A 57,671-nucleotide genomic window follows, 5' to 3' on the forward strand; every position below is an offset into this window, starting at 1 on the left:
GTTGCTCGACACTTCCATTTTACCAAAGGGCGATTTCTTTTTGTGATTTTTGAAAGAATTGTAGGAACGTTCCCCCGCTTAAACAGCGGAGAGGACGGACTGATTGCGGAAAAGCGGTAGCGGTCGCCTTGCTCTCCGGATTTTTACCGCTACGGGAAATAAATAAAATCTGGAGAGCACAGCGATTGTAGCAACGGTCCGTTCGCGGAGCGTCCGCACCAAGTGCGCAAGTCCATCCAACTCAAAAACAGCGGGGCTGTCTCAAGTAGCCATTTCATGGCTTTTGAGACAGCCCCTTCTGTTCGTAATTATGAGTACAAGTTCTTGCAAGTAAGCAGCTTATGCCTGCTGTGACTTCACTTTCTGTAGCTGCACAGGCTCCTCCTCTTCCGTTTTGAGGAAGTCAGGCTGCGGAGAGGTTTTCTTGATGAACAAGGCCAGCACCAGGGCCACAACGGTCACCCAGGTAGCTACGGTAAACGCATGGGTAATCCCGTTGATCGTGGCATCTTGTGTAAGTTTGAGCATTGCCGCCTTGTCGGTCTGGGATACAGCTCCGCTCATTACGGCATCCGTAATGTTGCTCTTCGTACGGTTGGTCATCAGGCTGACGAACAGCGCCATACCCAGTGCTCCCCCTACCGTCCGCAGCGTATTGGACATTGCGGTACCGTGTGAAGCCAAGCGCTGCGGCAGCTGGTTCAGACCGGCGGTTACAATTGGCATCATCAGCATGGACATCCCGAACATCCGGGCTGTGTACGTCAGAATCAGGTGGGTGTACGTAGTTGTATGGGTAATCTGGCTGAATTCCCAAGTGGTAACGGTAGTAATAACCAGACCGATAACGGACAGCCATCTGGCACCGATTTTATCAAAAATAATCCCTGTGATCGGAGACATTACGCCCATAAGAATTGCACCCGGCAGCAGCATCAGCCCCGACTCCATGGGTGTAAAGCCACGGATCGTCTGCAGATAGATCGGCAGCAGGATCATACCGGAATACAGTGCCATCGTAACAATAATGTTAATGACTGTAGTCAATGAGTACATATTGTACCGGAATATACGGAACTCGAGCAGCGGCTTGTCGGTGGTAAGCTCACGCCATACAAACAATGCCAAAGATACAACGCCAAGAATCAGGCAGGCATATACTGTCGGGCTGTTCCAGCCGTCTGTACCGGCATCACTGAAGCCATACAGCAATCCGCCGAAACCAAGCGTGGACAGGACCACACCCAATTTATCCAATCTGGGTGAAGTCAGCTTTCCGACATTCTGCATCGTCTTCATCCCCAGCAGCGTGGAGAAAATAGCCAGCGGAAGCACAATGTAGAACAGCACCCGCCAGGAATAGTTCTGAACCACCCAGCCGGACAGCGTAGGTCCTACAGCCGGGGCAAAAATCATGGCGACTGCCATCAGACCCATCGCTTTACCGCGCTCTTCAATCGGGAAGATCCGCAGGAAGACGATGTTCATCAACGGCATTAGAATACCTGCGCCGACAGCCTGGATCACTCTGCCGACCATAATCATCTCAAATCCGGTCCCTATGGCACAGACCAGCGTTCCTATAGAAAAAAGGATCATTGCCGTAGTAAATAATTGACGGGTGGTAAACTTCTCCACCAGAAAGGCACTGATTGGAATAAGCACCCCGTTCACCAGCATAAATCCTGTGGTCAGCCATTGCGCCGTATTGGCGGCAATGTTGAGGTCCTCCATCATTTTGGGCAGTGCCACATTCATCAGCGTCTGATTCAGCAGCGCTACGAATGCGCCTATCAGAAGGGCTGCAATAATGGGGCCTCTGCGTATCGTCTTCGACGGCGAGCCAGCGTTAGCAGATATTGTACTCATAGCTTCTTGTTCTCTCTCCCTTGTTCTAAAATTTTAATAATTTCACCATGCAATCGCAGCAGCTCTTTGGCATCTTCAGCGGGTATGTTCGACAATGGCTCCAGATGGCTTCTGAGCGACTGCTTGCTTCGCTCCCTGATCTCCAGGCCTTTCTCAGTCATTGCCAGCCTAAATATGCGTTTGTCGCTCTCTGAGCGTTGTCTGGTTATCAGTCCAGCCTTTACCATTCGGTCCACTACACCGCTCGCAGCGCTGTTCCCCAAATGCAACAGGTCCGCAAGCTCCGTGATCCCTATATCAGGGTGAGCCGCCAATTTACGCAAGACCATTAACTGGGTAGATGTAATGCCCAGCTCGTCTGCATCCTTCCACATCAGCTGTTGAAAATTATGGATGATACAACGGAACGAAGAAAAGATTTCATCCAATTGCTGCTCTTTATCCTCCAACACTCATTACCTCCATGAAATTCACATACTCAATAATACTTCGCATGCGAACTATTTTACTATTTACTTATTTATTCGTCAACCATTTACTGAAATTTTCTGAAACTATCATTTTGGTATTTGGAGTATTTCCGGTTTAATATATACTTTAGAAGAATGACAACATTAAAGCGGAAGCGGTGAGCCTCTTGAATCTTGAAGCACGGACAATCTGGAGCGCCAAGCATAAGCAATTGACTGGAATCATTACAAAACGTGAGGAGCATACTAATGCGGCAGCTCTGTTCCTGGAGCTCCATGCCAACCTGTACGCCTCGGATGGCACGAATCAGGGACAGGTAACCTATGAAGATGTGCTGTTGGAAGATCTCCGCGAGCAAACCCTGCGCAGTTATCCGGTACATACCGTTAACAGTAATAATTCGATCGTGTGGCATATTTGGCACAGTGCCCGAATTGAGGACATTACCATGAATATCCTCATTGCAGACAGTGAACAAATCCTTCATTCCGGGCATTTTGCCGACAAGCTTCAAACCCCTTTTATTCATTCCGGAAACGGGATGAGCGAAGAGGACATCGCCGAATTCAGTGAAACGGTCCACATTGAAGCTTTGCTGGCTTACCGTCAGGCCGTAGCAGCACGGACACGGTCCATCATCGCTGCTCTGCAGCCCGGGCAATTTCGGGCCAAACCCGGTCCCGCGCAGATCAGCAGACTTTCCGGGGAAGGCGCTGTGAAAGAATCGGAACAATGGCTCATTGATTACTGGGGGAGCAGGACCATTGCGGGCCTGGTGCTGATGCCTGCCACGAGGCATAACTTCGTTCATTTGAATAAAGCCATGCGGATCAAACTGAAACTGCAAAAATAACAGGACTCCTAAGCTCATTGAATCCGGTATCCAAAATGAAAGAGCGCACCCTATCTTGCAAAGGGCGCGCTCTTTGAATTTATTTAAGCTAATTATAGATCGCTTCTAATGCCCACTATTACAGGCTTAACCGTGCTGCCTTTTTTCACCTTTGGGGTAGGGAGGGGGGCACGGTTCTCCAGCCCGCTGGCGATAGACATCATGAGCTTGATCCGGTTCGCCTGGTTCACGACACTGACCCCCGCATCATAATCAATGGCGGCAATGTTGGCTCCGGGATACAGATCCTTCAGCCCCTTAATCATTCCCCGTCCGGTAATATGATTCGGCAGACAGGCGAAAGGCTGGATACAAGCTATATTATTAACCCCGTTATCCAGCAGATCCATCATTTCCGCAGTCAGGAACCAGCCCTCTCCCATTTGGTTGCCCACAGAGACCAGGCGGCTGGCCTTCTCGGCCAGTCCGTAGATATTCTCTCGCCCTTTGGCCAGTCCTGCTTCTTCCAGCGCCACCTTAACTGGTTTGCGGTAAATTTCCAGATAAGAGATCAGCATTGGATTAATGTAGCCCAGCTTTCTACTTTTACCGAACTGCTCAGCTTTGTAAATGGGATTGTAGACGCAATAGAAAATGAAATCCAGGAAATCCGGCATGACCGCTTCGCCGCCCTCGGCTTCAATCATCTCAATGATGTGATTGTTGGCATCCGGATGAAATTTGATCAGGATTTCACCCACGATTCCCACTCGCGGCTTCACGGCTCTAATCACAGGGAGTTGGCTGAATTCTGCCACGATCTCCCGGGTCAGACGTTTGTATTCCCTGAACGAGAAGGTAGACAGGCTGGACTTGCAGCGGTCCATCCCTTTGCGGAACAAGGCCTGGGCGCTTCCCGGAATCACCTCATACGGTCTGAAGCGGTGCAGCAGACGCATCATCAGGTCGCCGTAACACGCGGCTGCAATCAGGCGGTTTGCCAGCTTCAGGCTAATGCGGAAGCCGGGCTGGTTCTCCATTCCGGAGGCATTCAGCGAAATTACCGGAATCTGCCCCAGCCCGGAGTCCTTCAGTGCCTTGCGCAGCAGTGAAATATAATTAGTTGCCCGGCAGCCTCCCCCCGTCTGCGACATAATCACAGCGGTCCGGTCCGGATCATAGTCTCCGCTCTTTAGTGCCGACAGCATTTGTCCGATGGTGACAATCGCCGGATAGCAAGCATCATTATTTACATATCTGAGACCCTCCTCTGTCTCCTTCGGTCCGGTGCTCTCCAGGATTTTGAGCCGGTATCCGGCGTCACGGAAGACCCGTTCGAACAGTTCGAAATGAATCGGTGACATTTGCGGAGCCAGAATAGTGTAGGTTTCCTTCATTTCCTTTGTAAAAGGCACGTTGGCCTGTGTCTTGTACAGAAGCTGAGGCTGAACATCGCCCTTCTCCCGTTCGCGCATGGCCGCGATCAGGGACCGCAGACGGATGCGCGCGGCACCCAGATTGCTGATCTCATCAATCTTGATTAAGGTATATACCTTGTTATTGCGTTCCATAATGTCCTGAACCGCATCGCATGTGATGGCATCAATACCGCAGCCGAACGAGGTCAGCTGCACCAGCTCCAAATCGTTTCTGCTGGCGGCCAGACGGGCTGCGCGGTACATCCGGGCATGATAGGTCCACTGGTTAACTACTCCCACATCCCCTTCACTGCGGTCCAGGTGACAGACTGAATCCTCGGTCAGCACAGCCAGCCCCATGCCCGTAATCATCTCAGCAATGCCATGATTAATCTCAGGGTCTGCATGGTAGGGATGTCCGCAGAGCAGAATCCCCTTGGTATCACTATGAGTAAGGAATTCGAGCGTTTCTTCGCCTTTGTTTCGCAGATCTGCTTTGGCCCGTTCGGCTTCGGCGAGACCGGTCTGCACGGCAGCGGCAATCTCTTCCTTGGGAATATCCATAAAAGTCTTCACTAGAACCCGGGTCAGCGCCGGGATATCATCAAAGGTCAGAAATGGACTCACGAGCGGTATGCCTTTTTCTTTTAGCCCATCCATGTTGTTGCGGATGACTTCGGGATAGGAGGCCACCACAGGACAGTTGAAATGGTTCTGCGCCGCGTCATCTTCCTTCTTCTCGTACACAACAGCCGGGTAAAAAATGAAATCGACTCCCTTGCTAAGCAGGCTCTGGACATGGCCATGGGCCATCTTCGCCGGATAACAAATGGATTCGGAAGGGATGGTATCCATTCCACTCTCGTAGAGCTTCTTGCTGGACTTCGGCGACAGCACCGTCCGGTAGCGCAGTGTGGTAAAAAAGGTATGCCAGAACGGGTAGTTCTCAAACATATTCATAGTCCGCGGAATACCGACCGTCCCCCGCTGCGCCTGCTCCTCAGGCAGCCCCTCATAATCAAAAAAACGTTCATATTTATATTGCATCAGATTCGGAAGGCTATTCTTCTCTTTCTTGCCCCCGGCCCCGCGCTCACAGCGGTTGCCAGTTACATGGAAGCTCTTGTCGGGGAAGCGGCTGATCGTCAGTGCACAGTTGTTGGCGCAAAGGCCGCAGCGGCCCGGAGAGACTTCATATTTGAAGGCTTCCAGTTCCTCGGGCCCCAGAAGGGTGCTGGTTCCGTCAAGTCCAGCCTGCTCTCTGGCAATCAGCGCACACCCGTAAGCGCCCATCACACCTGCAATATCCGGTCTGACCACGGTTCTTCCGGTGAGCAGTTCAAACGCCCGAAGCACCGCCTCATTATAAAAGGTACCGCCCTGCACGATGATATTGCGTCCCAGATCCTCCGGGTTGCGGATTTTGATCACCTTTTGCAGCGCATTCTTAATAACGGAATACGCAAGCCCTGCCGATAAATCGGCAAGAGTGGCGCCTTCCTTCTGAACCTGCTTCACTTTGGAATTCATAAAGACCGTACAGCGTGAGCCCAGGTTGACCGGCTCCGTGGATTCCAATGCGGCGGCGGCAAATTCTCCAATGCCTAGCTCCAGAGCAGACGCAAAGCTCTCCAGGAAGGAGCCGCAGCCCGCGGAGCAGGCTTCGTTCAGCATGAGGCTGTCGATGGCGCCGCCGCGGATCTTGATGCACTTCATATCCTGTCCGCCGATATCGAGGATGAAATCAACCTCCGGCATGAACTTGGAGGCTGCCTTATAGTGGGCTACCGTCTCCACTTCGCCTCCATCTGTACGAAGCGCTGCCTTGACCAGGCCTTCGCCATAACCGGTTGCATAGGCACCGGCAATATGACAGCCCTCCGGCAGAATCCGGTAAATCTCCTTCAGAGCATCGCTTACAGACTGCAGGGGATTGCCTTTGTTGCTTCCATAAAAGGTATAGAGGATTTCGTCTGCTGAGCCGGTAATTACCAGCTTGGTTGTGGTAGACCCGGCATCAATGCCGAGATAACAGGGACCGCGATATGTATCCAGTTCAGAGCGCGGAGCTGCCGCCTGGCCGTGGCGGAGACGGAACTGCGCCAGATCGTCCGGCGTCGCGAACAGCGGCTGCAGCTCGGCATCCTCGGCACGGTCGGCTGAGAAGTCGACGGCGTCGAGCCGGGCCAGCCAGCCGGACAGCGGCAGAACCAGCGGATCGTTCTGCGATAGCGCTGAACCGATTGCGACAAAATACTGTGAACGCTCCGGGAACAGTACATCCCCTTCGTTCAGTCCAAGGGTCTCTGCAAAACGTTGCCGCAGCGCGGGCAGGAAGGTCAGCGGTCCGCCCAGGAAGGCTACCCGTCCGCGGATCGGGCGTCCGCAGGCCAGTCCGCTGATCGTCTGGTTGACGATGCTCTGAAAAATAGAAGCCGCCACATCCTCGCGGCGGGCGCCTTCATTAAGCAGCGGCTGCACATCGCTTTTGGCAAATACACCGCAACGCGATGCGATAGGGTAGATCCTTTCATGCTGTTCGGCCAGGGTATTCAAGCCCGCCGGGTCTGTCTGCAGCAGGGAAGCCATCTGATCAATGAATGCTCCCGTGCCGCCCGCACAGGCCGTGTTCATCCGCTGCTCAATGCCGCCGCTGAGATAGATGATTTTGGCGTCCTCTCCGCCAAGCTCAATCGCTGTATCACACTGCGGGATCAGCTCGCTGATCGCTTTCGTGCAGGCAATGACCTCCTGAACAAAGGGGACCTCGCCAAGCTTCGAGAGAGACAAGCCGGAGGAACCGCTTACAGTAAGTGCAGCCTCACGATCCGGGAACCTGTCCCGCACATCCGACAGGAGGGATAGCGCAGCTTTTTTTATATCGCTAAAATGTCTCACATAATCCTGATATATAATCGTATCACGTTCCATAACAACCAATTTGGCCGTAGTTGATCCGACGTCCAGCCCAATACGCAGCATCATCATGCCCTCATCACCATGCCTTGCTCCAAATTTGAAGTAATATGAGGCAACTATATCATGAGAGCGCCTTATAGAGGCTGTTAGAAATGTTACAGACATTTACAATTAATTACTAGCATACTTATTTATTCATGATTTCTCCCAATACTGCTTCAACATGTCCTTTGACCCGGACCTTCCTCCATTCTTTGACCAGAAGGCCTTGCTCATCAATCAGAAAGGTAGAGCGCACAATACCCATAAATTCTTTGCCGTACAGTTTCTTAAGCTGCCAGACTCCGAATAATTGGCTTACCTTATGCTCCTCATCGGAGAGCAGCGGAAACGGCAGACTGTTCCTCTCGATGAACTTCGCGTGGGAAGACAGGCTGTCCGGGCTGATTCCCAGCAGAACTGCATTGCCCCGGGCAATCGGGTCCCCGGCGTCACGGAATTCGCAAGCCTCCTGGGTACAGGCAGGCGTCATATTTTTCGGATAAAAATACAGCACTACCTTGCTGCCCCGGTAATCCCGTAAGCTGATGTTCTGTCCAGTTGAAGCGGGAAGGGTGAAATCCGGCACTTCTTGTCCGACCTTAAGTTCGTTCATTTACTGTTTCGCTCCTTAATAATATGGATGTATATTCCGAAATTGCTTGTATACCTAAAAGAAATTATAATGTAGAGAATGTGAATGGGAAAGGAAGAACGAAATGTCACCAAGAAAGAAACGGCACGCAAAAGCCGGTAAGTCAAAAAAGAAACCGCTGCTCTGGACTCTGGCAATCATACTTCTCCTCATTATCGGCGGGGCAATTTATTATTTTGCTGAGATCTATAATCAAATGGACAATCTGCACAAGACGGGTGAAGACTCACCGTTTGCGGCACTCCCCTCTCCTTCGGCCGATGTTATTCAGCCTCCTAAATGGGAAGGTACCGAGCCGGTCAACATCCTGCTTATGGGTGTCGATGCGCGAGGCGTGAAGAAGGGTGAAGTCCCACGCTCCGATACGATGCTGGTCGCCTCGCTTGACCCGGTCAAGAAGAAGTTTTATGTGTTCTCTATCCTCCGTGATACTTATGTTCCTATCCCTAAGCACGGCAAAGAACGTATCAATACGGCGATTACCCATGGACCCAACACGGCAATGCAGACGGTCAGTGATCTGCTCGGCATTCCGATTCAATATTATATCTACACCGACTTCCAGGGCTTCATCAAACTCGTGGATGCCGTTGGCGGGATCGATTACGATGTCGAGAAGGACATGGTCTATAAGACCAAAGCGGATGGACCGGAATATGACATTGATCTGAAAAAGGGCTTCCAGCACCTTGACGGCAGTATGGCGCTGCAATATGTGCGTTTCCGTCACGATGCCACCTCTGACTTCACCCGGACGGAGCGCCAGCGCGGCTTCCTTAAGGCGGTTGCAGACAAAGTAATCAGCACCACTTCCATTATTAAGCTTCCTAATATCCTGTCCCAGGTTACCCCTTACATTGATACCAACCTGGATGTGAATGATATGTGGAAGCTGGCTACCGTGGGCTATGACAGCTCCATGGGCGGCAGCGTACAGATTCCCCCAATGGAGCTGCTTACTGAAGAAAAAACCAGCGGCGGTTCTGCGGTCATCGGCATCAGCAGCGAAGACAAGCTGAAGCAGTTCATTCAAGATACGCTGACTGGCCCTGAGCCGTCCCCATCGCCTTCTGCTTCACCGGGCAGCAGCCCTTCGGCAAGCGCCGGGAGCAAATAAGGCACTCCATTTCAGAGATATTCGTAAATAAACCTATGCTTGGCATTAGGGCGGGCGAACAGCGGATGAATCCGGCGGTTCGCCCTTTCCCTTGTGCCACTACTATTGAAAGGATGATGAACCATGAACCGTACCACATCTGAACATTTGTATGAGGAAGCCCTGCAGCATATTGTCGGAGGCGTCAACAGCCCCTCCCGTTCCTTCAAAGCTGTAGGCGGCGGCGCTCCCGTCTTCATGAAACGTGCCGGCGGCTCCCGCTTCTGGGACGAAGACGGCAATGAATACATAGATTATCTGGCCGCCTACGGACCGATTATTACCGGACATGCCCATCCCCATATTACAGCAGCTATTACAAAGGCTGCAGAAAACGGGCTGCTGTACGGAACTCCCACGCAGCTCGAAATCAAGCTGGCCAAGATGCTGAAAGAAGCCATCCCTTCGATGGACAAAGTCCGCTTTGTCAACTCTGGCACTGAGGCCGTCATGACCACAATCCGTGTCGCCCGCGCGTACACGAAGCGCAGCAAGATTGTCAAATTCGCCGGCTGCTACCACGGTCATTCTGATCTTGTTCTGGTAGCCGCTGGTTCGGGTCCATCCACTCTCGGTATTCCCGACAGCGCCGGAGTACCTGCAAGCATCGCCCAGGAGGTCATTACCGTTCCCTTCAATGATCTGGACGCGCTACGCGAAGCGCTGGATAAATGGGGCAAGGATGTCGCAGCGGTCATGGTAGAGCCGATTGTCGGCAATTTCGGCATGGTTATGCCGCAGCCGTGCTTCCTCGAAGGACTCTGCAAGCAGGCTCACGACAATGGCTCCCTCGTAATTTACGATGAAGTCATCACCGCTTTCCGTTTCCATTACGGTTCTACCCAGACCTATGCAGGACTCGATCATCATGAGGATATCATTCCTGACCTGACCGCACTGGGCAAAATTATCGGAGGCGGCCTGCCGATCGGCGCTTACGGCGGCCGCAAGCATGTCATGGAGCAGGTTGCCCCGCTCGGCCCGGCCTACCAGGCCGGAACAATGGCAGGCAATCCGGCCTCAATCTCCGCAGGCATTGCCTGCCTGGAGGTGCTTGCAGCCGAAGGCGTGTATGACGAGATGGAACGGCTGGCGATCCGTTTGACGGAAGGGCTTCAGGCTTCCGCTGACCGCCATGGCATCCCGCTGACCATTAACCGGATCCGCGGCTCATTCTCCACTCATTTCTGCAGCCACCCGGTGACCAATTACGATGAAGCGCAGGATACAGACGGCGAACTGTTCGCCAGCTTCTTCCGCCACATGCTGAACCGCGGCATCAACCTGGCCCCGTCCAAGTATGAAGCCTGGTTCCTGACCACGGCTCATACCGATGCCGATATTGACCTCACTCTCGAAGCGGCAGACGCTTCGTTCCAGGCCATGGCGGCGGAGTAATAATACAGTCCTTGCAGGCAACAGCCTCAGCTGCGCTGAAGCTCCTTAAATACAAACAGACCCACTGCGGATATAAGCGCAGTGGGTTGTTTTTTTGCGTTACCGTACAGCTAGTGAAAGTCAAACGGATTCTCCCGTTTAACCTCTCCTCTCATGGGGTGCTCCTGCTACGGCCGTAAACAAATACTCCTGCAATGGATAAGGTGATTACCAGCCGAAGGAGAAAAGCCATATTGGATGCCGCCATCGATACAACGATATAGCTGACTACAATAGCCTTCTCCGCCATGAGATGCTTTTTAAATGTCCCGTTTCGTATCCTGTACAGGAAAACTCCGACAATTACGAGAGCCAGCGTCTCATTCTGAATAACCACTCTCCCGGAGGAAAGCGGTTTAAACCGGCTTATCTGTTGCTCTTCTGCTCATAAAGACTACGGATATTCACGCCTTGGGGAAGCTTAAACGGATTCTCCTGATTGATCCGGTCATAGAACATAATCCCGTCCAGATGGTCAATTTCATGTTGAACTACAATGGCCTGATAGCCCCTGAATTTCATAACGACTTCCTTGCCGCTCATATTATATCCCTTGACCTTTATGGAGTCGTATCTCGGCACAAAACCATGCACCGGGCGGTCAACGGACAGGCAGCCCTCGCTCTCCGGCAGATATACCATCGCCACCGAGTGGCTGATGATCTTGGGATTCACCCAGGCCTGCTCCACCATGTTACCCTTCTCATCCCTCAGGTACATTACGAACATCCGCTTCAGCAGTCCGATCTGGTTAGCCGACAACCCGACACCCGAGCGCAGCTTGTATTTGGCGGATACTTCCGGATCCTGGCTGTTCTTCAAGAACTGCATCATGCACTGCAGCGCCTCTTGATCCTCGGCCTGCAAGGGCAGCTGTACAGGTTCAGCTACCGTGCGCAGCACGGGCTCCCCCTCTCGCACAATATCATCCATGGTAATCATATATTCTGCATTATATTTTGCACTAGACAACAACATTCATCCACCTTTTATGCCGTACGGGCTGAATTTATATTTATCTTTATATTTATCTTTATATTTATCTTTAGTTTATGTGTATTTATGGATTTATGGATTTATGAAAGCCGTCCGCAGCTTGCTGCTGTAATTCACATCGAAGCCGAGGCCGGTGGCGAGTGCGGCAAGCGGCAGATAGGTTTTATCCTCCTGGCCTACCTTTTGCAGAAACGCTGGCGTATCAACGGTTACAGCTGCCCCGTTCACCTTGATCGTTTTGGAGCCGATGGTAATCACAACGGTTCTTCCACCGTACACAATGCTCGCACTCTGGGTTTTGTTGTCCCATTTGCCGTTGGCACCCACAGCATTCAGAATATCCTTAAGCGCCAGGAAGTTCTGGCCGTTCTTCAGAATAGGCTTATTCGGCGTATTCAGCTCCACTCCCTTCACCACAATCGACATAGGTGCCGATGCGGCTGTCCAGACGGGGACGGATGGCGTACGGTACTCTCCCCAATAGGACTCGGCAAAAACCCGGGCGATGGTCTCATATCCCAGCTGGGTTGGATGAAAATCCGCTGCTCCCGCGCCAATGATATGGGTCAGCGAAGCTTCCACACCTGCGAACTTCTCCGCCACATGAGCCACTTTTACCGGAGCACCCGGCTGGTTCATGCTGGACGCTACACCCTCTGCTGCCAAAGTGAACTGTTGCGCAGCGCTCATCAGCTTCAGGTAGGAGCTGCTCACGGCAATCTTAGGCGCCGGCTGATACTGATCAGCCAGCAGAATGGTGGCCTGCGGATTAACCGTGCGGATATTCTCCAGAGCTGTCTTCACATTGGTGCTGTAGCTTGCCAAAAGCTGATCCAGCTCAGCCTTGAACGCCTCTTCTGTCAGATCTTTGGCCGTAAGCAGCAGGCTGCTGACATCATTTCCGCCGATCGTCAGCGTGATCAGATCCGCCTCACCAAGCTCTGTTTTGATCTGTGGTGTGAGTGCGGCAAATTGTTGAATCCGCGGGTCCGGAAGTCCAGGCTGTATCCCGTCGGCAGTTGTAACAGCTCCATCTTTAATAGCCGCGGTATAATTCAGCAGCCCCGTAGTGGTAAGTCCCAGGATACCATAGTTGCTAAGAGCGCTTCTGCCATGATACCAGCCTTGCTCCAGCAGACGTTCCGCATATCCGTAAGGCTTCACATTCGGATCGGTCATTCCCGGCTCATAGCCGGCAGTGATGGAATCCCCCAAAGCTACGATGCGAAAAACATCCGGCTCCGCCCCCTGTGTTACTGTTGCTTCAGCTGCACTAGCAGACCCCGCTCCTGCACTGATCAATAACGTGAACAGCAGCAGGCTGCTTGTGCCAGCCGTGTACACTTTTTTCCATATGTTCAGCATCGTATCCCTCCCAAATTGGTATAATTCCATTCTAACACCCAGTCCGCCTATGCAAAAGAGCGTCTTCCCGATATCGGGAAGACGCTCTGGCATGTATCTATTATTGCTTCATATCATCGGTGTCTATTAAGGCATTACCTTTCTCCGTACGCTTCAGATATTTATCATATCTGTCATCCAGCTCATGGCCGAATTTGCGGTAGCGCAGCGTTTCTTCCACAATCGGATCAAGTGTGGTCTGAATACGAATCTCATACTTGGGTGAGATCTGGCGGATTTCCTTGGCGGTCCGGTCTGTCTCCTCCATCTCGCCATCCTCCAGCATTTCACTCAGCTTGCGCTCCAGATCGTCCTTCTCGCTCATGCTTCCCGCCGCCTCCTACTTCTTATATCCCGTTGCCTTAGCTTCTTCCAGCGAACCCACAAGGAAATCATGGATTCGGCCATTGCTTGCCACCACATGACGTGTACCGATGTCATAGGGATTGCCCTGCGTATCCGTCACCTTGCCGCCGGACTCCAATACCAGAAGCACACCTGCTGCACAGTCCCACGGACTTAAGCCGACTTCCCAATAACCATCCACCCGGCCCGCTGCCACATAAGCCAGATGCAGAGCGGCAGACCCGCCTGCACGAACGCCGCGGATCTGCGGCAGAATCTGCTGCAGCCCGGCCATGTTGGCGGGCTGGGCAAAGAGACGGTCTGGAGGGAAGCCCATGGCTACCAGGCTGCTTCCCGGGTCTGCTTCAGCAGAAACGGAGGTAGGTATACCGTGCATATAAGCACCTTTGCCCTTCTCCGCGACAAACATTTCATCCCGGATAGGGTCATAGATGACCCCCACTGTCAGCTCTCCCTTGACTACCAGGGCTATCGAAACACAATAAAAGGGAAAGCCATGTACGAAGTTAGTCGTTCCGTCTATCGGGTCAACAATCCATAAATACTCATGCTTCAGCCCTTCTTCCAGGGCTGCGGTCAAAGCGTCTGCCCCAGGCAGAACGCTCTCTTCCCCGAGAATGGCATGGTCGGGATAATGGGTCAGGATCAGCCGGCGTATCATCTGTTCCACGCCTTTGTCGACTTCTGTAACCAGATCCTGGGCCGACGTCTTGCTGCCCAGCTCCTTCACATGACCCTGTCTGTTCTTGATCCATTCCCCCGCTTTGGCAGCGGCGTTGATGGCTGCAGCCGTATGCCCCTTACTGGTAACTACGTAGGGCTCGCGGTCATTCCGGTTATCAGGATTTGTAGGATTCATATCTTCACTCCGCTTTCTTGAACATAATTGTTCTCATATGTAAAGACATATGTTCGCTCTTTGGGATCAGACTTACATCCGTCAATCGGCCAGGCCAGGTGTTCCCGGCGCTGACCTTCTTCTTGCTTAAGTTTCATTCAACGTACCCTATTTCAAGGGACTTATCAAGTCATACCTTGCCCCGTTTCCCGCCTCTAGCCCCGGGTTATGCGGGGTTTATGGTTCAATATTAACGCTGGCTCCATCTAATACCTTTATTCCGTTCCCGGCTTCAGCCAGCTCCTTCAGGGCTTCCATCAGATCGAACAGCGCCCCGTCCTTGGCTTTCGCTTCAATCATCGCATCCACGGCCGGAGTATCCGCAGCGATGCGCTTCAGAAAAGCCAGAAGAGGTGCGGGCTCGACACCATCAGCATGGCTTCTAGGGTCCGAAGGGCTGCGCGGGCTGGAGACATGGATCTTCGGGGGCAGCCATTCACCGGGGAGCGTATCCCTCTGTGCCAGTGGTGTCTGCCAGGTCTTCAGAATCTCCGGCCACAGCTCCCAGGGAAGCTCGCCTTCATTATTCACCCATTGATGATGGATATCGAGAACCATCGGCAGCCCCAGCCTCCGGCTGACCTCAAGGGTCTCCGGCGCATTGAATGTCTTGTCATCATTCTCCAGTGTGATCCGCTCCTGCAATACTTGCGGCAATACCGCAAATTGCTCTACGAAGCGTGCAGCCGCCGCAGGCTTGTCCCCGTAAGCGCCGCCGATATGAATGTTGTTCTTCGCGGTTGCGGGAAGGCCCATGGCATTCAGCATATCTACATGATGCTGCAGATCGCGGATGGAGCTGGCCAGCACCTCGGGCCGGGGAGTACTCAGAACCGTAAAATGGTCGGGATGAAAAGAAACCCGCAGTCCGTGTTTTTTCACGTAGCTGCCTACTTCGGCAAAATCAGGAGTGAGTGCGGCAAAAGGATTCCAATCCTGCATGTCGGGATGTGTAGCCAGCGGAATCAGTTTGGAGGTCAGGCGGTATACCTGTTTCAGCAGACGCAGGGTATTGTGGAGATTCCCGCGGGCGATAGTTTCCAGCCGCCGGATTCCGGCCTCCCGGTCACTCAGCTTGTTGAAGCTGGCCATGGTCATGGTTTTGGAGGGCGAGCAGTCCGGAATGACTGTGGACATAGCTACATAGCCAAACCGGACAATCATCCTTCTTCCCCAAAAAACATCTCATACGCCAGTGCCGTCTGTATCCTCGATTCTTCGTCATTCAGCTTGCGTACCAGATCCATCTCCACAGCGGTAACCTCATTGCCCTGAAAATTAATTTCCGCGATGGACGCGGAAATTTTGACAATGGCTACCGCCACGTTCTCAGGTGTGTAGGCGATAACCTTCTGACCGGTCGGATACACGCGGAAGCCCTGTTTAACCATTTTGGTGCGGCCGTATTCCAGCAGCTCGTACAGCTCCTGCTCATTCTTGAACTTGCACACGGAATTGAATTCGGATTGAAATCCCATCCTGTTCCTCTCCTTCCCGGCCGGAATCACCCCGCCGCTCGCAAAATGTTATTCGTTGTCGTACTTCAGGTTCTGCTTGAAATGATAACGCTCCAGCGCCAGCTCAATCATGCGGTCCAGCAGCGCCTGATAGGATACCCCCGTCTCGCGCCACAGTAGCGGATACATACTGAACGGTGTGAAGCCGGGCATCGTATTCACTTCATTTATGAGAATTTTTCCGTCTGATTTGCGGAGGAAGAAGTCGGCCCGGGTAATGCCGCTGCCCTCAATGGCCCGGAAGGCCTGAATGGCGGATTCCCGCAGGCGGTCTGCAACCTCAGAGTCCACAGGTGCCGGAATCAGCATCTGCGATTTGCCATCGGTGTATTTTGCCGCGTAATCATAATATTCACCAGAAGAGACGATTTCACCCGGAACCGAAGCCTCGGGCTCCTCATTGCCGAGCACACTGACTTCAACCTCACGCGCATCGACGAACTCTTCAATAATGACTTTGGTATCGTAACGGAACGCAAAATCGACCGCCTTGATCAGGCTTTCCTTGTCCACGGCTTTGGAAATGCCCACACTGGAGCCCAGATTGGCCGGCTTGACGAATACCGGATACCCCAGCTTATCTTCCAGGCCGATGATCAGCTCATGGCTTTTGCGTTTCCATGAACTGATATTGAAATAGCAGTATTCGCACTGATCCAGCCCGGCTTCACCGAACAGCTTCTTCATCACGACTTTATCCATACCTGCAGAAGATGCCAGCACGCCTGCACCGATATACGGGATATTAGCCATTTCGAACAAGCCCTGAATCGTTCCGTCCTCCCCGTTGGTACCATGCAGCAGCGGGAACATCACATCAATCACCTGGCTGCCGCCGGTCAGACCGCTGAATACTGCATTTAACGCCATGCCCATATCCCCGGCTTCGCCGCCCAGCTTCAACTGCTCAATAGCCCCAAAAGGTGCGTCCAGCACCGCTCCGACCTTCCAGAGCCCCTGCTTCGAAATATAAAAAGGAATAATCTCATATTTAACGTAGTCAAAAGCATTCATAACCGCAAAGGCCGTCTGCAGCGATACCTCGTGCTCCCCGGATTTGCCGCCGTACACCAGTCCTACGGTTAATTTTGTGTCACTCATGCCCTAACCTCTTTCTGATTTATAAGTAGTCATTAATATGAAAAAAACGGTAGGCTGTTCTGTCAGTCCATGCATAGGAATCGCGATAATCCCAAAAGCGGTGCCGGCTGCTGACTGTCCGCGCATTCACCAGCGGCTGTCCCGCTGCGTCAAAAGCGGTAACAATCGTGCTGTGCTGATAATGGCCGTTACCGTCCCAATCGTACTGGATAACATCCCCGAGCATCAGCTGATCTGCCCGTTCCACCGCCTCGGCTCGTAGTCCGCTGCTCCGGCTTGCACTTAAATATCGCTGCAGACTGTCCGACACTGCCCAGCTGAAGCTCCACCATTCTTGCGCGCCGTTATAGCCTTTGTACCACCAGCCCGTTTCTCTTTTACCAGTATAGTTGATAGGCGCTCCCCCTGCAAAGAGACATTGGGACACATAATTAGTGCAGTCCACATCAAATACCTCGAACTCCGGATTGCCGTCCTTCCACCACCGGTCGGCATAAGCGGCTGCCTCTTCCCGGCGGTAGCGCACTTCTTTGCCGCTGGCAATGCTGCGGAGTATACTCTTGTTAAGCAATGGCTGCGACGGCTGGGGAACGGGGAGCACCTCGCCCCATTTGGATAGCCGAAGCAGAGGCTCTGGTCCTATCACTTTGCGCATTGAATTCCGCTCAGGCACGCTGCGCTCCACAGCGGTAATCTCCCATGTGCCCCCTTCACTCACAAAAGTCAGCCGCTCCGTTTCAATGACATCCTCACGGTGCGTGATGCCGCCCTTCTCGTAATAGAGTGCACTGTGCAGCGCTACATCCGCGACCACCTCGGACGGGTTCTGCCGGACCGTCCGCAATGTGCGGACGCCCGTCTCCGAACGAAGCGGTGTTATGCCCCGCCGCTGGTACCACTGCGCCAGACGCCGGGAGCGCTCTCCCTGCTCCAGCAGGAACCGCGGGTCCCTGACCGCACTGCTGCGCTGCTGGTCAACTCCCGGGGCCACACGACCTTTATTCACTTGATCTACGTACACGTAGAGGCTTTTCTTCCACTTCTGTTCCATTCCATTCCCCGCCCTTCATCCCTGTTTGGCTGCTGCTCTATGTATATGAGGAAAACCTCGCAGCTATACAGCTAGAAAAAAGAAGAAACACTTTTGGTTTATGGGATGACGGGACAACGGGCTCTCATTTACGCGATGAAGGGTGAAGGGGATCTTAAATTAGCAATCCCCTTATTTTCCAGGGGCCAAACCTCACATCCCATTGAATAATCCGGGCCTTTCTGCGGCAAAAAATACTTTACTCGCACTTATGTAACCGTTATACTTATGATACACGAAATATTGAAATGTAGTTTCATCAGATGAAACAAGGAGGCGCATATATGCCAAGCAAGGACCACTTTTCGCTGGCCCGCACCCTGGAGTCAGGCGGCAAAAGCTATCGCTACTATCATCTTAACTCCCTTGAAGAGCAAGGCGCAGGGGCTATTTCCTCCCTGCCGTTTTCCATCAAAGTATTGCTTGAGGCCGCTGTCCGCCAATATGACGGACGGGCGATTACCGAAGAACATGTGAAGCAGTTGGCGGATTGGTCTGGCGATATCGACCGCAATAAGGAAATCCCCTTCATCCCGGCCCGGATCGTGCTGCAGGATTTCACCGGTGTACCGGTGGTTGTCGATCTGGCCGCCATGCGTGACACCGTAAAGAAAGCCGGCGGCGACCCGAAAAAGATCAATCCGCTCGTACCGGTTGACCTGGTCATTGACCATTCGGTTATGGTTGATGCTTTTGGCACCGCAGACGCGCTTGAATACAATATGAACGTAGAATTCGAACGCAATGAAGAACGCTACCGGTTCCTGCGCTGGGCGCAGACCGCCTTCAACAATTTCCGCGCGGTTCCACCGGCAACCGGTATTGTGCATCAGGTTAACCTGGAGTATCTGGCCTCCGTGGCAACCACCAAGACTGTGGACGGCGAAACCGTCGTCTATCCGGACTCCCTGGTAGGCACCGATTCTCATACGACGATGATCAACGGTCTCGGTGTTGTAGGCTGGGGTGTAGGCGGCATCGAGGCGGAAGCCGGCATGCTGGGGCAGCCTCTTTATTTTGTAACACCGGATGTGGTGGGCTTCAAGCTTACCGGCAGTCTGGTAGAAGGAGCTACAGCAACCGATCTGGCGCTGACCGTCACCCAGATGCTGCGCAAAAAAGGCGTAGTCGGCAAATTTGTTGAATTCTACGGACCGGGCCTGGCCAACATCAGCTTGGCAGACCGCGCGACCGTAGCCAATATGGCTCCGGAATACGGCGCAACCATCGGTTTCTTCCCTGTGGACGAAGAGACGCTTGCCTACCTGCGCAGCACCGGCCGTCCGGATGAGCTTGTGGAGCTGGTTGGGGATTATTACAAGGCACAGGGTATGTTCCGTACCTCCGAAACGCCGGACCCGCTGTTCAGTGATTTCATTGAGCTAGACTTAGCTTCAGTGGTTCCGAGTCTTGCCGGACCGAAACGTCCGCAGGACCGGGTGGAGCTGACACACATGAAAGAAAACTTCGAAGGTATTATCCGCACTCCAGTCGACAAAGGCGGTTATGGCCTGAGCGACGAGAAAATAAACGAAGTAGTGGAAGTGCAGCATAAGAACGGCACGAGCAGCAAGCTAAGCACAGGGGCGGTTGTGATTGCAGCCATTACGAGCTGTACCAACACCTCCAACCCAAGTGTAATGCTGGGAGCCGGCCTGCTGGCCAAGAAGGCGGTAGAGCGCGGATTGACCAAACCGGGATACGTAAAGAGCAGCCTCACGCCAGGCTCGCTGGTCGTTACCGAATACCTGGAAAAGGCTAATCTGCTGAAGCCTCTGGAAGCACTGGGCTTCTATCTGGCCGGTTACGGCTGCGCCACCTGTATCGGCAACTCCGGCCCGCTGCCGGATGAAGTCAGCCAGGCGATCACAGACCATGATATGACGGTAGCTGCCGTAATATCCGGGAACCGGAACTTTGAAGGCCGCGTGCATGCACAGGTCAAAGCCAATTACCTGGCCTCCCCGCCGCTTGTCGTAGCCTATGCACTGGCAGGCACAGTTAACATTGATCTGAAAACCGAGCCGCTGGGCTATGATCCGCAAGGCGAGCCTGTCTTCCTTGCTGATATTTGGCCAACTTCTGCAGAAATCCGTGAAGCCATCGCCCTCTCCCTGAGTCCGGAGATGTTCCGCCGGAAATACGAGAATGTATTCACGGCCAATGAGCGCTGGAACTCGATTCCGGTACCGGAAGGCGAGCTGTATGAATGGGACGACAACTCAACGTACATCCAGAACCCGCCATTCTTTGAGCATCTGGCAGACGGTGTCGGTGATATCGAGAACATCCGCAATGCCCGGGTGCTTGCACTGCTTGCTGATTCCGTAACCACTGACCACATCTCGCCAGCGGGTAATATCTCCAACTCCGGTCCTGCCGGTGAATATCTGCGGAGCCATGGCGTGGACCGCGCCGACTTCAACTCCTACGGCTCGCGCCGCGGGAACCATGAAGTGATGATGCGCGGCACGTTCGCAAACATCCGTATCCGTAATGCGGTTGCTCCGGGAACGGAAGGCGGAGTCACCACCTTCCTGCCAAGCGAAGAAGTGATGTCGATCTATGATGCGTCCATGCTGTACCAATCCGCAGGACAGAATCTGATCGTCATCGCCGGCAAGGAATACGGTACCGGCAGCTCCCGCGACTGGGCAGCCAAGGGCACCCTCCTGCTGGGCGTCAAAGCCGTTATCGCCGAAAGCTTCGAGCGGATTCACCGCAGCAATCTCGTCGGCATGGGCGTGCTTCCGCTGCAATTCCAGGAAGGTCATGGCTGGAGCAGCCTGGGGCTGACCGGACGCGAGACCTTCAACATCACTGGACTTGGCAACGATGTACTGCCTGGTCAAGAGCTGACTGTCACCGCTACCCGTGAAGACGGCACCCAGTTCGAATTCCCGGTCATTGCCCGTCTCGATAGTACCGTGGACATTGACTACTACCGCAATGGCGGGATTCTGCAGACCGTGCTCCGCCAGATGCTGGCCGATGCCACCACTTCAGATTCAGCGCTTCCGGTGGAATAGATCTTTCGCGGAAGACCGGCTGCCTGCGTTTCGCATGGGATGCCGGTCTTCTCCGATCACAAAACAGCCTCCAACCTCTCCCTGCGGGAGGATTGAAGGCTGTTTTGTTTTGAGAACCATTACACTTGGATGGAGGAGGCTTCCAACCTCTATATCTCAATCCGCTCCGAGCTTAGAATCCTTTTATAGATAAGAGCAATAATCTGCGAGCGGTCGCTTACGTTCATTTTATCAAAGATACGGCTCAAATGGTTCTTGACGGTATGTTCGCTAATGAACAACGCCGCAGCAATATCCTTATTCGTCTTGCCGAGAATAATCAGCTCAAGCACCTCTTCTTCACGGGGCGAGATCCCCCATTCCTCCTTCGGTGACTTGAGGGACGTATTATTGAGGAGCTTAACAGGCGAGACTGGCTGCATATGACGCTGTTCCCCGGACCGGCTGAGCAGAAAGGACTGAAACGCCACCCGCGGCTCCGCATCAATTACTGCTTTTACATTGATGTCCAAATGAAATCTTGAAGAAACGATCCCTTTCTCCCGGTTGTCTTTCAGCGTCTCTGCCTGCTCCTGTTTGCCTGCATGATGCAGCACAAGCGCCAGCAACTGGGCCTCAAAGGACAGCATGGGTTTCTCAATTTCAAAATAAAAAGCGGACAATTGATCTACCTGGTTCAGCAGCGATACTTCTTGAATGTAGAAATCATATTCCATTAGTACCTCCAGCGGAAAAGGTGCCAGCTTACAAGCAAGTTTCAGCCGCTCGGACTCTTTCTCTGGCAGGCCTGCATAACGGGCAAAATCATAAGCCATATTTGAGGCTTCCAGTGAAATGCGCTGCAGCTCCGGATGATGATATTGCAGATTTTGGAGGAGGTTATTCAAAAAGGTCTCCGCTTGCTTTGCATATCTGCTGTCCTTCTCCAGAAGACGGATAGCCGTCGTAGCCAGAGTGGCAATACACTCCATAAAGGCCCGCCATTCCTGTGCTTCAATTCGTTTGCGGAATCCGATGGACAATATCCCTTTATATACATTTTCCGCGATTAACGGGCATTCCAGCAAGAACCGTTCGCCTGAGGTCTCATGGATGACAGAGCCAGAGAGAAAAGCTTGGGGGGAATACCGCATCTTCAGATCCTTCACGTAGAACGGCTCTTCTGCTTCCGGCCAGCCTCTGGCGTAATATGTACTCTGATCAGCTGTTGGGTTCTGAAAAAAGACAAGGACAGATGCAGGGGAAAAGGGCATGCTCATTACTGTATCAATCAGTTGGCTACCGAGTTCCTTATGGGAGGCTGCCAGCGGCAGCAGCCGCACAGCTTCTTTAAGAATGAGGGTTCCTTCTTTGCGCAGCTCTTCCCGTCGTATCAGCTTCTGCCCTCTATCGGAAATCCCCAGTAATGAGGCTACACACTGCTCCTGAGGGTCGTAGTTCTGTATATGTTCACTTTTACCGAAGCCAACTGTCAGCAGCAGCGCTCTTCTGCCGCCATAGATCATAGCAGGGTAGCAGGATAAATATTCCGGCTGCGGAAGACCGCGCTGCGTGAAGAACAGTGACCTCGGGTCCATCGCGCTCGTTCTCCAGTGCCGTGGCTCCTTGCCTAGTGCAGCCTGTCCCAGGAATCCGTCGCCTTGCTGGAATGCGGCATTCATTAGCTGGTCCGATCCTTTGCCGGCGGCATACTTCACCTGAAATTCCCCAGCCTCATTCTCTTTGGCAAAAGCATATAAATCCCCAGCCGAAGGAGTGGCCGCCAATTGCTGCAGTACCTCTTCAACCTTGAGATAACCCTTCTCCAGATTCATTAAGAGCCCGGAGATCATATCTCCAAAGCCTTGTGTGGCAGAGGAGGCACCCGCACAACCGGACAACAACTTGCTTAGGATACGGCCAAGCACGGCGATCTTGTCCCGTACTTCAGCAATTCGCTCCCGGCTGAGCTCAGGCAGGGCAAGCAGCTCCTTACATAAATGCTCATAGACCGGGTGATTCTTCATTTTCGCTTCAAAAGCAGGCATTACCAGCGCTTTGGTGCCCTCTTGCATATAGATGCCCGACCATAAATAATAGACCTGTCCATAACCGGGGAACAACGGGATGATGGCATATTTCAATCCGGGAATCCATTCCTCCAGAATTACAGGATGCGACAAAGGACCCAATCTCCGCAGGGTAGGCTTGAAAGGGTTGTCTATATTCTGGAGTGAAGTCAAAATGACCTCATAAAACATTCCTGGAGCTACCGGACGAGTAAAGACGTTGCCCTCCTGATCTGTTAGTACGATAGCCTGCCCAGTAATCCTGCTGAATGATTCCTGGAGCTGCTCCATCTCCTCCATTAATGAATCGGGTACTACAGTTGCCATCCTATCACCCCATGCCCCGGAATTAACCACAATATCCTATAGATAATGACTGTACAATTACCTTCACTTACTAATTACCCCCTAAATCGACTATATAACGGAACTTGGGTGCTTTAACCCATCATCAGACCCATTTCAGCAGCTTTTTCGGCCAAAATCATGGCATAATCCTCCAGCGTCTCGCGGGAAAGGCGGCTGACGGGTCCCGACAGGGAGAGCGCAGCGACCACATTCCCCGCCCTTCCGGTAATGGGCACCGCTACCGCTGCTGCACCCGGCTCCCGTTCCTCGAAGCTTGTTGCATAACCCCGGCGTGTAATTTCCTGCAATTGCTCCAAATACGTACTTCTGTCCACAGCCTCCGGCCAGTTCGGATCGGCCAGCAGGCGGGCTTGTACCTCATGCGGAGCGTAGGCTGCAAGCACCTTGCTCGAAGCACCAACTGAGAGCGGGAGTCTCGCACCAATCTGTGCGACCCGGCGGATCGCCTGCCTGCTCTGCACCGCCTGGATGCGCACACGTTCCAGATCGTCGCGCAGATACAGGCTGACCGTCTCTCCCAGCGAGTCGCGCAGCTTCTCCATGGCTGGAAGCAGCAGCGCCGCCGGTTCATCCAATGTCGGCAGATGCGTGGACAGCTCCCAGATGCGGATGCCCAGGCGGTACTTCTCCGTGGCTTCAATACGCAGAAGAAATCCCTTATCCTCAAGCGTAGTCAGCAGCCGGTGCACTGTGCTTTTGTGCAGGCTGATTCTGGAGGCAATTTCCGTCAGACTCAGATCACTTTCCTGTGTAAAGCACAGCAATATATCCAACGCACGTTCTACCGCGCGTACAGTCAGCTTTCGGTCTTCCACAGCACTCTCTCCTTCAACTGTTTCACCAAATGAAACCCGGTTACATTATTTAAGATATCCATTCTATCTTAGAGCAAATGCCCCGGGAAAGTCCAGCAGTTTCAGTGAGCGGAAAAGTCTGGGCGGCACTTTACAGTTAGATTACAAAAGCGGCGAATTCATTGACTTTGTAAGGTCATAATCATACGATTAAATATATGAATTATATAGCCTGCAGCAGAGAATGAACAGCACAATTTCTCACCGCACATTCTTTTTTTCGTTGCAAATTACGGACCATTATAGGAGGGGACCTCATGGACTTAGCAACTACGCATACCGGCACACCGGTCTCCCGTATGCCGGGTGAGCGCACACCAAGTGCTGCACCCAAGCTTTCTTTGCGGATGATTCGCGTTAAACATATTGTCGTTGCTTTGCTTTTATCCGTTTTTTTCTTTTTTGTCTTCTGTTTTATCGCCTTGCATGGCTATATCGCCTGGGTGCTGTCCAACCCGACTGTAGCCCCGCTCTACTCCAATCCTTCATTGGCCAAGGGACTGGATTATAAGGATATCACCTTTCCGGCGCTGGATGGCAGCCGCATGATGCAAGGCTGGTACATTCCGTCGAAGGGCTCGACCAAGACTATTGTGTTCAGTCATGGATATGGTGCCAATCGCGAGGAAACCTGGGTACCGATGTATGATCTGGCACACTATGCGCACAGCCTGAATTTCAACGTTGTCATGTTCGACTACGGTTTCGCTTCCAAGACCAACAAGGATATCGCCACCGGCGGCAAAAAAGAATCCAAGCAGCTCCTTGGAGCCATAAAGTACGCCAAGGAGCATGGCGCCAAAGAGATTGTAGTCTGGGGCTTCTCGATGGGAGCTGGTACCGCGCTTCAGGCAGGACTTGTCACCAAGGATGTCGATGCCATGATTCTGGACAGCACCTTCCTGCTTGAGCCGGATACGCTGTACCATAACATCAAGCACAATATCGACCTCCCCCGCCAGCCCTCTCTGGAGATTATGGAGCTGTTATTTCCAGTGCTGAACGGTACAGGATTGAATCAAATCCCCTATTCCAAGGTCAAAGCGGAGGATTACCCGTTCCCTACACTATTCCTGCATGGCACCAAAGATGACAAGGCGCCCTATCCGATTGCTGAAGAACTTGCGGCGAACCAAAGCAACCCTTACTCGGATTCCTGGATCGTGCAGGACAGCCATCATGAGCTGCTGTTCCGTGAGCACCCCCGTGAATATCTGCGGCGTGTGTCCGCTTTTCTGGGCAACGTGCAGCTGGCCAAAGCCCAGTAGAACAGACGTATATGTTTCACCGTGTCGTAACATTTAAGCAGGTTCTGAAACGGCTCAATCGCCTTTTCGTGAACCTGTTTTTTATATGCGCGGAAGCTGAATCTTAATTGTGTTCATCATAAGGAATTCTGAGTAAAACTTGAGTTCCTTCTCCGAAGATACTGTTAATCGTAAGTCCATACTGTTCGCCGTACATTACAACTGCCCGGTCATTTACATTTTTAAGTCCGTATCCTTTAGATTGAGATTTAAGCAATAGAACAAGCCGCTCCTGCTCTACTCCAATTCCATTGTCAGTTATCAGAAAAACTATACTTTGACCATCTTTTTGGCCTGAGAGATGAATGATTCCACCACCGTCTTCCCGGTTTTCAATTCCATGAATGATCGCATTTTCGATTAAAGGCTGGAGCATTAAATTGGGCATACGGCAGGAAAGAATGGAGTCATCAATCTGATAATCTATCTCGAAACTGTTGCTGTGCATAATCAACTGGATATTAATATAGGACTGAACATTAAGAATTTCGTCTGAAACCAATATCAGATTCTCGCCCTTATTGAGCGTAGTACGGTAAAAGGTAGATAATAGCTGTGCCATTTCACTAATATCCGTCGCATGTATTCGAAGCGCTCTCCAGTTTATTAATGACAGTGAATTGTATAGAAAATGAGGATTGATTTGCGCCTGCAGAGCTTTCATTTCGTATTCCTTGCGTGCAATTTCTCCCACATACACAGTATCAATTAGCGTCTTGGTTCTTCCTAACATACTTCCAAACCCTCGGATCAGATCTCCAATTTCATCTTTAGAATCGCTAAAAACTTTAATCTCTAAATTCCCTTCTCCTATAAGTTTCATATTTTTGTGCAGGCGGTGAATAGGCAGCATAATTTTCCGGGAAAAGAGTGTGCCAGCCATAACGACAGCAGCGATACAGGCGGCAATCATCAACAGGACAGTCAAAGCAATCCACCATGCGGAGTTGGTGATCAGGCTTGTCGGCTTATACAAATATACTTTCCAGCCTGTAATCGGGATCGAAGATTGCAAGATTGTGTAGTTCTTACCACTCCAATGAAACTCATCAGCTGTCTTATCGGAAATGGGGATAACTGAATTTTTACGGTCTGCTCCCGAGGAATAAATAGAATCTCCATTGGAGTTCATTATCATTATCTCCGCTCCATGAGATTCGAGGGGTTCAAACGTTTTAAACAGTGCATCATAGTCTACCAGTGCAAACAGAATATTATCTTTGGGATTTTCCTGTTTTGTGCTGAGGAGACGCCGGACACTATATACACTTTTCCCGCTGGAAAACCAAAGAACATCAACCGACTTCATTACAGGCGGGTACCATGAGGCTTCTTTGATTTCATCGATAGGTCTTACTGTGTTTCCATGTGGAGGCAGATTAGTTCCGGTATACAGGATAATTTGTTCTACCCCGGTGTTTAAGTAACGCGCTGTAAAGAAATTCTGATCGATTACGTTATTTAACTGGTCATACATTTCATACGCACTGGTATATGTGGTGTTGGCGGCATTCAAAATCTCCTGGTTGAAGCTCAGAAAGTTCATTACTTTATTGTAGACATCCATCTGGTTGTTTACAGACAGGACGCTTTGTTTTAACGTGGCATTCAGATCGGCTTTTGACTGCTGCACTAAGAGCGATCTGGTTTCTGAGAAGCAAAAACTTCCGAGAACAATAACAGGAATCATGCTGACCAGTAAAAATGAAAGCTTTATTTTTGTTTGAAATCTAAAGTCTCCGATTTTCTGTTTAAGGGCCTTCCACGTTTGCATGCCGTTCCTCCCGGGCTGGGGTTATTTCTGATTGTACTGCCGGAATTTCTCAGGTGTTTGTCCAAAAAAATCCCTAAAATTCTGACAGAAATAAGAAACGTTTTGAAACCCCACTGTATAACAAATATCCGAAACCTTAAGATGTGTTTGCTGCAGCATGTCCTTCGCTATATTCATACGGACATTTTTAATATACTTGTTCAATCCGCATCCCGTATTTTTTTTGAAAATGGAGCTTAAATAATGGGGTGATAAATGTATCTTTGCAGCAAGAAGATCCAAACTCAAATCCTCGCCATAATGATCCTCGATGTACTGCTTTACGGCGGCAATATCCCGGTTTAAAAATTCGGAACTGCTATCCTCCTGATCAAGAAGAGCAATCCCGGCAATTATAATCTCTTTTATTTCCTTTAATTCTTCGGACTTATATATTTTTTCGATTCCATAGCTCAATTCAATTTCAGATACAGGTGCAGAATAGGTCATAATCTCCTGATACAAAGAAGAGAACATATACTTGACATATAATTGTGAAAACTGAGCCTGATTCGCATATTTTTGATACAAAAGATCTGTATTTGCTCTAAGACTGAAAATGTCCCTTTCCTTCAAATTATTTCTGATGTGATTTAAAAGATCGCCATCTGATAACCCGGGAAGCATGTCATTAGAAAAGTAAAAATCTTTTTTCACTTCACATACAAAAAAATCCGGTGAGAAGAACCGGTATTCCATCAGTTGATCTAATCGAATCAAAGCGGCGGAAAGGTCCTCCAGCACCGTGATTTCATCATTGATAGCGAGGTAGCAATGCACTTTGTAGTTATCTAGTATACTATCATGCAAAAACGTGCCTAAATCATGGAAAGAACAGGGGGAACCTGCTGGCAGATGGGGAAATAACAGCAAGCTCTGACAGCCATTCAAATTCACATAATCAACAGGGTCCTTCAGTAAAGACAAGATAAACTCCTCAAACTCCGGGCCGGCATTTTCAAAAAAGTTCTTGTCAAATTCCAGCAAAAACATTCCATGATAATGATCCGGAAGCTCGAAGGATATCTCCTTCATCGAAGAAGGTATTCCCAGGCCGTTAACAAGATTAAAAAGCACATGCTTTTTGACATATTCAAGTTTAATTTGCGAAGCGATGTTTTCCTGTTTCTGATCTGTTAGCTGAGCAATTACTTTTTGCATGGTATGCTGGAAAGTTTCAACATTGATCGGCTTGAGAAGATATTCAGAAACACCAAGGGAGATGGCGGTTTTTGCATATTCAAATTCAGCGAACCCGCTGAAAAGAATAACTTTTAATTTGGGGTTAAGATTTAAAGCTTCTGTGGTAAGCTGCAAGCCATCCATCAAGGGCATCCGAACATCAGTAAAGAGGATATCAACAGGATTTTGCTCCAGATACTCGAGAGCCTTTCGACCGTTCTCCGCCGTCTCTATATGGAGGACAAACCCCAGTTCATCAATGAGAAATTCGATGCCTTCCCGTTCTTCCCTTTGGTCATCTGCTATTAGTATCGTTAACATCCCGGACGCCCTCTCCATACGCAGTAATCCATTTGTGTCCCTAATCATGTATAGTGTACCATGTTTTAATTGAGCTTTTCAGCAAGCAAAACGCTTTGCTTCAAGTATGTTATTTATTTGTGTAAAACGTAATTTATTTGTATTTACGCTCAAAAGTAAAGGGCTCTACAATAAAGAAGCCAAATTAATTCTGGTTTCAAAGCAAGCCGGCGCTTTGAATCCGTTATCTCTAGCCTATTGACTCAACGTATTTATTTAAGGGGGTTCTTATATGTCATCCAAGCTCACAAAGTCTTGCACTATTTTATTGACAGCGCTTTTAGCCGTGTCAGTCGCAGGCTGCCAAAGTTCCAATAATTCCAATGACTCGGCTAAAAACCCTGCGGCAAATTCAAATGATCCCGCGTGGAAGAAAGCCCAGACGACTCCTTTTACCCCGTATCCTGAAACCGTTACCTACACCATAGGACAGGTGGCCTCCAACTTCTCTGCGCTTGCGGGAACGCCGTATGAAAAGGATAATGCAACCGATAATGTGTGGACCAGATATATCAAAGAAAAACTCAACGTGCAAAACAAAGTTGCATTTGAAGCAAATGACGGCACGGACTATAACCAAAAGGTTTCAATGGCCATTGTAGGCGGTACGATTCCTGATATCATGGTTGTCCCTGACCTCTCTACTCTGCAGCAGCTTTATGAAAACGATCTTATTGCGGATATGACAGATGCTTATAATCAATGCGCCAGCGACCAAATTAAGGAGATTTACGACTCCTATAAGGGCCGTGTTCTGGATACCGCAAGGTTTGACGGAAAACTGATGGCGCTGCCGACTACGGAAATTTCACACGGCCCAGGGGTCCTCTGGCTGCGCAAAGACTGGATGGATAAACTGGGACTCGCAGATCCCAAAACGATGGATGATGTGGAGAATATCATCACCCAGTTCGTTGAAAAAGACCCTGGCGGCAATGGAGCGGGAAACACGGTTGGTCTTGTGGTCGACAATGAAAATACCGCTGGTGTTTCCGGCGGCCAGTATGAATTGAACAACATCTTTACGCTGTATGGCGCATTCCCGAAACAATGGATGGATGATGGGAGCGGCAAGGCAGTGTATGGTTCCGTGCAGCCCCAAATGAAGCCGGCCCTTACAAAGCTGGCGGATATGTACAAAAAAGGCTTGATCGACCGGCAGTTTGCCGTACGCACATCCGACGACCGGAAGGCGCTGCTTACCGGCGGAAAAAGCGGATCGTTCATGGACAATTGGTGGGGAAGCTGGACGGTAGCGGATTCGATTAAGCTGAATCCAAATGCCAAGTGGGCTTCTTATGTGGCTCCGCAGTCGGAGGATGGTTCAGTTACGATGTTCACCGGCAACCCTTCAAGCAGTTACCTTGTGGTCCGGAAAGGGTTCGAGCATCCGGAAGCCGCTATAAAAATCGCCAGCCTTCAGTTTGATTATCAGCGTTATCAGGAAAAAGATGCAGCGGTCCTGAAGAAATTTGAGGACTATGCCAGCTATAACGTAGGGGGATCTCCGATTGCTATAAATATCGATTACTATGATGCATTTTACCGTAATGTCGGGATTATGGAAGAAGCGCTGAAAACTGGGGATAGCAGCAAACTGCTCACCAGCAACGATATAAACGCCTACCGCTCATACAAGAAGTATCTGGATAACATAAAAAATGGGGAGAAACTGGATTCGAATGGATGGGCCGGATATACCTCGAGCATCACGACGGCCAACCTGGTCAAGAATTCAAAGATCAAGGAAGTAAACCCTGTATTTTTCGGAACAACACCTTCCATGGCACTGAAGTGGCCCACACTGACGAAGATGGAGCTGGAAATGTTTTTGAAGATCATTACCGGTGAGCAATCTCCTGACGCTTTTGATAGCTTTGTCAGCAGTTGGAAAAAAACAGGCGGCGATACGATTACGAACGAAGTCAATAAAGAAATCACCTCCAAATGATAGAAAGAGATGATTCTAAATGAACAATAAAAAAGATCAGGCGGCGTTCCACCTTATGCTCGCACCAAGTATAGTATTTTTGATTATCTTCTCGTTTATTCCAATGTTCGGTATCGTGATGGCTTTTCAAAATTACATCCCCGCTAAAGGGATGAGTGGATCAGCTTGGGTAGGACTTGATAATTTCAAATTTATGTTTCAAATTCCCGACAGTAAGCAAATATTAATCAATACTATAGTCATTGCCTTATGGAAAATTTTAATAGGTACTTTGGTTTCCATTGTGTTCGCCTTACTGTTAAACGAAATTCGCGTACGATTTGTCAAAAAGTTCATGCAGACCGTTGTTTATCTGCCGAATTTTTTGTCCTGGGCCGTACTGGCTACTGTCGTTATGAATATTTTTTCATACGAAGGTCCGGTTAACGCATTTTTGGGATGGTTTGGCATTGATCCGGTTTTGTTTATGGCCAGCAACCACTGGTTCAGACCTATGCTGGTATTAACAGATGTCTGGAAAGGGTTTGGATATGGCTCTATCATCTATCTGGCCTCCCTGACGGCCATTGATCCGGGACTTTATGAAGCGTCATCCATTGACGGCGCCAACCGGTTTAAACAGCTGTGGTATGTGACGCTGCCCGGCCTGATGCCAACCATCCTGCTGGTTACCACTTTAAATCTGCCCAACGTGCTCAATGCCGGGTTTGACCAGATTTTCAATCTATATAATCCGTTGGTGTATGCAACGTCCGATATTATTGACACCTATGTATACCGGGTGGGTCTGGTACAGAGACAATACAGCCTGGGAACAGCGATAGGGCTACTGCGGTCGGTTGTCGGAATTGTTCTCATCCTATCCGCCAATAAACTGGCACAGAAGCTTACCGATTACAGAATCTTCTGAACAAGGAGGTGTTATTCATTATCACTCATTCCATCAAAAGCCGAATTGCGGATACTATAATCTGGATATTTGTATTAGCATTCACTTTATCCTGCCTTATACCCTTAATTAATCTGGTTGCCATTTCCTTCAGTGACAACGCGGCGGCTTCCGCAAATATGGTAAGTATTTTCCCGGTTAATTTTACGTTAAGCTCCTATGAGAAGTTGTTGTCGGACTCCCAGTTCTGGCGCTCCTTTATGATCTCGGTGGAACGGGTTGTCCTTGGTCTGATAGTCAATATGATGCTGATGATTCTTGCTGCTTATCCGTTATCCAAAAGCTCAAAGCAATTCCGGGCACAGAAGGTGTATATGAATATTGTGATTTTCGCCATGCTGTTTTCCGGTGGTCTCATTCCAACCTTTATGGTTGTCAAACAGCTTCATCTTCTGGATTCCATCTGGGCTTTGATTCTGCCGGGAGCTGTGCCGATCGCCAATGTCATTTTGCTGATGAATGCGTTCCGCGCCGTACCGAAATCTCTGGAAGAGGCCGCAACCATTGACGGGGCTTCGCAGTGGAGAATTCTCTCAACAATATATGTGCCTGTGGTGCTGCCTACAATTGCCACTGTAACGCTGTTTACGATTGTCGGACATTGGAATGACTACTTCAGTGCTTTGGTGTATATCAACAAAACATCAAATTACCCTTTGCAGACTTATATCCAGCAGCTAAGCGTAGACGTTCAGAATATAACTGATCCACAAAAGCTCATAGAGTACTCCAAGATTTCGAACCGGACGCTGAATGCTGCCAAAATCGTGATCTCCACCTTGCCACTGCTCCTGATTTATCCTTTTATGCAAAAATACTTTGTTACAGGAATCGTGGTGGGTTCTGTTAAAGAGTAATGTATAAATTTTTACTGCGGGAGGTAAGCAACAGTGAAATTATCAACAAATCATGCCGGGCAAACATCCGATATTCTGGATGAAATGAACATATTCGTTTCTCGTGAAGAGAATCGCGGAATTTCCTTTACTAATAAAGAGGCCGCTTATTATTATACTCAATCCCATCTCAATAACCATGTTGAGCATGCTTATTTTGAGGGATTGAACATCTCAAAAAGCAGAATTTTTGGCGGCTACACTTTAATTGCAGATCAACGGAAACTGGATAATCAAGAAGCTGAAGTCTGTGTGTCCCCCTATAAAATGGTACGTAGACATGGAAGTCTGATCGAAGAACTATGGATGTTTGACTACAAAAATGTGCTGGAGATCCGTCTCTCCGGTGCTCAAAAAACCATTGGGATTGAATTGTTGGGAGAACAGCTGAACCCGCTGAGCCCACGGGAAGGCATCGCTTTTTTCAATTCAATAGAAGGCGGATGGGTTATTGCTGTAGGCGCAGCAAGCAGCCAGCCGGTGGAAGTTAAGAACCATATCGTTTATTCCGGCGCCAGCGCCGGAGGCTTTTATATAGCCGTGGGCAAAACGGCTGCCGAAGCGGCAGATATGATTCATGATACGAGACGGGATGTCATCCCTATGAAGCTCGAACGAATACAGCGTATGGAGGATTTTTTGCAGAAGAATGTGTATATCGCCAGCACCAGTGACTCGCTCGCCTTGTCTTTGAATTGGTTAAATCTAACGATGGACCAACTGGTGACCAGACAGCAAGGCGACGGGATCTATGCCGGCCTCCCCTGGTTTAATGAATATTGGGGAAGAGACCAATTTATTGCGCTTCCGGGAGCCGTATTGGTAACCGGGCAATTTGAAACTGCTAAGAATATACTGCTATCCTTTGCGAAATTTCAGAACACCGATGCAACTTCCAAATACTTCGGCAGGGTGCCCAATATTCTCGCTCTAAAAAACGTAGACTACCATACAACCGACGGGACACCGCGGTTTATTATCCAATTGCAGGATTACGTTAAATATTCGGGTGACTCGGCAATCATCACAGAGCTTTATCCGGCAGTACAAAACAGTATAGAAGGCTCCATTAAGCATTGGGTGGACGATAAAGGCTACCTTATGCACGATGATAACGAAACCTGGATGGATGCCCGGGATGCGAATCTGAAGTCCTACTCTCCTAGAGACACCCGGGCCAATGACATTCAAGCGCTTTGGTACGACCAGCTGCAAGCTGGGATATACTTTGCCGAGTACATGGACGACAGCGGCAGCGCGAAGAAATGGAGCAATATCGCGGGCAAACTCAAAAGAAATTTTGCAGAGGATTTTAGGGATCAGGCACATCCCTATCTCGCTGACCGGCTGAACTCGGAGGATGAGCCGGAGTTCTCACTGCGGCCCAACCAATTGTTTGCCTTGGACATGATTGAAGATGATTCTTTCAAATGTGAAGTGATTCGTACAGCATGGGAGGAACTTGTGTATCCATGGGGAGTTGCTTCATTGAATCAAAAACATCCGTTTTTCCATCCATTTCACTTAACCAGCCTGTACCATAAAGATGAAGCTTACCACAATGGTACGGTTTGGCTCTGGTTAAACGGTATAGCCATGCAGCGTATGATCGAGGCCGGGCAGAAAGAAACTGCTTATCAACTTTTCAAGAATATGAACTGGCAAGCGCTGAACCTGGGAGTAGTCGGGGGACTGAGCGAGAATATGGATGCTTATCCGCAGGAAGGCCAGAGCTCAGCCAAACTTACGGGAGCCTACCTGCAAGCCTGGTCCAATGCCGAGCAGCTGCGTGTGTGGTATCAGTATTTTCTGGGGTTCCGGCCGGATATGATTAATCAGAGGCTTACGCTTGCGCCCCGGATTCCCGGGGAGATCGGGGATTTACAATCCCGCGTTAAGATTGGAAGCGGGACCATTAACATGAGCTATACAGCTACAGGTGCAACAGAACAAACGTATCTTTACGGATTTACAGGAATCGGGCTCACGGTAGTTATTGATATATCTCCTTTTAAGCTCCTGCAAATTGAAGTGGCAAATGATTGCGAACTGAAAATGACCCGGACAGAGCTCGATTTGAAGGTTATCCTTACCGATAAAACCGGCACAACTATCAATGAGATTACAGCGTCCCCATTACCACTGCGTGTAGAACAGCAATTGAATGTGAATCAAGTGTTTAAGAATGTTAAGTTTGCAGAGCCAGTGGATCTGAAGAATCACCCTGTTATGAAGCGCTAAGAATTCGATGTGGAAATCATAAGCTGCTGCTCCTGTACATAGAATGAACTGTTGAAGATCTATGACGGGAGGATTACAGGTATGCCGGATCTATACGGGCAAGTGCTGCCAGTACGTATTCTCGAAGAAATTGCATTCTGGAAAAAGCAGGAGCAGGAGCATACGGTAGTCATTAAGGCGGTTATCCCACAGCTTGAAGAGCGGTATGTGAAGTTGCTAGACGAATGGGCTTTTGTCTTCGGGGCTACCGAGCAAGCAGCCCGCCAGTTGCTTGAGGCTTCTCAGGGCTGCAGTCCGGCAGAGCTGGCCGCCGGAACAGAGCAGCTTCTCCAGGTGGCCTGCTCCCAGTCCCGCGAGTTCATCCGGCAGCTATATGCCCTGATGGAGGGAAGCGCCGCTGTAAAAGCCCAGCCGTTGGCTGGAACCGTGCTGCTGCACATCATCCGGGAGTCAGAGTATGTCTTGGGCGTTTTGAGCGCCCTGACATTACACGGAAATGTTCCCCTCTGGATGCGGGAGGACACGCAATCGGAAGCAGCAGATGAGCATAAGCCCAGTGACAGTCAGACTGGGCCTAGCCCGCAGGTTCCCTTGATTCTTCAGTCCTCCGGAAATCGGGAACAGGGCACGGTTCCGATCGGAGGCCATACCCTGCCGCCTCTTCCCTATGCCTATAATGCGCTGGAGCCGTATATCGACGAAAAGACTATGAGAATCCATCATGACAAGCACCACCAAAGTTACGTAGACGGACTGAACAAGGCGGAGAAGAAGCTGGCCGAAGCCCGGAAAACCAAAGATTTTGACCTGGTGAAGCATTGGGAGCGGGAGCTTGCCTTTAACGGGGCCGGCCATTATCTGCATACCATCTTCTGGAACGTCATGTCACCGCAAGGGGGAGGCCGTCCGACAGGCGCACTGCTGGATGCCATAGAGCACAGCTTCGGCAGCTACGAGGCCTTCAAGGAACAGTTCACGGAGGCGGCCAACAAAGTGGAAGGCGGGGGCTGGGCGATTTTGGTCTGGAGTCCGCGGAGCCACAGACTGGAAATCCTGACAGCGGAGAAGCACCAGAATCTCTCCCAATGGGATGTCGTTCCTCTACTGACCCTGGATGTGTGGGAACACGCGTATTACCTCAAGCATCAGAATAACCGCGCGGATTACATCAAGGACTGGTGGAAGGTTGTAAATTGGCCATATGTCTCTGAAAGGTTTACCGCCGCCCGCAAGCTTGTCTGGCAACCTTATTAACAAAGGACGGCACCGTTACTCGTCCAGACGCAAAAAGAGCCCTTCCGTCACTTGGCAGTGATGGAAGGGCTCTTAATCTTATGAAGCAACGGGGCATGCCCCAGTATTCTATTCCTTGATCAAAGCCAAAAACTCCGCCCGGGCGGCAGCGTCCTCACGGAAGGTCCCCCGCGTTGACATGGTTACCGTCTTGCTGCCGGGCTTTTTCACCCCGCGGGCGCACATGCAAAGATGCTCCCCTTCCACAACGACCATCACACCATGCGGATTCAGAACCTCTGTCATGATATCGGCAATCTGCGCCGTAATGCGTTCTTGCACCTGAAGGCGCCGGCTTACGGCCTCCACAAGACGGGCCAGCTTGCTGAGCCCTGCAATCCGTCCGCTCGGAACATACCCGATATGCACCTTCCCGAAGAATGGGGCCATATGATGTTCGCACTGGCTATAGTAGACGATATCCTTTACGATCACCAGTTCCTCATGAGACTCATCGAAGGTCACACCGAGCGCCTCACGGGGATCAATCGAATAACCGCCGAAAATCTCCTCATACATCCGTGTAACTCTGGCCGGTGTTTCCAGCAGCCCTTCGCGGCCTGTGTCTTCACCAATCAGCTCCAGTATTTTCTCTACGTGGTACTCGATTTGCTCACGGTTCGCAGCAACCTTGCCATTCATGTAATCTTTGACGCCCCCCATGAAGCCTCCCCCTTCCGTACCCGTATCTAATTCCACTTTATCCGGGACCGGTTACTTGCCTTTACGGCCTTGTCTTTTGCCCGCCGCTGATGCACGTCCCGGCTGATTATTGTTCTTCATCATCTGTTGGGCACGCTGCATCTGCTTTCCGTTCAAGTTATACCCCATCTGTTTGGCAACCTTCTGCAGCATTTCAGGATCATTCTGCATCGTTGTCATTTGTCTGCGCAGATAATATACCCCGATAAAGAATCCGCCGATCAGACCTACGACAAGCGTAATAATAGGCAATGCAATGTTCATCCAAAGTCCACCTCTTACTCTATTGTCTGCAATGCCGCTCTAGGCACGCGAATCTATCATAGCATTTCAACAACTGGACAGCAATTGGCAAATACAATGCAACAGGTCACTGCAAATACTAAAACTACATTAAAAGAGGTAGGCTCCCATTCCGTCCGCCATGCCGTGCTCCGCCTCCAGCTGCAGCAACCGGCTTTTGATCCCCAGGCCTCCCGCATAACCGACAAGAGCACCACTCGAACCGATGATCCTGTGGCACGGCACTATTACCGGCACAGGGTTGCGGTTATTGGCTCCGCCCACAGCCCGGACCGCCTGCGGATTGCCGATCAGGGACGCAATATCCTTATATGAGGCCGATCCCGCGTATGGCACAGTACACAGTGCTTCCCATACCTGACGCTGGAACACAGTACCACGCATATCCAGCGGGAGTGAGAAACCTCTCAGCTCACCGGCAAAATAGGCTTCGAGCTGCTGAACAGCCTCCGATAATCTGGATGAATCCTGATGCAGCTTGACCTGGCCCATTTGCCCTTTGATCCATTGGCCGATACCTGAAGCGGTATCCCCAAACGTACCGAACTTTATAAGACACAGCCCCGCCTCTGTTGCGCAGAGGGTAAGCGGGCCAACTGGAGAATCCATTTCATCATAAAATACAAACTTCTCCATGCAGGCCGTGTCTGTCATTGTCTCAGTCATGTTCCTGAACCTCCTCCTGCAGCAGGAGCTTGTCCCGCGAGCGCTCAAGCATTTCCCGGACCGTAGTGTCCTCTTCCTCCCGCAGCGCCAGCTTCACTGCCGTAAGCGCTTCTTGGCCTCCGATACGTCCGAGCGCCCAGGCAGCACTCCCGCGCATCTCCGGGCGGGTTTCCTTCAGCAGAATTTCAGTCAGCTTCGGCACAGCCGCAGTCTCCTTGAAGTTCCCGAGCGCGATTACCGCATTGCGCTGAATCGGCTTCTTGCCACGCCAGGCTGCTGAGCTGCTTCCGAACTGTTCCTTGAACTCACGGTTGCTGAGTTCGAGAATTGGCAGCAGCAGCGGCTTGACGATCTCGGGATCAGGCAGAAGCTCGGGACGGTGATCCCAATTCTTCGCCCGGTTCTTCGGACATACGATCTGGCAGGTATCGCAGCCGTACAGCCGGTTGCCGATCTTGGTCATGTATTCATCACTTAGAAAGCCCTTCGTCTGCGTCAAATACGAAATACAGGCCTGGGCATTCAATTGCCCGGGACCCACCAGGGCCCCTGTAGGACAAGCGTCGATACATTTTGTGCAATCTCCGCACCCCTCCTCTACCTGCTTATCCGGCGGAAAAGGGATATTCGTCACCATCTCTCCGAGATATATCCATGAGCCCCATTGGGGGGAGATGATACTGCAGTTTTTACCGCTGAATCCGATGCCCGCCCGCTCAGCGACGGCCCGATCAACCAGCACTCCGGTATCCACCATGCTCTCTAGCTCGGCTCCCGGCACACGCTCCCGGATGAAGCCCTCCAGCTTGGTGAGTGCCTCCCGGAGGACATGATGATAATCCCGCCCCCAGGAGGCACGGGCCAGAATACCGCGCCGTGCACCCGGCTCTGACTTGGGCGGATTTTCCATTTTGGAGGGATAAGCTACAGCTATGGCGATAATGGACATCGGCTGCCCCCCGGACTGCAGGGCCGGGATGGTCCGCTTATCAAGATCCGGCTCCTCGAACCCCGAATCATACCCGTTGTCCCGATGCTCCTGGAGCATATTTTTCAAATATAAAAACGGCTCCGCAGTCGCAAACCCGATATCATCAATACCGAGTTCCGAAGCAGCAGCCATAATTTCAGCTTTGAGACCTTCCCATTTCGAAGGCGGTGGGGCATAGGATGTCTGAATGTTATTGTTCATTACCGCCTTCTCCTTCACTTATAATGCACTTGCCTTGCCAAAGGGCCACCAGATAAACGCAGCCTTGCCGACCAGAAGGTCCTGTGAAACGGCACCAAAATACCGGCTGTCCTTGCTCGCCCCCGCATGCCGGTTATCCCCCATCACAAAATAGGTTCCCTTATCAAGGGTAAGCTGGGCAAAATCCGGGTCTTGTATTTCCGTATCCACATAGGGCTCAGCCTTAAGCTTGCCGTTCACATACAGCTTATGGTTCCGCACTTCTACCTTGTCACCCGGTATCCCGATGACCCGTTTCACCAGGTATTCCTTACGGTCTGGTCCGGTGCTTGGGTCATGAAGAACAATCACATCTCCACGCCCTGGACTGGCAAAGACTAGTGAGATCTTGTTAATAATCAATTTCTCGCCCTCCAGCAGCGTTGGCTGCATGGATTGGCCGATAACCGTTGAGACGTTGAACACAAATATATTGAGCAGTGACATCAATGTGAAAATAACTGCGGCAGTTATGAGCCAATTCCGCAAATCGCGGACCCAGCCCCGTCCCGGTGCAGAGCCAGGCTTCCCGTGGGTAACGGACCGGTATCTCTGCCGGCGGCTCCGCATGAAATCTTCTTTAAGCTCCTGGTTCATAGGCCACCTTCTTGCTTCTCATTGGTCATTCAAGTCCATAACAATAGAAAAGCATATCTCCCGGCCATTTGCAATGGACTGTGGGAAGATATGCTTCAGTATAATAAATCAGACTATGCAAGCACGTACTCAATCCTAAAATAAGCATGTTATCCTATTCATGATCATTGAAGACGTAACCACTGCTATAGTTCTCTACTCTAGAAAATGTTTCCGCTTACGCAGCACCGGAATTAAAGTTCCTTATCCGACAATGCTGAGCTTCCGTACTGACTTGAAGATTTGATCCTCGCCATAACCCATGGCTTCATACAGCGGCAGGGCAAATGAATTATGCTCATCAACCGCTACAAAAATACCACTGACCTTGCGGGCCTGAAACTTGTGTTCCATTGCCGATACAAGACCTCTGCCAATTCCTTTGCGGCGGTAGTCGGGATGAACGGCAATGCGGAAATAGCAGCCGTGATTCTTCTCGATCGTACCAATCAGCGCACCAACAATCTCTCCTTCATCCTCAGCAACAACAATGAGATCGGAATCCCATGAAAGCTGCCTGGAGAAAGGCTCGATAGTGCTCTCGAAACATTCTTCCGATAATGCGGTCTGCAGCAGTTCAGTCACAGGGGTAACGTCGCTTAATTGAAAGGAACGAACGTGCATTCTTTAAATCTCCCTTTTCTATGGCTTAGAATTTAACAAAAAGAAGGAGTTCCCGTAACAGCGTGGAGAGGAAAAAAAGAAAAGCAAAAAATTGCCTTTCGAAGAAGTCGCGTAATCTGTCTTAAGTAGTAGCATTTCATGCGACTAAAGAAGTATTAACCTAATGTTAAACAGTTTATAGCTTCTTTAAACTTCAAAAAACGAGAAATACCTGCTTTTAAGTCTATTAAAGCATACTTTTCTGGCGATATCATCATTTTTCTTTTGAAAGCGCTTGATATAAAGCGTTTACATAGGATATTGTTACAGAAATTCGTTAAATAGGACGTTAAAGCTATGTAAACGTATGCCGGGGGCGGCCCCTTTCGATTTTAACACAGCGTTAACACATGTGGTTAGATTTTCATAGTTTAAACTTTACAAACATTAATGTTTGTTTAATGTTGCATTATTGTTCCAGATACGGTTTAATAATAGTATCTTATCAGGCACATAACCTATAAGGTTCATCGGAAATAAGGGGTTTTGACGTCAAGACCGCCAAAATTCTTTATCTATACAAATTCAATAACACTCAGGAGGGATTTTTCCATGGCATTTCAATTACCGGCACTTCCTTATCCGAACAACGCTCTCGAACCGCACATCGACGCTTTGACGATGGAGATTCACCATGACAGGCACCATAACACATACGTGACGAATCTGAACGCTGCTCTGGAAAAGGCACCCGAACTGCAAGACAAGAGCATTGAGGAACTCCTTACTGACCTGAACGCAGTACCTGAAGCGATCCGCACGGCAGTCCGCAATAACGGCGGCGGACACGCCAACCACACTCTGTTCTGGGAAGTTATCGGACCGAATGGCGGCGGCGCACCAACCGGCGCACTGGCCGCAGCCATCGACAGCGAACTGGGCGGATTCGATAAATTCAAGGAAGATTTCGCTACTGCAGCAACTACCCGTTTCGGCAGCGGCTGGGCTTGGCTCGTTGTTAAGGACGGCAAACTGGCTGTAACAAGCACACCTAACCAGGACAACCCGATCAGTGAAGGCGCAACCCCTATCCTCGGCCTTGACGTTTGGGAACATGCCTACTACCTGAACTACCAAAATAAACGTCCTGATTACATCAAAGCCTTCTGGAATGTAGTCAACTGGGAAGAAGTCGGCAAACGCTACGACAGCGCAAAATAAGTAAAAGCGGCCCCGGTGCCGCTTAGTGCAGTGCAATGGTGCTGCACCTGAATATATGAAAACGGGTACCCTCCTAGATGACGGGTACCCGTTTTTTTGGCTGTATCTCATGTAATATGCGACATTCAACCGTTCACCTGATTGGAATCTTGCTCATCGAAATAGTGATTCAGCAGCTTCAAGAAAACATTGGGAAAGGCGTAATTGGCCATATCCTCACGGTTAATCCATCGTACCGCCCCGCCATCTTCAGGACTTCCGGTGCCGTCTGCGAATGGCTCTACTGATACGCTGTCCGCTGCGTCAGGCAGACCGGCGTCCCCGGCACCCGGGGACAGCACGGCAGCATACGCCGTCCGGCCTTCCGCCGCCAGCGGCAGCGCGCGGACATCCTCTTCCCTGCAGCGGTATACCTGCAGGGTCCACACAATATGGCTGAATGTATGCTCTGCAGCCATCCAGTGCTCAGCAGGCCGGGCGGGAATCCCGGCCTGCCTCAGGGACCGGCGCAGCCGGTCCAGCGCCGCGGCCTCCGGCAGCAGCGCGCCTGCTGCGCCGCCCTCTGCAGGCGGCGCAGGCCAATGCGGCAGCTCCCACATGCGGGCTAAAAGCCCGCTGGATGGCCGCTGCCGGATGAGCACCCGGCCCGCGTGCTCGCCGCAGCCCTCCACCAGGGCCGCCAGCCGCTCCTCGGGGCGCGGCGGCTTGGCCTTGGTCTTGACGGGCAGCGATGTCTCGCAGCCCGCCAGTCGCGCAGCGCAGTGCTCCATCACCGGGCACGGAAGGCAGCGCGGTGATTTCGGCGTGCATACAAGCGCGCCAAGCTCCATCAGCGCCTGGTTGAAATGCGAGGCCTCGCCTTCAGGAATCAGCTCTGCCGCCAGGCGCTCCATGGCAACGCGGGTAGGTCCCTTGGCGATATCATCTTCAATGAGGAAATACCTGGACAATACCCGCATCACATTGCCGTCCACCGCCGGCTCCGGCCGGTTAAAGGCAATACTGAGGATAGCTCCTGCTGTGTAAGGGCCTACGCCTTTGAGGCCGAATACGGCGTCGCGGTCATCCGGAACCTGCCCGCCATACTGCTCTTTCACCTGCCTTGCGGCATGCTGCAGATTCCGGGCACGCGAATAGTAGCCGAGTCCCTCCCAGCACTTCAGCACTTCTTCTTCAGGGGCATCGGCCAGCGACTCCACCGTAGGAAAACGCTCAATAAAGCGGTTGAAATATGGAATCACCGTATCCACTCGGGTCTGCTGCAGCATAATCTCCGAAATCCAGATATAATAAGGATTGCGGTGGCGCCGCCACGGCAAATCCCGTTTTTGACCCTGATACCATTCCAGCAGGAACCGGCTGAAGAATAACTTGGCTTCCTGCTGTGCTTTACCTTGTTGTTCATGTGTTGTCATGGTTATTCTCCTTGCCGTTCATTTATTAGACCCTTTTTATTGGGCCGGCAACCGCTCCACCACAACGAATGTTGAGGCCAAATCGCGGCTGTGCGTAATGGTGAGATGGATGGCATACTCCTGTTCCGGCAGCAGCAGCCGGGCCCATGCCTCAGCCGAGAGCGAGACCACCGGCTTGCCCTGGTCATCCGGCAGAATTTCAATATCCTGAAAGCCCACGGTATGCCCGATTCCGCATCCGAGCGCCTTAACTACCGCTTCCTTGGCCGAGAATCGTCCGGCTATGAACTCCGCTGCCTTCCCGCCCCTTCTTTTGGCCAGTACCAGCTCCTGCCCGGTAAGAATCCGGCGGATAAACCGGTGGCCTAAATTACCATCTGCTATACTTACAATCCGCCCGATTTCCAGCACATCATGTCCGATTCCGTATATCAAAACTTCACGCCCCTCGTGCTCCCGCAGTCATGGACTGCCTCATATTGCCTTCTATCCTTAACCGCGTGCTAATGGTATGATCTTCCTACAGAAAGACTATAATCTCATACTGGACAGAAGTCTTTCAACCTTTGTATGGAGTAGTATAAATTATAGTCTTGGTTCTAGCTTTCTGCTATCTTAAAAGAAAAAGCCGCTGAAGTCTATTTTCGCAAGGAAAGGGAGATGCCCTATGCCCCGTAATTTCGAATTGCCCGCAGGTGAGGATGCTGTCCTGCGTTGTTCCCATTTCCCGTCCCGAGGCAAAGCTAGAAGTCTGGTTGTCATTGCCCATGGCTACAAGGGCTTCAAGGATTGGGGAATGTTCCCTTATACTGCAGAGGCGCTTAGTGATGAGCATGAGGTCGTCACCTTCAACTTCTCGCATGCCGGAATTGGCGAGGATCTGCAGAACTTCACCGAGCTGGAGAAGTTCGCCCGCAACACGGGTCAACGTGAGATCAGAGATTTGGAAATTCTGCTCTCCTACCTCAGCCAGCATCACAAATTTGGAGGTCTGCCCGTATTTCTGCTCGGTCACAGCCTGGGAGGCGGGATATGTCTGCTCTACGCGCTCGATCATCCCGAGGCAATTACCGGCGTGATCTCCTGGAACGGTGTCACTAGTATCGATTTGCTCACAGAAGACCAGAAGCGGGAGATGAGAGCAAAGGGCCGGACCTATGTGCTCAATGGACGTACAGGTCAGCAAATGCCTCTGGATGCTATAATTCTAGAAGACTTAGAACAGCAAGCCGAACGCTACAACATCCTGGATCGGATGAAGCAGGCCAGCTTCCCGGTCGTCCTGATCCAGGGAAGCGAGGATGGGGAGCGGCTGCGCCGCGGTTCAGAACAATTGACCCTTTTACGGCCGGATATTGAATGGTCACAGATTCCCGGAGGCAATCATACCTTTGGCACCGTTCACCCTTTTGCCGGGACTACTCCCGGGCTGGAGCAGGCGATCGATGCTTCCAAGACGTTCATTGGGCGTATTCTGGCGAAGTAGCTAATCACATGAAGAACCGCCGGAGCGGCTGCGATTGGAGGCAGCGGCCCGGCGGTTTTCGATACAACCCCTTTTTCAGATCCCCGGAATCACATTACGCTTATGCGCGGTTCTCCGGTAATAGCTTTCAAGCTTCCTGGCGGCTTCGGAACTGACCGTTTTGCCTTCCAAGTAATCGCTGTTCTCCTCATAGGTGATGCCCAGCTCCGCCTCATCCGTCTGTCCCGGCCATAGGCCTGCTGTCGGTGCTTTGGTAACGATGTCGGCAGGTACACCCAGGAATGCAGCCAGCTGGCGCACCTGACGCTTGTTCAGCGAAGACAGCGGCGTAATGTCCACGGCACCATCGCCCCATTTGGTATAGAAGCCGGTTATGGCTTCGGAGGCATGGTCTGTTCCTACTACCAGCAGATTGTTCTCAAAGGCCAGCGCATATTGCATCACCATGCGTGTTCTGGCCTTCACATTGCCTTTGCCCTGATGGGTGATGTGACGGTGCTGCCCAAGCGATTTCAGGCTGTGTTCTACCTCAAGTGCAATCTCATTGACCGTTTCCTCGATATTGGTCTCCACCTTATGCGTCAATGCAAAGGCCTCTGCTACCGCATAACTGTGCGCGATATCCTCCTGTTCGCCGTAAGGCTGGAACACGCCAAGTGTGATATATTCCTTGCCTTCTCCGGCTGAGAGCTCATCTGTTGCCCTTTTGCACAGACCTGCAGCTACCGCACTGTCTACCCCGCCGCTAATCGCGATTAACAGCCCTTTTGCCCCTGCTTCCAGTATATACGCTTTCAAAAAATCCACCCGTTTCCGGACTTCCGCCTCCACATCAATAGATGGCTTAACACCGAGGGCGGCAATAATCTCTTCTTGCATACTCAAGTACGTACACCCCGATTCACAGCATAGCTGCGGTTATTCTTGCGTATTATTTCCAAAAAAGTCCCGCAGACAACCGGACTTCCGGCAGCCTGCGAGACCGAGTAATGCTGGCATTATTTTATTGACACAAGCGGTTGAATACATCCCTCAGCTCAGCAGCAATTTCAGCAGCCGAACGGTCTTCAACACCATGACGTTCGATGAAGTGAACAAGCTCCCCATCCTTCATCAGCGCAATGGAAGGCGAAGAAGGCGGATACGGTGCAAAATATTCACGCGCTTTGGCTGTTGCTTCTTTCTCTTGGCCGGCGAATACGGTGAACAGGTGATCCGGCAGGATCTCGTTCTGCAGCGCCTGAGCCACACCCGGACGACATTGACCGGCGGCACAGCCGCAGACCGAATTAACAACAACTAGTGAGGTACCTTTGGAGGCAGGAAGAGCTGCTTCCACCTCTTCCGGAGTCAAAAGCTCCTGAAACCCGATGCTTGTCAGATCATCGCGCATGGGCTGGATGGAATCCTTCATATATTGATTAAATGACATGGACATTCAATGCACTCTCCTTTATCCTTAAACTATTTGTCAAAACCGCGTTGTAGCAGGATTCACTAACTTTATTATACATACATACTCTGTGAAAGCAAGCAGAACCGGCCTCACAGTTCTTGGCCGGGAGGGATATCGCTGGAGGGAAAATAAGAGGTTTCCTTTGCGGCGGCAGCTTCCTGGCTGACCTCCTGCCCGTAAGGAAAAGAAATGATAAAAGCCGTACCTTTGCCTTCTTGGGAATCCACTGTAATACTGCCATGATGCCGCTCGGCAATGCTTAGGCAAAGCGGAAGACCGAGGCCGGTCCCCTGACCTTTTGTTGTGTAAAAAGGCACAAATAACTTCTCCAGCTGACTCTGCGGAATTCCGCTTCCCGTATCCTGTATGACCAGCTCCACCTTATCCTCATGGATACGCGTCTCCAGATACAAAACCCCCTTAGGCTCCATCGCTTCCATTCCATTGCGGGCCAGATTAAGGATAAGCTGCTTGATTTCCCTGGAGTTGAGTTGAAGCAGCGGGAGGGACGGACATAATCTCAGCTCCACGCTTTGACCACGGAGATTGGCATCAGCCCAGAGAAGCGGGGATAGTTCTTCTATAATATGATGCAGCTGAACAGTCTCCTTGTTCGATATCCGGCTCTGGGCAAGGGAGAGAAAGTCATTGATAATGCTGTTGGCCCGGTCCAGCTCTTCCATAATAATCTGATAATACGAGTCCATCTCTCCATGGCTTTTTTCCCGCATGAGCTGCAGAAATCCGCGCACCACCGCCATCGGATTGCGGATTTCATGGGTAATTCCCGCCGCCATCTGCCCAACCAGGGTTAGCCGCTCCACATGATCCAGTTCGCTGCGGAATTTCTCTTCCTCGGTCAGGTCCTGGACAATCACAACCCTTCCTCCGGATATGCCCCCCATTCCTAGCTGCAGAGGTGCAGAGAATACATCATAAGTCCTGGAATCATAGTGAAGTTTCTCGTTGTACCGTTGTTTGTGCAATACGTTATCCGCCATACGCTTTAGGATCGGGCTATCCGGCTCTTTGCAGAGAAGCCGCTCTACCCTCCGGCCTAGAATGGCCTCTTTTGTAATCAGGGGATTATGCTGGCGGAAAAGGTTCAGCATACATTCATTCAGTTCGGTTACACAGCCCATATCATCCAGAGACATAATACTGACCGGCACGACATCGGTAATCTGCTGCAGCTTCTCCGATTCCCTTTCCAGCTTCTCAGAGATTCCCTTCATCTGTTTCTGGATCTCCATCCGGTCCCAGGCGGTTTCGATAAAGTAAATAAAGCTGCCGCCCAGGACCACCGAGACAACAAGGTAGAGCACGGCCACACTCACTTCTTGGGATGGGGAATCATACAGGCTGTGCCCATGCATTTTGGGTGCAAGGACAATAAACAGCATGCTCGGAAACAGTACACCCCAGAGGACGGCAATTTTGCTTAGTGTCCCGCCGTTCTTGAACGGTTTCGCCATACCGAACAGCAGCGGATACAGCAGCACCCCTGTGTTCAGCACCAGATTGCTGATACCGGAAGGCTCCGAGAATAATATAGTGCATAGTACAAAAAATATGACCAAGCTCACCCCCGAACGGAATCCAGCGTATAAAACGCCGATGTAAGCCGGTATAATAGCTAAATTCAGATAGATCACACCAAACAGCGTTGTGGACAGAATCATGCAGAATACAATGCTTAGTGCACAACTGATAATCAAAAAGGATTGGTCATCCGGGAATTTCCCGTTCCTTCGAACCATCTGGCTCTGATCAAGCCACCACTGGAACAAGAACAGAAAGGAGCAGGCAGATGTTATTTGCAATAAAATATCCTTTACCTCGTAAATAATTGCAATCACTCCCCAAATTGGACAAATCACCCTATTCCATTTGATTAAATCATAACCTTGCAGTCCTGACAATGGAATTCGCCGTCTCGCACGCGGGGCCTCTGGCCCCGTCGTGGCCGTAATGGTATGATGCCGTTAAGGGTGCACAGTTTGCATCTTGTCTTCATATGTAAAGGAGCAGATTTATGAGCAGTAACTATGATGTAATTATCATCGGAGGCGGACCTTCGGGGCTTATGGCCAGCGTGGCTGCTGCCGGGCATGGAGCGGCAGTTCTGCTGATTGATAAAGGGGCCAAGCTTGGAAGGAAGCTGGGGATTTCCGGAGGAGGGCGCTGCAATGTGACCAACATCAAAGAGACCTCCGAGCTGATCTCCCATATTCCCGGCAACGGCCGTTTCCTGTACAGCGCATTTGACCATTTCAACAATCAGGATATTATCGAATTTTTCGAGAATCTGGGGATTGCCCTAAAAGAAGAAGACAACGGGCGGATGTTTCCCGTATCCGATAAAGCCTCCAGCGTCGTCTCAGCGCTCATCGGCAAAGTGCGAAGCCTTGGTGTGGAGATTATAACCGACAGTCCGGTGACAGAGGTTCTCTATACAAATGGCGCAGTGGAGGGCGTCCGGCTGTCCTCGGGCAAAAAGCTGGGTGCCCGTTCCGTGGTCATCGCCACAGGCGGCAAATCTGTACCGCAGACTGGTTCCACCGGAGACGGATACCCGTGGGCCGAGGCCGCCGGACACACCATTACGGAGTTGTTCCCTACAGAGGTGCCTATCCTGTCGCAGGAGGAATGGATCAAATCCGGAGAACTGCAGGGCTTATCCCTGCGGGATGTAATACTGACGGTCTGGAATCCGAAGGGCAAGCGGGTCATTGCCCACCGGGGCGACATGATCTTCACCCATTTCGGCCTCTCCGGGCCGATTGCGCTGCGTTGCAGCCAGTTCCTGCGGCAGGTTCAGCGCAAATCGGGAACCCACACTGTAGAACTGTCCATCGACCTTTTCCCGGACCTGAACCCGCAGGAGATGGAGGAACAGCTGCAGAACAAGCTGGAGCTGGAGCCGAAAAAGGCCATCCGCAACTCGCTGAAGGGCCTGCTGCCGGAGCGGATGATTCCCTTGCTGCTGGCTAAGACTGGACTCGACGGCGATACTACAGGACATCATCTGCCCAAAACCGGGCTGCAGTCGCTCGCAGCGCTTCTGAAGCGGATGCCGGTTCAGGTGCATGGCACCCGTTCTCTTGCGGAAGCCTTTGTTACTGGCGGCGGAGTTAACCTGAAAGAAATTGATCCCCGGACCATGGGATCGAAACTGATGCAGGGACTGTTCTTCTGCGGTGAAATACTGGATATCCACGGATATACCGGCGGGTATAATATTACCGCCGCGTTCTCCACAGGATATACGGCGGGCATGCATGCGGCCGGGCTGCACGGGGAGTAACCCTCCGCACCTCACTTCCAGCAGATTTGTCTTGAATGTAAAAAGCCAGCCTCCGTTTGCTTAGGAGGCTGGCTTTTGGGGTTTGATCACTTACTAGTAGAGCATCTTACTCTAAACGGCGGATTGAATATAGCCTGATGGAGAGACGATAAGCGCATCACGGTCCGTTAGCCGGTTAAAAGTATCTCTTTCTTGAAAATAAAGGCTTTACGGTCCGTATGGACCGGACTCGCTTCATGTACATGCTCCTCACCGAGCCACAGCGGGTCTGATCTTACTCCCAGAGTTAGAACTGATGCTCTTCTAGTGATCTGAGGGCTTAGCTGCGGGCAGCGGCTACCCTGCAATCTTGGCGATGAGTATTGGCCGCCCTCTGGGCTGCTCACCCTGCCCATCTGGTTCAAGTGTAATCGCCACGGTATCATAGCCCTGGGGATCAAAGGTATAGTACATCGCACCTGTCCCTGCGGAAGACAGGAAGGTTCCGGCGCTTTTCTTAACATCGCCCTTGATCAGCCAGACCTGGAATGCCTCGCTTCCACTAAGTTCAGGCAGCTTCTCCGCCTGTACCAGCAGATGGGTGCCTTTGGCATCAATAACGATTGTCGCGAGGCCCTTGGCCACAATGTCCTGTGCCGCAGGACCAAGCTGGACCACCTCATTTACTTTTAGCTCAGTGGAAGGGGCTCCGGTCAGTGCAAGCTGCTTCTTCAGCCCGCTCACATCCCGCTGCAGGGAAACGGAATAGATGGCAAGCGCTGCTGCAGCTACAGCCAATATAGCGCATGCACCGCGCAAAAGGCTGTTGCGGCTCAACGGAGTTGCCTTCGCTTTTACAGCTGACGGAGAGAAAGGTGTTTCCGGTGCGGGAGCCGGTGGCACTATGGTTTCATGAACACCGCGTACGGTGCTCCGTTCCAGAGCATCTGCAAGAGATGTCTTCTTGCTCTCTTCCACAGCCAGCACCCGGCCCAGCACACGCTCCTTCATTCCCTCCGGCGGTGACACTTCCTCTGAAGCGAGAGGCAGCACATCCACGATCTCTCTCAGCTCTTCCACTACCTTCCGGCAATCCGCACAGCCCGTCAAGTGCGTCTCAAACTCCAGCCGTTGCTCTTCGTCCAGCCCGCCCAGCGCATACAGCTCTGCCCATTCACAGATTTGATTGTCCGCTTCATCCATGGTAGCCTTCCCTCCTTTCCTGAGCCTTAAAATGCCTCTTCAGCTGCTTCAGGGCCAGCCGCACGCGGCTTTTGACCGTCCCCAGCGGAATGTTGTACCTCGCCGCAACCTCTTGCTGCGTCATGCCTCCATAATAAATGGAATGAATGACCTGCAATTGATCACGGCTAAGCTCTGCCAGCACTTCCCGCATGCGCTGGCCTTCCGTTCTCATCTCAACAACCACAGCAGGTTCCAAGGACTCGTCAGCCACGGCATGCAGCGCAGCGTCTTCCACAGGTACTCCCCGGTCCCTGACCGACTTGCGGCGTAGCATATCTACCGCTATATTGCGCGTGAGCGCGAACATCCAGGTTGTCAGCTTGCCCTGGGATTCATCATACCGCTCACTATGCGTCCATACACGCAGAAACAGCTCCTGCACAACCTCCTCGGCTGCCATGGCGTCCTGTACCATCCTGTAGGCAAAGGAGTATATCACCTTTTCATAACGGTCATAGAGGTTTTCCAGCGCCGAGGGTTCCTTGTCTCCAATGCGTTTCATCAACTCTCTGTCATCCAGAGCTTCTGTCATAAGGGAACCCCTCTCATTAATCTCCCTCTATATTAACCTTCGCGGGAAACTTTGAAGAGGATTACTTTTATTCGGAAAAAATCCGGTTTACAGCTGTTATCATTTGGCAAAGCGGAATGCGCTGAACATATTGGCAATCAGATATCCGGCCCCGCCGCCAACAGGAATAAACAGCAGCAGCCCTAGCCAGCCGTACAGCGGCAGACAGATAGCCGCCGAGCACAACAGGGCAAACGGCATCAGCATGAGCGGTAGCGCCTTTGCTCCCGCCTCTGCTTTTTGTTCTTTGGTAAATGGTAAAATCCCAATGTAGTCATCCCCTGAAAACAGCAGCCAGTAGGAAGACAGCCAGTAGGACATTAATGCGATCAGCAGCGCGAAGATCAGCCACTTCAACATAGAAGGAACAATGAATACCGCTATCAATCCCACTCCGGTAAATGACAGATACAGCTTCAAGTGAGACGGATTCCGCACCAATGCCTTGATAGCAGCCGCCGTGAACCGGCTCTCAGGCAGCGTAGACTTCAGCAGCGGCTGCGATTTCCGGAAGATCCACGGCTTGTACCGCGTAGGCCGCGGTTTATCGAGCACCCCGCGCAGCATCAGTGCAGCGATTCTCATCCGCTGCTTGTAGTCTTCGCGCACATCATTCATGAAGGTGCCGCGTAAACGCAAGCGATAGCGGATAGCCCAGGCCGTCACCACCGCAAACAAGGCAGTGACCAGCAGCAGAAGCAGAGGGCTGTCCTTGAAGTACAGTCCGGCCCGGATATAGACGGCACAGGGTACGGTAACCGCAGGAATCAGCCATAACCAGCGGCGGAAGCCCTGCCGCTGGACCTTGACGATATGCCCGAGCAGCTTGACACACCAGCTGCAGGCAATCGTCATGGCAAGCAGTGCCCAGGCCGCGGCCGGACTAACGCTGTAGCCATGGACGATGAAGGGCAGCAGAATGACATACAGCACAGCCATCTTCAGAGCTGTGACTACGAGACTGTACAGCGTTCCCCGCAGCACAATCGTCCGGATCCAGTCCTCCCGTTGCCTGAGGAATAACAGATCCCCTTCCTGCAGCAGCAGAACCAGGCCTCCGGTGGCCACCAGGATTGCCAGCAGGGCGAGAATGATTCCAAAGGGTAAATCTGCTGCCCATGCAGGCAGCTCTTGATTCCAGAAGCCATAATAAAACCGTCCGCCCAGCAAACCGCCTGGAATGATAATATACAGCAGCACCGTCCAGTCCGCAGCTGTACGGATGATAGCAGATTGCTCGCGAAAATGGGAAAACAGCCGCCGCCGGAACAGCTTCCGTGCTGTGGGAAAAGCAAATGCACTTCTGCTCATGTCAGTTCGTCGAAGCAATCAAACAACGACGCCTCCGGCAATCCCGCCTGGGCGCGGATATCTTCCAGTGTCCCCGTTGCTGTCATTCTCCCTCCGGAGACCAGCACGAAGCTGTCACAGATTTTTTCGGCCGTGTCCAGCACATGCGTTGACATCAGCACGCCGGCTCCGCGCTTGCGCTCAGCTTCCAGGAGACGAAGGAAATCTTTGGTCGCACGCGGATCAAGCCCGATGAACGGCTCATCCACAATATAGACATCAGGCTGGACCAGAAAGCCCAGCATCAGCATCATTTTTTGTTTCATACCCTTGGAGAAGCCTGCGGGAAGATCGTTGCGCACCTGATCCATGCCGAACTGGGACAGAAGCTTATCGGCCGTGGCCTCAAAGGTTTCGTAGGACAAGCCATAAGCGGCTGCAGCCAGGTCCAGATGCTCCCACAACGTCAGATCCTCATAAAATACGGGCTGCTCCGGCACGTAAGCATAAGATTTGTTCTCTCCGCCAAGCTTCACCTGGGCTTTGGCATGCTTCAGCAGACCCAGGAGGGTCTTGATTGTGGTGCTCTTTCCCGCTCCGTTAGGACCAATTAAGCCCAGCAACTGTCCTTGCTGTACCTGAAAAGAGATATTGGATATTCTCTTATCGCCTGCTTCATAGCCCGCTTCTTCAATATAGACATCCAGTACAATGTCCCGTTCCATACTTTCCTGCTCATGATCTCCGATTGATCCAAGTTCCTGAACCTGCGGTGCTTCTGTCTCTTCCATACAGCTCTCCATCTCCTAAACCATAATAGCTGGCGCCTATTCACCGCCTGCCGGATACACTCCGGTAATCCGATCATATCACCCTCAGCCACCCTGTACCAGCTTAGTTCGGCGGACAGTCCGTTTAGGCTACTGATTGTTCCAGGGCGTGCGACGCCTTGTCTCTTTTTTCGATTCCCGGCCGCAGGAAGAGCAGCGACGCTCCAAGCAGGGCTGCCAGCATACCCGAGACAATGAAAGCCGTGACTGGACCGGAAACTGTCACTAATGCCCCACCGGCTACCGGCCCCAGAATAACCGCTGCACTGGTCAGACTGCTCACAATTCCAAATACCCGGCCCGTATAGGCTTCCGGTGTCCTGCACTGTAGCATCGAGTTGAATGGAATAAGCACAAAGCCTGCGCCGGCACCGGCGAGAACAAACGAACCGAACAACATTATATTCATCCAAAGGCCCGCCTGTCCGTAAGCAGCCACAAGAGCAGCGCTCGCAAATACAGAGCCCATGAGAATCGTACCGGTGGCCATGAACACAAGCGGGCGCTTGCTGCTGCCCATGCGTCCCACTACGAGGGCCGAGAGCAGAGTACCGAAACCGCTGGCAGCTACGCACCAGCCCAGCAAATCGGCATTCACTCCGGGAATTTCCCGGAACAGAGTAACGGTCTGGGAATCAGCAACCTGAAGCACCAGCAGGGCTGCTACAATCATCACGACGCCGCTGAGCACCACTGGCATGCCGGCAATCAGCCGTAATCCTGCACCAGCTTCCTTGCGGAAGGAATGGCGAAGCTTTGGCGTTTCAGCAGCCTCACTCACTCTGTCTGTCTTGAACATCCCCGCTCGCGGCAGCCCCAGCAGGATGACCGCCGATACGATGTAGCTCACCGAATCAATGATGTAGCAGGCGGAAATTCCGACGGCTGCAACAAGCAGACCTCCAACCGCAGGACCGATAATTTTGGTAATCTGCTCTATGGAAGAGCTGAGCGCTACCGCTTGATCCATTTGTTCAGGCGGCACAAGCTCTTTGAGCTTACCGCTTTTGGCCGGAGAGAACATCACATCCAGAACCCCCTTCGCCAGCAGCAGGACATAGACTTGCCAAAGAGAGCCCGCAAATACCAGACAAGCCACAATCCCGGCACGCACCAGATCAGACCCGATCATGATTGCTCTGCGGTCCATCCTATCACTTAAATATCCTGCGAATGGACCCCCTAGAAGCATCGGTACTGCCATACATAAGGAGACGGCGGTTATCTCCCAGGGTGAAGCCTGCCACTTCAGTCCGACCATAGTGAGCAGGGCCAGAATATGCAGCCAGTCCCCTATATTAGATACCAGCTGTGCTGTGATTAGCACTACAAATGGCTTGTTGGCCGTGAGTTTCACTGCCTGCGCCGCATTCCCCTGATTTTCTTTCATCCTTTATCCACTCCCCGTACAATTGGTTATCTACTGTAACCATAATAAGGAATTGCACAGGAAGGTTCATCGAACCCTGGCTGTAATTACCTGCTGCGCCTAAGGCTGATTTCCCGCTCCTTCCAGAGACGGATTGCGGTAATCTCCAAAAAGTTCACAACTTTTGTGCACCCGTAAAAAATTGTTTGATTTTTAATAATTAAAAGTGTGCTCATTGTGACAAATCACATGTTCAACATTCCTTCTTTGACGTATTGTAAAGCTAGATCAACGAAAGCAGGATTCCAAACCGTGTGGGCAAGCCCTCACGATTAACAATAGAGGTGGAGAAGCATGATACAATCCTATGAACGCGATACTCAACTGACACTGCATTTGTACCGGGTTTTTGCCAAGTCTTTCAAGAGCATTAATGAGCATGCCGTAACCGGCAGCAAGATTGAAGGCTTCAATCCTACGGCTTTCGCTGTCATGGAAGTCCTCTACTACAAGGGACCACAGCCTTATCCAACAGATCGGCGCCAAGCTGCTGCTGCAGAGCGGCAACGTTACCTACGTAATCGACAAGCTGGAAGAACGCGGCTACCTGCAGCGCAAACCCTGCCCAAGTGACCGCCGGGTGATCTTTGCCGAGTTGACTGCAGAAGGCGAACGTCTCATGAACGAAATGTATCCGAAATATTCGGAGCGGCTGCATCTTGCATTTAGCGGACTGAGTGATGAAGAGAAGGAACAGATGATTACACTGCTTAAGAAGATGGGCCTGCAGGCTGAGAAACTCTCTCCGCTTCCCCGCAAGTAGGATTTAGGCCTCAGAGGTTGTGAATCAATTCACGTTCAGACTAACCTAAATAGAAAACGGCCGCGCCCCCTGTACAGGAGAGCGCGGCCATTTTTTGTACATTGGAGCTTCGGGATGACCAGGTTCAGCCTTCCTTCCTCACGCTGTGCTCCTTCATTGCTGAAGTTAGTCCTTTTGCGAGCCCTCAAGCAGTGCATACAGGACTACATCCTGGAATCCCGCTTCCGTATGCCGGTATTCATGCAGCAGACCCTCCCGCCCAAACCCGAGTGACTGAAACAGCCGCTGCGCCCGGATATTATCCGGGTGGCATAACGCTTCGATCCGGTTGAGGCCCATTACGGCGAAGCCATAGTCCAGCATTAGCTCCAATGCCTCCCGCATGTAGCCCTTCCCCCAATAATCAGGCAGCAGCTCACAGCCGATTTCTCCTCTGTACGCTCCTTGCAGCTGCCAGCTGTTATAACCGCAGCTGCCGATAATATGCCCGTCATGTCCGAGGATGCTCCAGCGCAGACTTTCTTCCTCACGGGACATTTGCAGGAGAATCGCTATGAGCTCTTCCGCCTCCTGCGGAGTAGACAGCGGCGGTGCGGCCAGCCAGCAGGCAACCTGCGGATGCGACCAGACAGCGAACAGGTCTGCCGCATGCTCCGCCTCCATCGCGCGCAGCTTTACTTTTTTTCCGTGCAGGACAGGGACTTCTCCGCCACATACATACAAGACGATCGTCTCCTTTCAACTTTATTTAGTATACATCAGATGCAACAACGGCTGCGCCGTCCTTTTGAAGGCTTAGGCTTCCGAAGCAGCGATACTATGTATTGCTATCAGGTACCCGATTGAAACGAGAAATAGCAGGATAATTTATAGCGTGAAGCGTAGCGTAGAATTTAAAATAGCGCCTGTCATGGGTGCTTACCACCCGCAACAGACGCTGTCGTTATCTAATTGTAACGGCCGGGAGCTATCCGGACGCACCTGCTGCTCGGACTGGCTTAAGAACTTCGGTGCACAGCACCTGAAGCTTCTGCTGGATCGCCTTGAACTCCTCAATTCCCGTTCCGGTAAGACTGTAAGCCTCCCCATGGGCAGTCAGGAAATTCTCCTGGGAGAGCCGCTCCAGCTCCTGCTTCACTTCACGTTCTGCCACCCGGTACCCCAGATTCTCCAGCTCCGGCAGCATCTCTGCCAGTGTCAGATCCTTCTCATGTGCACAATACAACATATGGATTCCTATGAACAAGTTCTGTACATCGGCGCGCATATCCCACTCCTTCCGGCCAGAAGCCTTCGGTATTTATAACTGCATTACCCTGGGGAGAGAGATCGGAAACATCAACCAGATATGGTAACCGGGCGTTCCTTCCCACTGAGCCGCTGATGTAAAATTCAAACAATCCGTCAATATCCCAGGAATGCTTGACGTATCCCGCCGGGCTGTACTATGTTGTTAGTTACAGTTATGGATTTATGCTGATTTATCGTACAGGAAGGTGATGCTTCATGTTTCAAGCCATGCCCTATGATGGCACACGCAGCGAGAGGTTTGAATCGGTTCTCAGCCAGCTCGGTGCACTGATGGAAGGCGAGCCGAATGCCATTGCCAATCTGGCCAACGCCTCCGCACTGCTTAAGTACTCTCTGCCGGATACCAATTGGGCCGGCTTCTATTTATTCGACGGCAAGGAGCTGGTCCTCGGACCGTTCCAGGGATTGCCGGCCTGCCTCCGCATTCCGCTGGGCAAGGGGGTGTGCGGTACGGCCGCCAGCGAGCGCCGTACGCTGGTCGTTGGTGATGTACATGCCTTCCCTGGGCATATCGCCTGTGATGAGGCTTCAAACAGCGAGATCGTCGTCCCGCTGGTTCAAGGCGAACGCTTGCTGGGGGTGCTTGATATTGACAGCCCTATCAAGCACCGTTTTGATGATGAGGAACGCCGTTTCCTGGAACGGTTCGCCACACTGGTTGCCGACGTCATCTGATACGCTCCGTAATCAGACAAAGAGACCTTCACCGCCGCAGAATAATCTGCGCTGGTGAAGGTCTTTTTGCTGCCGGGGTGCTGGAGAGAATC

At 51.4% G+C, this 57,671-nt stretch carries 47 protein-coding genes and 2 pseudogenes; 15 read left to right on the forward strand and 34 right to left on the reverse strand.

What is annotated here, in order from left to right:
- Nucleotides 1-339: 339 nt before the first annotated feature.
- Nucleotides 340-1,869 (reverse strand): DHA2 family efflux MFS transporter permease subunit, encoded by a 1,530-nt coding sequence (locus A3844_RS09095; protein ID WP_074107239.1) that lies wholly within the window; start codon nt 1,867-1,869, stop codon nt 340-342.
- Nucleotides 1,866-2,321, reverse strand: coding sequence for a MarR family winged helix-turn-helix transcriptional regulator (locus A3844_RS09100; protein ID WP_074086850.1), 456 nt, complete (start codon nt 2,319-2,321; stop codon nt 1,866-1,868). Before A3844_RS09100 ends, A3844_RS09095 begins: the two co-directional genes overlap by 4 nt.
- 176 nt (nt 2,322-2,497) lie before the next feature.
- Here A3844_RS09100 and A3844_RS09105 point away from each other — a divergent pair, with 176 nt between their 5' ends.
- Nucleotides 2,498-3,193 carry a DinB family protein gene (locus A3844_RS09105; RefSeq protein WP_244169733.1) on the forward strand — a complete coding sequence of 232 codons (696 nt, stop codon included), beginning with the start codon at nt 2,498-2,500 and terminating at the stop codon, nt 3,191-3,193.
- A gap of 92 nt (nt 3,194-3,285) precedes the next feature.
- Here the strand turns inward: A3844_RS09105 and A3844_RS09110 are convergent, their stop codons facing one another.
- Together A3844_RS09110 and bcp are read right to left on the reverse strand one after the other, a co-directional pair.
- Nucleotides 3,286-7,572: a 2-hydroxyacyl-CoA dehydratase gene (locus A3844_RS09110; RefSeq protein WP_244169736.1), complete on the reverse strand. Its 4,287-nt coding sequence runs from the start codon at nt 7,570-7,572 to the stop codon at nt 3,286-3,288.
- A 124-nt stretch (nt 7,573-7,696) separates the two neighbouring features.
- The gene (gene bcp / locus A3844_RS09115) at nt 7,697-8,164 is read right to left on the reverse strand and encodes a thioredoxin-dependent thiol peroxidase (RefSeq protein ID WP_074086847.1); all 468 of its coding nucleotides are present in this window, start codon (nt 8,162-8,164) and stop codon (nt 7,697-7,699) included.
- A 103-nt stretch (nt 8,165-8,267) separates the two neighbouring features.
- Here bcp and A3844_RS09120 point away from each other — a divergent pair, with 103 nt between their 5' ends.
- Both A3844_RS09120 and A3844_RS09125 read left to right on the forward strand, forming a co-directional pair.
- Nucleotides 8,268-9,320 carry an LCP family protein gene (locus A3844_RS09120; protein WP_074107242.1) on the forward strand — a complete coding sequence of 351 codons (1,053 nt, stop codon included), beginning with the start codon at nt 8,268-8,270 and terminating at the stop codon, nt 9,318-9,320.
- A 123-nt stretch (nt 9,321-9,443) separates the two neighbouring features.
- On the forward strand, nt 9,444-10,757 hold the full coding sequence (locus A3844_RS09125) for a glutamate-1-semialdehyde 2,1-aminomutase (protein WP_074107243.1): 1,314 nt from the start codon (nt 9,444-9,446) through the stop codon (nt 10,755-10,757).
- Between the two features lie 151 nt (nt 10,758-10,908).
- Here A3844_RS09125 and A3844_RS09130 read toward each other — a convergent pair whose 3' ends face one another.
- The 9 genes from A3844_RS09130 to A3844_RS09170 form a co-directional block, all read right to left on the reverse strand.
- Nucleotides 10,909-11,133 (reverse strand): hypothetical protein, encoded by a 225-nt coding sequence (locus tag A3844_RS09130; protein ID WP_074102700.1) that lies wholly within the window; start codon nt 11,131-11,133, stop codon nt 10,909-10,911.
- Between the two features lie 29 nt (nt 11,134-11,162).
- Nucleotides 11,163-11,738 carry a peptide deformylase gene (gene def / locus A3844_RS09135; RefSeq protein WP_244169737.1) on the reverse strand — a complete coding sequence of 192 codons (576 nt, stop codon included), beginning with the start codon at nt 11,736-11,738 and terminating at the stop codon, nt 11,163-11,165.
- 126 nt (nt 11,739-11,864) lie between these two features.
- The gene (locus A3844_RS09140; protein WP_074086842.1) at nt 11,865-13,157 is read right to left on the reverse strand and encodes a stalk domain-containing protein; all 1,293 of its coding nucleotides are present in this window, start codon (nt 13,155-13,157) and stop codon (nt 11,865-11,867) included.
- 100 nt (nt 13,158-13,257) lie between these two features.
- Nucleotides 13,258-13,521 carry a hypothetical protein gene (locus A3844_RS09145; protein WP_074086841.1) on the reverse strand — a complete coding sequence of 88 codons (264 nt, stop codon included), beginning with the start codon at nt 13,519-13,521 and terminating at the stop codon, nt 13,258-13,260.
- A 15-nt stretch (nt 13,522-13,536) separates the two neighbouring features.
- Nucleotides 13,537-14,421, reverse strand: a complete 885-nt coding sequence (locus A3844_RS09150) for an inositol monophosphatase family protein (protein ID WP_074107244.1) — start codon at nt 14,419-14,421, stop codon at nt 13,537-13,539.
- A 216-nt stretch (nt 14,422-14,637) separates the two neighbouring features.
- Nucleotides 14,638-15,624 carry a UV DNA damage repair endonuclease UvsE gene (uvsE, locus tag A3844_RS09155; protein WP_074107245.1) on the reverse strand — a complete coding sequence of 329 codons (987 nt, stop codon included), beginning with the start codon at nt 15,622-15,624 and terminating at the stop codon, nt 14,638-14,640.
- The gene (locus A3844_RS09160) at nt 15,621-15,938 is read right to left on the reverse strand and encodes a hypothetical protein (protein ID WP_074086838.1); all 318 of its coding nucleotides are present in this window, start codon (nt 15,936-15,938) and stop codon (nt 15,621-15,623) included. The genes uvsE and A3844_RS09160 overlap by 4 nt, the downstream gene beginning before the upstream one ends.
- 48 nt (nt 15,939-15,986) lie before the next feature.
- Nucleotides 15,987-17,078, reverse strand: a complete 1,092-nt coding sequence (locus A3844_RS09165) for a D-alanine--D-alanine ligase (protein ID WP_074086837.1) — start codon at nt 17,076-17,078, stop codon at nt 15,987-15,989.
- 19 nt (nt 17,079-17,097) lie between these two features.
- Entirely contained in the window at nt 17,098-18,129 is a 1,032-nt protein-coding gene (locus A3844_RS09170; RefSeq protein ID WP_074107246.1) for an amidase domain-containing protein, read from the reverse strand.
- Nucleotides 18,130-18,452: 323 nt separating this feature from the next.
- On the opposite strand from A3844_RS09170, the gene acnA reads away from it, so the two are divergent.
- Entirely contained in the window at nt 18,453-21,197 is a 2,745-nt protein-coding gene (gene acnA / locus A3844_RS09175; RefSeq protein WP_074086835.1) for an aconitate hydratase AcnA, read from the forward strand.
- A 149-nt stretch (nt 21,198-21,346) separates the two neighbouring features.
- On the opposite strand, the gene A3844_RS33710 is transcribed toward acnA, so the two are convergent.
- Complete coding sequence (locus tag A3844_RS33710; RefSeq protein ID WP_074107247.1) at nt 21,347-23,572, reverse strand: helix-turn-helix transcriptional regulator; 2,226 nt, start codon at nt 23,570-23,572, stop codon at nt 21,347-21,349.
- Between the two features lie 113 nt (nt 23,573-23,685).
- A complete protein-coding gene (locus A3844_RS09185) occupies nt 23,686-24,429 on the reverse strand; it encodes an IclR family transcriptional regulator (RefSeq protein ID WP_074107248.1) in 744 nt (247 codons plus the stop codon).
- A gap of 338 nt (nt 24,430-24,767) precedes the next feature.
- Here A3844_RS09185 and A3844_RS09190 point away from each other — a divergent pair, with 338 nt between their 5' ends.
- Complete coding sequence (locus A3844_RS09190) at nt 24,768-25,736, forward strand: alpha/beta hydrolase (RefSeq protein WP_074086897.1); 969 nt, start codon at nt 24,768-24,770, stop codon at nt 25,734-25,736.
- Between the two features lie 103 nt (nt 25,737-25,839).
- Here the strand turns inward: A3844_RS09190 and A3844_RS09195 are convergent, their stop codons facing one another.
- Nucleotides 25,840-27,549, reverse strand: a complete 1,710-nt coding sequence (locus tag A3844_RS09195; protein WP_074107249.1) for a cache domain-containing sensor histidine kinase — start codon at nt 27,547-27,549, stop codon at nt 25,840-25,842.
- Nucleotides 27,550-27,570: 21 nt separating this feature from the next.
- The gene (locus tag A3844_RS09200; protein ID WP_074107250.1) at nt 27,571-29,091 is read right to left on the reverse strand and encodes a response regulator transcription factor; all 1,521 of its coding nucleotides are present in this window, start codon (nt 29,089-29,091) and stop codon (nt 27,571-27,573) included.
- Between the two features lie 271 nt (nt 29,092-29,362).
- Between A3844_RS09200 and A3844_RS09205 the strand changes: the two genes are divergently transcribed.
- The 5 genes from A3844_RS09205 to A3844_RS09225 all read left to right on the forward strand — a co-directional run bounded on the left by A3844_RS09205 (nt 29,363) and on the right by A3844_RS09225 (nt 36,421).
- Nucleotides 29,363-31,081, forward strand: a complete 1,719-nt coding sequence (locus tag A3844_RS09205; protein ID WP_074107251.1) for a type 2 periplasmic-binding domain-containing protein — start codon at nt 29,363-29,365, stop codon at nt 31,079-31,081.
- Between the two features lie 19 nt (nt 31,082-31,100).
- A complete protein-coding gene (locus A3844_RS09210; protein ID WP_074086829.1) occupies nt 31,101-31,991 on the forward strand; it encodes an ABC transporter permease in 891 nt (296 codons plus the stop codon).
- A 20-nt stretch (nt 31,992-32,011) separates the two neighbouring features.
- A complete protein-coding gene (locus tag A3844_RS09215; protein ID WP_167374661.1) occupies nt 32,012-32,887 on the forward strand; it encodes a carbohydrate ABC transporter permease in 876 nt (291 codons plus the stop codon).
- 33 nt (nt 32,888-32,920) lie between these two features.
- Nucleotides 32,921-35,167 (forward strand): amylo-alpha-1,6-glucosidase, encoded by a 2,247-nt coding sequence (locus tag A3844_RS09220; protein ID WP_074107252.1) that lies wholly within the window; start codon nt 32,921-32,923, stop codon nt 35,165-35,167.
- Between the two features lie 81 nt (nt 35,168-35,248).
- Entirely contained in the window at nt 35,249-36,421 is a 1,173-nt protein-coding gene (locus tag A3844_RS09225) for a Fe-Mn family superoxide dismutase (protein WP_074107253.1), read from the forward strand.
- Between the two features lie 108 nt (nt 36,422-36,529).
- Here A3844_RS09225 and folE read toward each other — a convergent pair whose 3' ends face one another.
- The 5 genes and pseudogenes from folE to A3844_RS09255 all read right to left on the reverse strand — a co-directional run bounded on the left by folE (nt 36,530) and on the right by A3844_RS09255 (nt 40,622).
- Nucleotides 36,530-37,123 (reverse strand): GTP cyclohydrolase I FolE, encoded by a 594-nt coding sequence (gene folE, locus A3844_RS09230; RefSeq protein ID WP_074086826.1) that lies wholly within the window; start codon nt 37,121-37,123, stop codon nt 36,530-36,532.
- A gap of 51 nt (nt 37,124-37,174) precedes the next feature.
- Nucleotides 37,175-37,426, reverse strand: a complete 252-nt coding sequence (locus A3844_RS09235) for a YneF family protein (protein WP_074107254.1) — start codon at nt 37,424-37,426, stop codon at nt 37,175-37,177.
- Between the two features lie 129 nt (nt 37,427-37,555).
- Nucleotides 37,556-39,323 (reverse strand): annotated as a pseudogene (gene queG / locus A3844_RS09245) (tRNA epoxyqueuosine(34) reductase QueG).
- A gap of 18 nt (nt 39,324-39,341) precedes the next feature.
- The gene (gene lepB / locus A3844_RS09250; RefSeq protein ID WP_083606774.1) at nt 39,342-39,959 is read right to left on the reverse strand and encodes a signal peptidase I; all 618 of its coding nucleotides are present in this window, start codon (nt 39,957-39,959) and stop codon (nt 39,342-39,344) included.
- 243 nt (nt 39,960-40,202) lie between these two features.
- On the reverse strand, nt 40,203-40,622 hold the full coding sequence (locus A3844_RS09255) for a GNAT family N-acetyltransferase (RefSeq protein ID WP_074086822.1): 420 nt from the start codon (nt 40,620-40,622) through the stop codon (nt 40,203-40,205).
- Nucleotides 40,623-41,213: 591 nt separating this feature from the next.
- Between A3844_RS09255 and A3844_RS09260 the strand changes: the two genes are divergently transcribed.
- A complete protein-coding gene (locus A3844_RS09260) occupies nt 41,214-41,822 on the forward strand; it encodes a superoxide dismutase (protein WP_074086821.1) in 609 nt (202 codons plus the stop codon).
- Nucleotides 41,823-41,947: 125 nt separating this feature from the next.
- On the opposite strand, the gene mutY is transcribed toward A3844_RS09260, so the two are convergent.
- Together mutY and acpS are read right to left on the reverse strand one after the other, a co-directional pair.
- Nucleotides 41,948-43,237 (reverse strand): A/G-specific adenine glycosylase, encoded by a 1,290-nt coding sequence (gene mutY, locus A3844_RS09265; protein WP_074107256.1) that lies wholly within the window; start codon nt 43,235-43,237, stop codon nt 41,948-41,950.
- Between the two features lie 36 nt (nt 43,238-43,273).
- Complete coding sequence (gene acpS / locus A3844_RS09270; protein WP_074102716.1) at nt 43,274-43,672, reverse strand: holo-ACP synthase; 399 nt, start codon at nt 43,670-43,672, stop codon at nt 43,274-43,276.
- A gap of 232 nt (nt 43,673-43,904) precedes the next feature.
- Between acpS and A3844_RS09275 the strand changes: the two genes are divergently transcribed.
- Entirely contained in the window at nt 43,905-44,723 is an 819-nt protein-coding gene (locus tag A3844_RS09275; RefSeq protein ID WP_074107257.1) for an alpha/beta hydrolase family protein, read from the forward strand.
- Nucleotides 44,724-44,798: 75 nt separating this feature from the next.
- Here A3844_RS09275 and nadE read toward each other — a convergent pair whose 3' ends face one another.
- From nadE to A3844_RS09290, 3 genes are all read right to left on the reverse strand, one after another.
- Nucleotides 44,799-45,608, reverse strand: a complete 810-nt coding sequence (nadE, locus tag A3844_RS09280; protein ID WP_074107258.1) for an ammonia-dependent NAD(+) synthetase — start codon at nt 45,606-45,608, stop codon at nt 44,799-44,801.
- A gap of 118 nt (nt 45,609-45,726) precedes the next feature.
- Entirely contained in the window at nt 45,727-46,161 is a 435-nt protein-coding gene (locus A3844_RS09285; RefSeq protein ID WP_074086816.1) for a BrxA/BrxB family bacilliredoxin, read from the reverse strand.
- A gap of 107 nt (nt 46,162-46,268) precedes the next feature.
- Nucleotides 46,269-48,002 (reverse strand): two-component system sensor histidine kinase NtrB, encoded by a 1,734-nt coding sequence (locus A3844_RS09290; protein ID WP_167374658.1) that lies wholly within the window; start codon nt 48,000-48,002, stop codon nt 46,269-46,271.
- A gap of 212 nt (nt 48,003-48,214) precedes the next feature.
- Between A3844_RS09290 and A3844_RS09295 the strand changes: the two genes are divergently transcribed.
- Nucleotides 48,215-49,486, forward strand: a complete 1,272-nt coding sequence (locus A3844_RS09295; RefSeq protein WP_074107259.1) for a BaiN/RdsA family NAD(P)/FAD-dependent oxidoreductase — start codon at nt 48,215-48,217, stop codon at nt 49,484-49,486.
- Between the two features lie 336 nt (nt 49,487-49,822).
- On the opposite strand, the gene A3844_RS09300 is transcribed toward A3844_RS09295, so the two are convergent.
- The 5 genes from A3844_RS09300 to A3844_RS09320 form a co-directional block, all read right to left on the reverse strand.
- Nucleotides 49,823-50,668 (reverse strand): anti-sigma factor, encoded by an 846-nt coding sequence (locus tag A3844_RS09300; protein ID WP_074107260.1) that lies wholly within the window; start codon nt 50,666-50,668, stop codon nt 49,823-49,825.
- Nucleotides 50,661-51,242, reverse strand: a complete 582-nt coding sequence (locus A3844_RS09305) for an RNA polymerase sigma factor (protein WP_074086813.1) — start codon at nt 51,240-51,242, stop codon at nt 50,661-50,663. The genes A3844_RS09300 and A3844_RS09305 overlap by 8 nt, the downstream gene beginning before the upstream one ends.
- 99 nt (nt 51,243-51,341) lie before the next feature.
- Nucleotides 51,342-52,610, reverse strand: coding sequence for an ABC transporter permease (locus A3844_RS09310; RefSeq protein WP_167374659.1), 1,269 nt, complete (start codon nt 52,608-52,610; stop codon nt 51,342-51,344).
- Nucleotides 52,589-53,362: an ABC transporter ATP-binding protein gene (locus A3844_RS09315; RefSeq protein WP_074102723.1), complete on the reverse strand. Its 774-nt coding sequence runs from the start codon at nt 53,360-53,362 to the stop codon at nt 52,589-52,591. The genes A3844_RS09310 and A3844_RS09315 overlap by 22 nt, the downstream gene beginning before the upstream one ends.
- A gap of 124 nt (nt 53,363-53,486) precedes the next feature.
- On the reverse strand, nt 53,487-54,791 hold the full coding sequence (locus A3844_RS09320; protein WP_074107262.1) for an MFS transporter: 1,305 nt from the start codon (nt 54,789-54,791) through the stop codon (nt 53,487-53,489).
- Nucleotides 54,792-55,124: 333 nt separating this feature from the next.
- On the opposite strand from A3844_RS09320, the pseudogene A3844_RS09325 reads away from it, so the two are divergent.
- A pseudogene (locus A3844_RS09325) lies at nt 55,125-55,593 on the forward strand (MarR family winged helix-turn-helix transcriptional regulator).
- A gap of 165 nt (nt 55,594-55,758) precedes the next feature.
- Here the strand turns inward: A3844_RS09325 and A3844_RS09330 are convergent.
- Nucleotides 55,759-56,316 (reverse strand): GNAT family N-acetyltransferase, encoded by a 558-nt coding sequence (locus tag A3844_RS09330; protein ID WP_074086809.1) that lies wholly within the window; start codon nt 56,314-56,316, stop codon nt 55,759-55,761.
- A gap of 244 nt (nt 56,317-56,560) precedes the next feature.
- Nucleotides 56,561-56,860 (reverse strand): hypothetical protein, encoded by a 300-nt coding sequence (locus A3844_RS09335; protein WP_074086808.1) that lies wholly within the window; start codon nt 56,858-56,860, stop codon nt 56,561-56,563.
- Nucleotides 56,861-57,099: 239 nt separating this feature from the next.
- Here A3844_RS09335 and A3844_RS09340 point away from each other — a divergent pair, with 239 nt between their 5' ends.
- On the forward strand, nt 57,100-57,579 hold the full coding sequence (locus A3844_RS09340; protein WP_074086807.1) for a GAF domain-containing protein: 480 nt from the start codon (nt 57,100-57,102) through the stop codon (nt 57,577-57,579).
- Nucleotides 57,580-57,671: the final 92 nt, after the last annotated feature.

Origin of the sequence: Paenibacillus helianthi, assembly GCF_001909055.1 — a bacterium.
Lineage (GTDB): Bacteria > Bacillota > Bacilli > Paenibacillales > Paenibacillaceae > Paenibacillus_AQ > Paenibacillus_AQ helianthi.

What these genes read in the sequence shown, in the direction of transcription:
- lepB (WP_083606774.1), bottom strand. Translation starts at nt 39,959, where the DNA reads ATGAACCAGGAGCTTAAAGAAGATTTCATGCGGAGCCGCCGGCAGAGA.
- A3844_RS09320 (WP_074107262.1), bottom strand. Translation starts at nt 54,791, where the DNA reads ATGAAAGAAAATCAGGGGAATGCGGCGCAGGCAGTGAAACTCACGGCC.
- A3844_RS09340 (WP_074086807.1), top strand. Translation starts at nt 57,100, where the DNA reads ATGTTTCAAGCCATGCCCTATGATGGCACACGCAGCGAGAGGTTTGAA.
- A3844_RS09200 (WP_074107250.1), bottom strand. Translation starts at nt 29,091, where the DNA reads ATGTTAACGATACTAATAGCAGATGACCAAAGGGAAGAACGGGAAGGC.
- A3844_RS09295 (WP_074107259.1), top strand. Translation starts at nt 48,215, where the DNA reads ATGAGCAGTAACTATGATGTAATTATCATCGGAGGCGGACCTTCGGGG.
- A3844_RS09315 (WP_074102723.1), bottom strand. Translation starts at nt 53,362, where the DNA reads ATGGAAGAGACAGAAGCACCGCAGGTTCAGGAACTTGGATCAATCGGA.
- A3844_RS09145 (WP_074086841.1), bottom strand. Translation starts at nt 13,521, where the DNA reads ATGAGCGAGAAGGACGATCTGGAGCGCAAGCTGAGTGAAATGCTGGAG.
- A3844_RS09165 (WP_074086837.1), bottom strand. Translation starts at nt 17,078, where the DNA reads ATGAGTGACACAAAATTAACCGTAGGACTGGTGTACGGCGGCAAATCC.
- A3844_RS09285 (WP_074086816.1), bottom strand. Translation starts at nt 46,161, where the DNA reads ATGTCCATGTCATTTAATCAATATATGAAGGATTCCATCCAGCCCATG.
- A3844_RS09170 (WP_074107246.1), bottom strand. Translation starts at nt 18,129, where the DNA reads ATGGAACAGAAGTGGAAGAAAAGCCTCTACGTGTACGTAGATCAAGTG.
- A3844_RS09150 (WP_074107244.1), bottom strand. Translation starts at nt 14,421, where the DNA reads ATGAATCCTACAAATCCTGATAACCGGAATGACCGCGAGCCCTACGTA.
- uvsE (WP_074107245.1), bottom strand. Translation starts at nt 15,624, where the DNA reads ATGATTGTCCGGTTTGGCTATGTAGCTATGTCCACAGTCATTCCGGAC.
- A3844_RS09125 (WP_074107243.1), top strand. Translation starts at nt 9,444, where the DNA reads ATGAACCGTACCACATCTGAACATTTGTATGAGGAAGCCCTGCAGCAT.
- A3844_RS09140 (WP_074086842.1), bottom strand. Translation starts at nt 13,157, where the DNA reads ATGCTGAACATATGGAAAAAAGTGTACACGGCTGGCACAAGCAGCCTG.
- bcp (WP_074086847.1), bottom strand. Translation starts at nt 8,164, where the DNA reads ATGAACGAACTTAAGGTCGGACAAGAAGTGCCGGATTTCACCCTTCCC.
- A3844_RS09255 (WP_074086822.1), bottom strand. Translation starts at nt 40,622, where the DNA reads ATGCACGTTCGTTCCTTTCAATTAAGCGACGTTACCCCTGTGACTGAA.
- A3844_RS09300 (WP_074107260.1), bottom strand. Translation starts at nt 50,668, where the DNA reads ATGGATGAAGCGGACAATCAAATCTGTGAATGGGCAGAGCTGTATGCG.
- A3844_RS09120 (WP_074107242.1), top strand. Translation starts at nt 8,268, where the DNA reads ATGTCACCAAGAAAGAAACGGCACGCAAAAGCCGGTAAGTCAAAAAAG.
- A3844_RS09305 (WP_074086813.1), bottom strand. Translation starts at nt 51,242, where the DNA reads ATGACAGAAGCTCTGGATGACAGAGAGTTGATGAAACGCATTGGAGAC.
- A3844_RS09190 (WP_074086897.1), top strand. Translation starts at nt 24,768, where the DNA reads ATGCCGGGTGAGCGCACACCAAGTGCTGCACCCAAGCTTTCTTTGCGG.
- A3844_RS09225 (WP_074107253.1), top strand. Translation starts at nt 35,249, where the DNA reads ATGCCGGATCTATACGGGCAAGTGCTGCCAGTACGTATTCTCGAAGAA.
- mutY (WP_074107256.1), bottom strand. Translation starts at nt 43,237, where the DNA reads ATGACAACACATGAACAACAAGGTAAAGCACAGCAGGAAGCCAAGTTA.
- A3844_RS09235 (WP_074107254.1), bottom strand. Translation starts at nt 37,426, where the DNA reads ATGAACATTGCATTGCCTATTATTACGCTTGTCGTAGGTCTGATCGGC.
- A3844_RS09205 (WP_074107251.1), top strand. Translation starts at nt 29,363, where the DNA reads ATGTCATCCAAGCTCACAAAGTCTTGCACTATTTTATTGACAGCGCTT.
- A3844_RS09110 (WP_244169736.1), bottom strand. Translation starts at nt 7,572, where the DNA reads ATGCTGCGTATTGGGCTGGACGTCGGATCAACTACGGCCAAATTGGTT.
- A3844_RS09335 (WP_074086808.1), bottom strand. Translation starts at nt 56,860, where the DNA reads ATGCGCGCCGATGTACAGAACTTGTTCATAGGAATCCATATGTTGTAT.
- acnA (WP_074086835.1), top strand. Translation starts at nt 18,453, where the DNA reads ATGCCAAGCAAGGACCACTTTTCGCTGGCCCGCACCCTGGAGTCAGGC.
- def (WP_244169737.1), bottom strand. Translation starts at nt 11,738, where the DNA reads ATGATTACCATGGATGATATTGTGCGAGAGGGGGAGCCCGTGCTGCGC.
- A3844_RS09195 (WP_074107249.1), bottom strand. Translation starts at nt 27,549, where the DNA reads ATGCAAACGTGGAAGGCCCTTAAACAGAAAATCGGAGACTTTAGATTT.
- A3844_RS09210 (WP_074086829.1), top strand. Translation starts at nt 31,101, where the DNA reads ATGAACAATAAAAAAGATCAGGCGGCGTTCCACCTTATGCTCGCACCA.
- A3844_RS09275 (WP_074107257.1), top strand. Translation starts at nt 43,905, where the DNA reads ATGCCCCGTAATTTCGAATTGCCCGCAGGTGAGGATGCTGTCCTGCGT.
- A3844_RS09260 (WP_074086821.1), top strand. Translation starts at nt 41,214, where the DNA reads ATGGCATTTCAATTACCGGCACTTCCTTATCCGAACAACGCTCTCGAA.
- A3844_RS09095 (WP_074107239.1), bottom strand. Translation starts at nt 1,869, where the DNA reads ATGAGTACAATATCTGCTAACGCTGGCTCGCCGTCGAAGACGATACGC.
- folE (WP_074086826.1), bottom strand. Translation starts at nt 37,123, where the DNA reads ATGGGGGGCGTCAAAGATTACATGAATGGCAAGGTTGCTGCGAACCGT.
- A3844_RS09160 (WP_074086838.1), bottom strand. Translation starts at nt 15,938, where the DNA reads ATGGGATTTCAATCCGAATTCAATTCCGTGTGCAAGTTCAAGAATGAG.
- A3844_RS33710 (WP_074107247.1), bottom strand. Translation starts at nt 23,572, where the DNA reads ATGGCAACTGTAGTACCCGATTCATTAATGGAGGAGATGGAGCAGCTC.